Source organism: Natronococcus sp. A-GB7 (assembly GCF_029688865.1).
GTDB lineage: Archaea > Halobacteriota > Halobacteria > Halobacteriales > Natrialbaceae > Natronococcus.
Window position 1 is genome coordinate 1 of record NZ_JARUKV010000028.1, and the last position, 55,126, is coordinate 55,126.

Here is a 55,126-nt window from a genome sequence, read left to right on the forward strand (position 1 = left end):
GCGGCTTTCCATCGAGTAACTGATGCGGTCTCTGGCGGCTATAATAGGGCATGAACTGTTCAATGCTTTCGCGTACGCTTGCTCGACTGCCCACCCACAAAGTATGGAAGCGGTCGACTCGCATTTTGAGGGTGTAAAACCACTTTTCGACGAGATTTCGGTCGGTATAGTTCACCTGACTGTTCAACCCTAATCGAGAGGGGGCAGCCCGATAGCCAAATTGATCGACGACGAACTCAGCATCCGAGAGTCGTGTTTTTCGCGAAGTCCATGTAGAAATGCAGTCGCCGGATCCGTACCACGCCGATCAAATAACGCGACGTTCGCTGAGCAGGTCTGCGAGCATTTCAACAAATTCGCCCAACGACCTGCTCGTTTCTCAACCTGGCTCGACTAGACAGTGCCGACATCCGAGTTGTCTCAGAAGTGATTTTCAACTTTATCAGTAGCATGCCGTGGGTACTACTCTGAGGAAACACTACTCAATCCGCAGGAGTAGTGTGTAATAGCTTCACGAGAGTAAGTGTCCAACGAAGAGGATTTCAACAGAGCCGATCGGCCCGCAAGTCGGAGACCAGCGTGCGCCGTAGTCGAGCCTATTCGATTCGAAGGGTATACCAGACGGTATAGGTACGAAGCAGCCCAAATTTGACCGTGCCCAGATTTCGTTGGCGCATCGTGTTGGTGGGAGTCGTTCTCGGAATGGGGGCTCTCGCTGCGATGGGTATCTTCATAATCGATGTAGAACCGACAGCACCCAAACCAGCGCCTTTCGACGATACAGTCTCTATGGGTCTTGCTCCAGACGACGAGTACGGACTCGAGGAGGGAGTCGAACTGCCGAAAGCACAGGTGTTCTACTCACAGTACGAGTACGTCGTCGGCTACTATGGCGTGGAGCGATTCGTCGAGACGCAGCGTCAGGAGGCCCATACCCAACGGTTCGGTTATCCTCAGACGGTCTACGTTACGGACTACTCGAGCGTAGATCTCGAGTTAGCCGAGGAGGGGCATCCGATACCCAACACTACTCCGTCTTGGGTCGACGGCGAAGACGCGTGGTACGTTCACGGAAGCGATGCGAGGACGCCAAGCGGAGAGACACCGATCCCGTTCTCGGAGCGCGACGACGCGACTACATTCGCCGACACCCACGGCGGAACGGTGCTCACGTGGGACGAGCTGCTCGAAGAGCGATTCGAAACGGACGATGCCAGCGTCGTTCGTGACCGGGTCGATGGCCAACACCAGGAGGCCGACGAACACGTCGAATCCGCGAGATCGCTTCGCGAACGACCCGTTTCGACCGTGGTCGGCGACGATACGGAGACGATTCAGGAAGCGATCGAGCAGGCGCCCGCGAACACGACGGTCGTCGTCCCCGAAGGCGAGTACGAGGAGAAACTCGAGATCGATCGACCGGTGACGCTTCGCGGCGACGGTGACGTGACCGTCCGCGGTGACGGCACCGGATCGGTCATCACGACGACCGCAGAGCGGACCGCCGTGGTCGGACTGACGGTTACCGGCTCGGGTTCGCAAGGATCACAGCGAGACGGCGATGCGGAGTTACCCGGAACCGAGAACGAAACCGGTGAGTGGGACGAACGGTTCGAGCGGAACTACGCGGGGGGCGATGCCGGAATCGCCGTCCATACCGCAAACCAGTCCTTAATCGAGGACGTTACCGTCGATTCGTCGGTAACGGGTATCCTCCTCCGACGCAGCGGCGAATCGGTCGTTCGGAACGTCACCGTCCACAGCCCGGCCGACTGGGAGGACGGACACGCCGGAATTCTCATGTTTCGTACCCCCGGCGTAGTCGAGCAGACGACTGTGTACGACGGTAGAGACGCAGTATACTCCCACAACTCCCACGGGATCGTCGTTCGCGATAACGAACTCGAGGGGAACCGATTAGGGATCCATCTCATGCACACGTCGGACGCGTTGCTCGGAAACAACCAGCTCAGAGAGCAATCTAACACGGGGATCTTCGTTATGACCGGTCCGGAGCGCAACGCGATCGTCGACAACGACATTCGTGACACGGAGCAAGCGCTCTCTCCCGGTGGGAGCGACTCGTATGTCGCGGGGAACGTTCTCGCGGACAGCGAAATCGGGTTGCGGGTCTCTGCGACGAACTCGATCTACGAGCGAAACGTCATCGCTGGCAACGAGATCGGGGCCGACATCAATCAACTGTTGCCGACGAACCAGGTGCTCGAGAACGACTTCGTCGAAAACGAGCGACACGCGACGGCGAGTTCCGGCCCGCTTCGAGTCTGGACGGTTAACGGGACCGGCAACTACTGGCAGGGAGCGGTCGGCTCCGATGACGGACGGACGATCGACCGATCTTACTCGCCGACCGATCCCGTCGACCAGCGGTTACACCGGGTTGACGGGACGCCGACGCTTGCACAAGCACCCGCTCTCGAAGCCCTCGCCGGCCTCGAGGGCAGTGTTCCCGGAATGCGAACCGGAAGCATCGTCGATCTGGCACCGACGTGCGATCCCAACAACCCCGATCTACTCGAACAGACGGAATGGGAAGACCAGACATGGTCCTGTGACACCCCAGCTTACTGAACTCATGACACGACACACACCACTACTGGAGGTTACGGCAGTCGACTACGACTATGGCAGCGTCGCGGTGCTAAACGATATCACGACTACGTTCGAGGAGGGGACGGTAACCGCACTGATCGGACCGAACGGATCCGGAAAGACGACGCTCCTTCGCGTCCTTGCCGGCCTGCTCGAACCGACTGACGGCTCGGTTCGTTACCGGGACGCCAACGCAACCCGTCGGATCGGCTATCTTCCACAACAGCCCGCCTTCCGACCCGGGTTCACCGTCCTCGAGACGTTGCAGTTTTACTCTTCGCTGGTCGGCGCCGGAGAGACCGACGCAAGGACACGACTCGAACAAGTCGGTCTCGGAGATGCAGCCGAGCGGCCAGTCGAGGCGCTGTCCGGTGGAATGACTCGGTTAGTCGGGATCGCCCAGGCGACGATCGGGGATCCTCCGATTATCGTGCTCGATGAACCCGCGAGCGGGCTCGATCCCGGGATGAGTAAACACGTCTTCGAGATCGCGACCGAGCTCGCCGACGCGGGAACGGCGGTCCTGTTGAGTTCCCACGATCTTGAACTGGTCGACCGGACTGCGCACGACGTTCTGATACTCGACGACGGGCAGATCGTTCGCCACGGTCAGCCGGCCGCGATCCGAGCGGAACTCGGTGTCGGGTCGTTGCGTGCGGTATACGAAGACTCGATCGCTGCCGAAGAAGGGACCGTTCGAGTACAGGGGGTGAGTTCGTAGTATGGAACACGAATCCGCACAGTCAGCCAGCGAGCGATCACCGTCGACGAGCCACCGCCTAGGAACGGTCATCGATCGAGAGCTCCGGACAGTGGCTCGCACCCGAACCTTCTATCTGCTCACGGCCGCACTGACAGCCGTCGTCATCGGCATCACCTGGATTGGCGGCGGCTACGCGGCGGGATACCTTCCGACAGCCGTCGATCTCCTGACCCCTCTCGAGTTGCTCGTCCCAATCGTCGCCGTCGCCTTCGGCTACCGGGCGATCCTCGCCGATGAACAGCGAGGAGAGCTCGACGTTCTCGAGACGTATCCGATCTCGCCACGCGAATTTGTCTTCGGCGTGTACGTGGGCCGCGCCGCTGGACTGGTCGTGGCGATCTCCGTTCCGCTACTGCTTGCGGTAGTCGCCGTCGCAATCACCGATAGCGACATGCTCTCGATCTACGCGACACACACCGGTGCCGATTCGCCGCTCTTGTTTGCCCGGTTCTTCGTGCTGACCCTCCTGTTCGGTCTCGTCGTCCTTGCTATTGCACTCGCGATCTCCTCGCTCGTCAGCACGACACGTAGCGCGCTCGGACTGTCGATAGTGGCGCTCGTTGTCCTGCTCGTCGGATTCGACCTGGCGCTCGTCTACGGACTCACCGAGGGAGTAGTCGGTGACGAGAGTCTCCTCCACTCGCTCGCGGTCAGTCCGCTGAGCGCGTACCGCGGGCTCGTCCTCGAGACGGTGGTCACCGTCGCATCGGGTACCGGGCCGCGAGTCGCCTCGCCTGTCGCGAGCATTCTCGGACTCGCCGCCTGGACCGCGGGATCGCTCGCCGTTGCCGTCTGGAGCGTCAGCCGTTGACATCTTCTACGGCGTGTTCACCGCCGCTGTATCAGGAGAAAACGGAGAAACGAGTCTACAGGCAGAGCAGGCCGAGTACCTCGGGATCGGTCGAAAATCGAAGATTTTCGTGACTGAGTGGAACTTCGTTCCGGGACGTCGGCGAAACCGAAGGTTCGATTGACGACGAGGCGCATTCGGCGTCTCGAACCGCTTGACCCCGAGGTTTCACATTAAGGACATGACGAGTTCGGCGGTCACGTCCTCGTGTTCGTACGTATCACCACCGTACTCGGCCTGGAAGTCGTCGGCCTCGGAAGCGTCGGTAAAGCCGATCATCGACGATCCCATCGCTCCCTCGACCTCGCTGTCAACGACCAACGTGAGGCCGCCGACGTCGGCGAACGCTTCGTCTTCGAGATGGTTACTGATCTCCAACCCGTCGTCACCTTCCTCAACGGTATAGTCGACAGTCGAGTAGTCGGTCAGGTAACTCACCTCCGGCTCGTGGCCGGCGTCCTCCTGCTCGAAGGTGAACGTGTACGTACACAGCGAGCTGCAAAACTGTGCCGGCCGGTCCTCATCGAGGACGTCCTCGGGATTGGCGTAGTGCGCCTGCCCCACCGGTCCGGGATGTTGGCCAATCGCCATCGTACAGTGATCGCAGTCCTTGTCATCGTCGATCGTAATCGGATCTGGGTGGTCGTCGCCATCGTCACCGAAACAGCCGGCCATCGCAGTGACGCCGAGACTGGCGCTCCCAGCGAGAAACGTTCGTCGTGTCGGGCGGTGCTTACGGGAAAACAGCCGAGCTGGTCGGTCGTTCATACTAGCTATTGTGACTGGACTGGTAAGTCGAGTCTGGTTCAGTTATCGAACGAACGCCGTGAATTAGTTGATTGCACCAGGTCGTTCTTCAGAACACGAACACTAGCATCACACGATGAATCGACGCGATCTTCTCGCTAGTGGTACGGTTGCCTGTCTTGCGCCCATCGCCGGTTGTCTGACCGGACGGATCGGCGACGAACCGTCCGGCGAGGTGGTGGTGGACTCGCCGGGTGAGAACGCTCAAGCGATCCCTCGTATCCGACCTACGGCGACTCCTTTCCGACGTTCGAGCTTCCTGATCCCCTGCTGGAAACATCTGTCGACGTCAACAGTATCGACGAGGAGTGTCTCGTCTGCACGACGTTCTTCGCGACCTGCCCTGCCGAATGTGCGCCGCTGATGCATTCGATTTCGACTGTTCAGGCCAACAGCCTCGAGAGCGGAGTCAACGACGATGGCCGGTTTCTCGCGATCACGTTCGATCCCGAACCGGAAAGCCGCGCTTCGAAGTCGAACAACGAAAAAAGCGATCGCAAAAGAGGCGACGCTCAGAGCTTGGAGACGTCGACGTCGAACGTCCCGTCGTCGTTCTCCTCGATCGCGCCCTTCTCCCGCAGTTCGTCGTAGCTGTCGTCGGTCACGAGCAGGCGCTCGGAGACCGTCTCGCAGTCCTCGTCGGACTGCTGCTCGCGGGTCGTGTCCTCGGTTTCGCTCTGTGAGGTGCGCGTGTCGCTGTCGCGGTCGCTGTCGTTTCGGGTCGTCTCGCGCGTGTCGAGGTCGCTGTCGGCCTCGCTGAGGTCGCGTTCGCTCTCCTCGGCGCTGTCGCGCTCGCTCTCGCTCAGATCGCGGTCGCTCGAGTCGTGGGCGCTGTCCCGATCGCTCGCCTCGTCGCTCGCGGACTCGGACTGGTAGCGCTCGTCGGTGCCGGTGTCGCTCTCGCTGTCGGTCTCGAGTTCGGAGGCAGCCTCCTCGCTGCGATCGCGGTCGCTCTCCTCGAGTTCGTCGGTAGCGGTGCTGCCGTCGCGCTCGGATTCGCTGCTCGAGCTGGCGCGCTCGGACTCGTCGGACTCGCTGGCGTCGCGCTCGGCCTCGCTGTCCGCCGTCTCGAGGTCGCGTTCGGCGGAGTCGTTGTCGGTCTCGCTCACGCTGCGATCGCTCTCGTCGCTGCCGGAGGCGGCGCGCTCGCGCTCGGACTCGCCCTCGCTGGCGTCACGCTCGCTCACGTCGCGGTCGCTCTCGGCGCCCTGGTCGCTGGACTCGCTGCGCTCGGCGTCCCGTTCGGTGCCCTCCTCGGCCTCCCGGTCGGACTCGGTCTCGCGTTCGTCGCTCGCGGTTTCGTCGCGCTCGCTCTCGTCGGACGCGTGCTCGGCCGACTCGCGCTCGCTTTCGCTGAGATCCGACTCGGCCTCCTCGCGGTCGATCTCGTCGCGGACCGTGCGGTCGCCGACGTCCTCGCTCTCGACGCTGTCGAAGCGCTCGCGGTCGCCGTCGTCGATCCGATCGCGCTCGTCGATTTCGGCGCTGCTCTCGCTTTCGTCGCGTTCCTGGGACTCGCTCTCGCTCGAGTCGCTCTCACTGGCGTCGCGCTCGGCGTCGCTCTCGGCCGATTCGGTCTCGGCGGCGTCGCGCTCGCTCTCCGCGCGGTCGCTCGAGTCCGACGCCCGCTCTGCTTCGCTCTCGCTCGAGTCGCCCCGTTCGGATTCGCTTACCTCGAGGTCGGTGCGGTCGGCGTCGACGTCGCTCGAGCTGGCGTCGCGCTCGGACTCGGCTGATTCGCTGTCGCTCGCAGCCTCACGCTCGTCGTGTTCGCTCCGGGTCGTCTCGTCCTCGTCGTACGTGCTGTCCCCGTCGCGGCTGTCGTGCTCGCTGTGGGTGCTGTCGCTCTCGCGCTCGCCCTCGCTGGCGTCGCTCGCGTCGCGCTCGTGCTCGCGGTCGTCCCGCTCGTTCTCGACGTCGGTGTCGTCGACCGTCCGCTCGGAGCGGTCGCTGTCGCTCTCGTCGACGGCACTGGCGTCACGCTCGCTCGAGCTGTCGCGCTGTTCGTCGCGGTCGTTCAGCTCGGAATCGATCCGCTCGTCCTCGCTTGCGCTGTCGCTGGCGCTGGCGCGGTCGCTGCGCTCGCTCTCGGAGAGGTCCCTGTCGCTCGCGCTGTCACTCGCGCTGTCGCGTTCGCTCAGGTCGCGCTCGCTATCGCTCTCGCTATGGTCGAGATTGCCACGCTCCCGGTCGCTCTGGCTCTCGCTCTCCCGTTCGTCGAGGTCCGTCTCGGTGGCGATTTGCTCGTCCGTCTGTTCGCTCACGTCGCATCGCTCGTCGTCCAGCGTGTAGACGACGACGTGGTCGTCTGGACCGACGACGCTGCCGGCGCCGATCGCGCCGGCGAGCACGATGAGTCCGATGGCCGTGAGTACGCTGAGTTCCTGAATCATGTTCCTGTTCGTCGCCTCGTCTGATAGGCTGCGCCGTCGAGCAGCTCACCACCACCTCTGTTCGGCACGCTCAAGAACGGGCGGCGAAGCTTCGGGAAGAACGGGGGCGATCTGCGGTTCTTGACGCCGATCGTGACCGGCTACCATCGACCGTCCCGGTCCGAACAGGTGCGCCCCATCCCGGTCCGAACGGGTGCGACCCGTGTCGAAGGATCCACCCACTTCTTCGTTCCCCGTTCATGTCGGTCCGGAGAGTGACTGTTCGTATCGAACAGCGATGACGAAACGATGTCCCTACTGCGGCGAGTCGGTTGCCGACGACGAGTACGTCTCGCACCTCGAGCGGGCGCACGACGGCGACCTCGAGGGCCTGGACCGCCGGCTCGTCGACGAACACGGCCGCACCGCGTCCAGAAACGTCAAGCCGTACGTCCTCGGCGTCGCCGTCGTCGTCCTGTTCGTCGTCGCGTACCTGGCGATCTTCCTGATGCCCGCACCGGTCGAGACAGCGGCGGTACAGCAACCCGACGCGGACAGTCCGACCCACCTCCACGGCGATATCCTTCTCGAGTACGACGGGTCGGTCGTCGACTTCGACGATCCGCAGTACATCGAGCGGGACAGCTGCTTCCACTTCCACGGCTACGATAACGCCGAGGTCTGGCACGTCCACTGCGAGGGCGTCACCCTCGAGTACGCGATGGCGACGCTCGGGATGGAACTCGCCGAGGACTCCCTCGCCGTCGACGGCGAGGTGTACGACGAGGACGACGCCGGGACGACCGTCTCGGTGACGGTAAACGGCGACCCCGTCGATCCGGAGCGGTACGTCCTCGAGGACGGTGACGACGTTCGCATCGTCGCCGAAACGGATCGGAGGGCGGATTCGTGACGACGGTCCCAACCCTCTTCGAGCGGAGACCGTCCACTGGAGTTACCACGCAGCACTGGAGTGTGCGGAAAATGTGTCTATTGGTGTACGGTTATGCACCATGGAGACCTTCTAGAGACATATGACGACACGCTTTCCCTCGTCGGTCGACGATCCGCTCTTCAGGGACGTCGTGGAGACCGGTGCCGACGGACTCGTCGTTCTCGACACCGACGGCACGATCGTCTTCACGAGCTCGCACGTGCCCGAACTTCTCGGCTACGATGCCGAGGAACTCCTCGAGGGATCGATCGACCGCCTCTTTCCGAAGGGCGAATCGAGCCCGCTCGAGCGGATTCTCGAGCGGGCGCCGGCAGCCGACGTCGACCGGACACGCGACCGGATCGACTGCGAACTCGCCCATAGCAGCGGGCGCTCGATCCCCGTAGAGCTGGCCGCGGCGACGGTCGACATCGACGGGGAGCGCTACCGCACGGTCGTCGTTCGGACGGACCCCGAACCGACCCCGAACCGGCGACCGAGCCGCGACCGCCCGCCGACGAGGATCGAGATCGACGGCCGCCGTTCGGACTCCGGGTCCGAAGCGCGAAGCGAACGCGACGTCGACGAGAGCCGGCTCGAGGCGCTCTACGACGCGAGCCGGAAACTTCACGCGGCCGAGACGAGGGGTGACGTCGGACGGATCGCGGTCGATCTCGTACAGACGGTGCTCGGGCGGTCCTACGCCGCGGTGTGGCGGTTCGACGCCGACGAGGAGCTACTCGAGCCCCTGGCCGCCAGCAGATCGGTTCGCTCGTCGGCCGTCGACGACGGCGCCGCGGCAGACATCGCGCCGATCCTCCCCGGAACGGTCGAGATGGAGGTCTTCCGCGAGGGAGACGCCAGACTCGTCGAAACGTACCATGCGGTCGACCGATCCGCACATCCCGAGATCGGGCTCGAGGAGCGGCTCGTCGTGCCCCTCGGCGAGATCGGGCTCCTGACGGTCGGCTCGACTGACGGCGAGACGATCGACGACTCGCTGCGAAACCTGATCGGAATCCTGGCGTCGACGATCCAGGCCGCGTTCGACCGCCTCGACGCCGAGGATGCGATCCGACACCGGTCGGCGGCGATGGAGTCGGCGATGGATGGGATGGCGATCTCGGACGAGTCCGGCGAGCTCCGGTACGTAAACCGCGCGCTCGCCGACCTGCACGGCTACGGCGTCGACGAACTCGTCGGCTCGTCCTGGCAAATACTCTTTCCGGACGAGGAGGTCGAGCGAATCGAGCGAGACGCCATCCCCGCCGTGCTGGACGCGGGCTACTGGCGCGGCGAGGCCGTCGGACAGCGCGCTGACGGCACCCGCTTCCACCAGGAGCACTCCCTCACCGCACTCGAGGACGGGATCGTCTGCGTCGTCCGCGACGTCACCGACCGGAAAACCTGGGAACAGCGACTCGAGGCGCTCAACGTCGTCGCCCGCGAGCTGATGTGTGCCGAGACCGCGACCGACATTGCTCGAACCGGCGCCGAAGCCATCGAGACCGTCCTCGAGTTCGAGATCGCCTGCGTTCGACTCTTCGAGCCGGAGACGAACCAGCTCGAGTGCGTCGCGATGACCGACGGCGCCAGGGAGCTCCTGGAGGTGCGAACCGCCTACGACCTCGAGGCGACACTGGCCGGACGCGCGTTCAGGAACCGGGAGCCGGTACGCAACGTGATCGACGAGCAGGAACGGACCGATCCGGGGCTGTTCGAACACTCGAGCATCCACGTTCCGATCGGGGCCCACGGCGTTCTCACGGTGCTCGCACGGGAGGACGAGAGCCTCGACAGCAGCGACCTGCATCTCACGGAGATGCTGGCGATGGGGATCGGTGCCGCGCTGACTCGGGCCGAGCGGACCCAGCTCCTGCGTACCCAGGAGCGGGAACTCCGCCAGCAGCGCGATCAGCTCGAGACGCTGAATCGGATCAACGCCGTCAACAACGACCTCGTCACCGGACTGGTGGCGGCGACAACTCGCGAGGAACTGGATCGAATGATCTGCGAGCAGCTGGTCGCGTCGGATCTCTACCGGAGCGCCTGGATCGGTCGCGTCGAGGGAGTCGACGATCGGATCGGATCGCCCGTCGCCGCCGGCGTCGAGGACGGCTATCTCGAAACCGTGACGAAGACCCGGCTCGGTTCGATCGCCGGCGGCACCGTCGAGCGGGCGGTCGAGACCGGTGACGTTCACGTCGTCCGGCAGTATCAGATCACGGAGAACCGCGGGGCCGACGACGAACCCGCCAGGGACGTCGAGGCGATCGCCGCGGTCCCGTTGCTGTACGGCGAGCAGACCGTCGGCGTACTCGTCCTCAACAGCGTTCGCGACGACGTCTTCACCGAGGACGCCATCGCGGGGTTCGAGTCCCTCGGGAGGATCGTCGGCTTCGCCAAGAACGCCCTCAAGAGCCGGGAGCTGCTGCTGGCCGACTCCATCGTCGAACTCGAGTTCTCGCTGCGCGACCCGGCCGTCTTCTACGTCCGGCTCACGGCCGAGCACGACTGTCGCTGCGAGTTCCGGCGGGCGATCCCCCTCGAGAACGGTCGCGTGATGCTCTACCACCGGGTTTCGGGCGTCGAGCCGGCGACCGTCCTCGAGGCCGCCGAGGCGGCGTCCGAGATCGAAAGCGCCCGCGCGGTCTCGGAGCGCCACGACGGGTTCGTCCTCCAGACGGTCACCGAGAACTCGATGATCCAGCTCGCGCTCGAGTCCGGGACCGCGGTTCGCTCGGCGGTCGCCGAGGACGGCGAGGGGACGGTCGTCATCGAGGCCCCGCAGAGCGCCGACGTCCGTGACGTCGTCGCGACGTTCGACGGCGAGTTCGACGAGCTCGAGCTCGTCGCCAAGCGCGAACGCGAGCGCTCGGTGACGACCGCCGACACCTTCCGGGAATCCGTCGGCGATCAGCTGACCGACAAGCAACGCGCGGCCCTCGAGTCGGCGTACTTCGCCGGCTACTACGACTGGCCTCGGAAGATCACGGCCGAGGAGCTGGCCGACTCGATCGGCATCTCCTCCTCGACGCTCCACCAGCACCTCCGTCGGGGGAACTGGTGTCTGCTGTCGGCGTTCTTCGGCACCGGCGAAGACGACTCTGATGTAGAGGTATCGCGCTCGAGGTGACCGTTCGTTCGGAGCTCCCGCTCCTCGCGAGCGGTCGGGTTCCGAAAAGCGCAACTGGAACGCTTGGCGTTCCAGTCAGCCCGAAAATCTCGAAGAAATTTATCGGACCCCGAAGCCAGGACTCGAACGGGTGCGAGACGGTCGGCCTCACTCCGTTCGGCCGCCTGCGACTCGCGCGCTCGAGTCCTGCGTGTTTCGCTGTTCTTCTCACTAAATTCGCTCGGAGCTATCGCTCCTCGCGGGTGACGTTCGAAGAACAGCAGGACTGAAACGCTTCGCGTTTCAGTTAGCCCGAAAATTCGAAGAAATTTGTCGGACGCCGAAGCCAGGACTCGAACCTGGGACAACCTCGTTAACAGCGAGGTGCTCTACCATCTGAGCTACTTCGGCTCATCATCAGCTAATCGGGTAGGTTTGATAGGGCTTTCGTTTTCCCCTCCTGGAGTTCGACACGCTTTCACGCACCGCTGGAGTACCCCGACGTAATGAGCGAGGACGAGGCCGACCGCGACGACGGGCCGGACGGAGCGAACGACGACCTCGAGTCGGTGCTGTCACGGGTACGGAACCGGATCGATCCGGACGCCGACGAGCGAGCACGGCTGCGCGCGGTCGCGGAGACACTCACCGAGCGAGCCGAAGACGCAGCGACCGAACTGGCACCCGGCGCGGACGTCCTGCAGGTCGGCTCCTCGGCGCGGGAGACGTGGATCAGCGGCGATCGCGATATCGACGTCTTCGTCCGCTTCCTACCCGAACTCGACCGTGAGACCCTCGAGGAGTACGGCCTCGAGGTCGGCCACGCGACGGTTCCCGACGGCCACGAGGAGTACGCAGAACACCCCTACGTCAAAGGAGAGGTCGAGGGGTTCGACGTCGACGTCGTCCCCTGCTTTCGCCTCGAGTCGGCGACCGAGATCCGATCGGCCGTCGACCGGACCCCGTTTCACAACCGCTACCTCGAGGAACGCCTCGACGAGGAGCTCGCGGCCGACGTGCGCCTCGCCAAGCAGTTCCTGAAAGGGATCGGCGCCTACGGGAGTGACCTCCGGACCAGCGGGTTCAGCGGCTACCTCACCGAGTTGCTCGTCGTCGAGTACGGCGGCTTCCGACCGCTGCTCGAGGCCGCGGCCGACTGGCAGCCGCCGGTCGAACTCGATCCCGAAGATCACGCTCGAGAAACGTTTGCCGACCCGCTGATCGTTATCGACCCGACCGACCCCGAGCGAAACGTCGCCGCCGTCTGTGCCGCCGAAAACGTCGCCCGGCTCCAGCACTACGCCCGCCAGTTCCTCGCCTCGCCCTCGACCGACTACTTCGAACCCCGCGAGCCCGAGGCGCTGACGGCCGCGGCGCTTCGCGGCCGACTCGCGGATCGGGAGACGACCGCCGTCGCGGTCCGCTTCGAGGCGCCCGACCTCGTCGACGATCAGCTCTACCCGCAGCTCCGGAAATCCCTCGAGGGAATCGTCGGCGGACTCGACGACCGCGGGTTCGACGTCCTCAGGGCGCACACGTTCGCCGACGAGACGGCCGTCGTCTTCGCGGAACTGGCTGTCGCCGAACGGCCGGCGATCGAACGCCACCTCGGGCCACCGGTTCACGTCCGCGACCACGCCGAGGGGTTCTACGACGCCTACGCCGACGACCCGAACGTCTACGGCCCGTTCATCGACGGCGATCGCTACGTCGCGGAGCGAAAGCGAAACTGGACGACCGCTCGAGGGTTCCTCGAGAGCGACCGCCTGTTCGATGTCGGACTCGGCGCACACGTCGAGACGGCCCTCGAGGAGGGGTACGACGTGCTCGTTGAGGACGAGACGACGGCGCTGCTCCCCGAGTTCGACCGCCAGCTGGGCGCGTACTTCGACCCGCGTCCCTGAGAACGCGGTCCGCTCGAGCGCTCAGTCCAGCTCCAGCTCGAGGTCGTGTGCGTCGGCGACCTCCTCGAGCAGTTCGACCGCGTCGGGGCTGCGGTCGCCGTCGGGTTCGATCGGCTCTCGCCCGTCGAACGTCTCGTGGACGAGCGCGACGCTGTCGGCGAGCACGTCGAGGCCGTACCCGCCCTCGAGGACGAACGCCAGCGCTGCATCGGTCCGCTCGGCGACGTCCCGGAACCGATCGGTCAGCAGGGCGTAGGCCTCCGTCGAGAGCCTGATCCGCGAGATCGGGTCGTGGCGGTGGGCGTCGAAGCCAGCGCTGATCAGCAGGAGGTCCGGATCGTACGCCTCGAGCGCGCTCGAGACGGGACCCTCGACCGCCTCGAGGTAGTCTCGGTCGTCCGTGCCCGCGGGCATCGGGACGTTCATCGTCGCTCCCTCGCCGTCGCCCTCGCCCGTCTCCTCGACCTGCCCGGTACCGGGGTAGAGCCCCTCTTCGTGGATGGAGGCGAAGAAGACGTCCTCGCGGTCGTAGAAGATGTCCTGCGTGCCGTTACCGTGGTGGACGTCCCAGTCGACGATCGCGACTCGATCGACGTCCCGGGTATCGAGGGCGTGCTGGGCGGCGACGGCGACGTTGTTGGCGAAACAGAAGCCCATCGCATCGTCGTAGACCGCGTGGTGGCCCGGCGGTCGGCCGATCGAAAACGGCGTCTTCCGTCCATCGGCGCCGTCCAGCGCCGTCTCCGCGGCCCAGCAGGCCTGCCCGGCGCTGTATCTGACCGCGTCCCAGGTCTCCTCGACGGCGGTGGTGTCGGGGTCCCAGTTCCCCCCGCCGTCGGCGCAGAACTCCCTGACCGACTCGAGGTAGTCGCGGTCGTGGACCCCCTCCATGATGTCGACGCCGACGGGGTCGGCTTCGACGTACTCGACGCCGTGCTTGCGCTTCAGTCGTTCGCGGATCGCGCGCAGTCGGTCCGGTGCCTCGGGGTGGCGCGCGCCGGGATCGTGTGCGAGACAGACCTCGCTGTAACCAAACTGCATCTCACTCGAACAGCGAGAAGTACGTCTCGATGTCGTCGTCGGTGATCGTTCGCCGGTCGGCGTGGCGAGCGAGAACCGCCGCGGCCTGGGCGACGTTGTCGGCGTAATCCTCGAGGATGTCCGCCAGCGCGATCCGGGCGTTCATCGAGACCCGGTATCGGGAGTCGATCTCGAGGCGCGCGATGCGGTCGACGGGTGCGACCGGCAGCTCGAGGTCGTCCTTGTCGACGACGGTTTCGACCTCGAAATCCTGGGCCATCAGCGTCTTGCGCCCCTCGGCGTTCGCCCGCTCGGCGGCCTCGGTCGCGAGCTCGCTCCCGCGCTCCTGGATGCGCTTTGCGAGCTCCTCCGATGCGTCGGCGCTCACCCGAAGTTCACCCGCGTTCCGCCGGATGATCGTATCGACCGGCGCGAACGGGAGTTCGACGTTCATATCATGATAGCCGGAGTTAACTCCCTTAACGCTTTTCCTCGTGATTCGGCGTTTTTCGCCGTCTCAGAACACGTCACTCGCCTCGAGCCGACCGTCACGGACGACGCCGCGAGCGGTGATCTCTTCGCCGAGCCCGACGGTAGTCTCGGTTGTGACACTCATCGTCGTCTCGCCGTCGTCGAGGACGACCGGGTCCCCGGCCTGGACGACGACGCCGGTGAACTCGATCTCCTCGCCGGGTTCGGGTTCGCCCGAGTCGGCGTCGCCACCGTCGTCGGCCGACGGTTCGTCCGCCGCGGTCGACGCTCCGTCGCCGCCCGCCGCGAACGACGACAGGCCCGCGTTCCCGTCGTCGCCGTCCGCGTCGTCATCGCCCGCGTCGGCGCCCGTTCCGGCCTCCGAATCTAGAACCGTCACCGTCGACTGCCAGCCCGCGCTCGCCTCGAGGTCGTCCTGCCAGCCGTCCTGGATCTCGACGTCGGCCAGCGCGACTTCGTCGCCCGGCCCGAGGTCGGTGTCGGCCTTCTCGCCCCAGAGCGCGACCCTGATGTCGCCGGTCGCGTCCTGAACGCGGATATTGCGGACCTGTCCCTCCGAGCCGTCGTCGCGGTCGAAGGTGCGTTTGGGATCCGCCGAGCGAACGACGCCCGCGATGTCGACCGTCTGGCCGATCTCGACGTCCTCGATCGGCACGTTCTCCGGAACGTACTCGACGTCGGCGTCGACGGCCTCGAGCGCGCCGCGGTTGCCGACGTGGAGCTCGAGCGAGCCGTCCCGTTCGCGGACATAGCCATCGACGACCTCGACGGTGTCGCCGGCCCCGAACTCCGTTACCTGTTCGGCCCGTTCGTCCCACATCGTCACCCGAATGCGACCGGTCGAGTCCCCGACAACGAGGTTCGCGACCTTCCCCTCCGAGCCGTCGTCGCGGTCGAAGGTGCGCACGCTGTCGGTGTCGAGGACGACGCCGACGAGGTTCACGCTCGAGAGGCCGAGCGACAGCGCCTCGACGGTGTGGGTGTCCGAAACCTGGACGTCGATCTCGGTGTCGGGGTCGGGTTCGACCTCGTCGACGCTGACCTCGACGCCCGAAAAGCCCTCCTTCGGCCGTCCCTTGATCCGTAACACCTGGCCCTCCTCGAGTTCCTCGAGGGTCGCCGCGGCGTGGTCGTCCCAGAACGCGGCCCGGATCGAGCCCGTCTCGTCTGCGACCTCGACGTTGACAACGCGGCCGTCCTCGTCCTCGCCGTCGCGCTCGAAGGTCCGCATCTCGCCGATGTCGATCACCTTCGCGACGAACTTCGCCTCCTCCATCCCCGGTTCGACGTCGGCGACGCCGCCGACCTCGCTCTCGCCGATCTCATGGGCGATGAGCATCGCCGCCGTCTCCTCGTCGGCGAGCCCGCCCATCTGCTCGACTTTCGCCTCGACGGCCTCGCGAAACTCCTCGAGAGAAACGTCCGCCTCGAGGTCCTCGTACACGCCCTCGATGTCGCTCATTCTATGTTCGTTCATGAGTAGCCCGCGCATAAGAATTGCTCATTCGACGGCTCCGGGAGCGAATAACGAACACGGTAGGACGAAACGACGGCGGTACCTCGAGACCGTGGCGACGGTCGGAGTGCATACGACCGTTGGCCGCCCCATCCGGGATAAACGTACGCGGTTCGCGTGACACTCCCTCCCGAAATCAGGGGCCAGCGTCCGAATACTTTCGAAAGGGCTTTAATGTCGACGGCGGTACGTAGAGATGAGTCCTGATAGGGTAGTGGACTATCCTCTTGGCTTGCGGAGCCAGGGACCGGAGTTCAAATCTCCGTCAGGACGCTCACTTATCGCGGACGCTTCACGTTGTTCAGCGCCCGCTCTTATGTTCGGTCCTGACGTGCCCAACGCTCGTTTCACTCGCGTTGGACTCCGTCAGGACGCTTTCTGTCAGGCGTCCTCGAGCGATCGCTTCGATTACCGACGGGCACGAGAAACCGCTCGAAGACGCTCGAGCCGACGGCCCGTCGAATCCCCTGCTCGGGCACAAAGCTCATTCCGGGACGACGGCGAGTCGAACCGAATGCGATCCAGACGAGACGTCCTTCTGGGGATCGGAGTCGCCGGTACCGCGGCGCTCGCGGGCTGTCTCGGGAGCACCGACGCCGAGCCCGGCAGCGACGACGACTATACGTGGTCGACCCCCGGCGCCGACCTCGGAAACTCGAGGACCGTCGCCGACGGCGCGGCGCCCCGCGAGGACCCCTCGGTCGAGTGGCGTCTCGAGTTCGATTCGGCGTTCGTCACCGCCGAACCGATCGTGACCGACGACACCGTGCTGGTCACGACGGGAACCGACGTCGTCGCCGTCGACCGGGAGACGGGCGAGCGACAGTGGTCGATCGACCCGAACAACGACGCCTACACGTACAACGGTGCGCCGACCGTCGCCGGCGACAGGGCCTACTTCCAGGAGGTGGACACACTGACCGCCCGCGACCTCGAGACGGGTGAGGTGGAGTGGAGCCACGAGTTCGAGTCCGTGATCGGCACCGGGTCGGTGACGGTCTCGGAGACGGACGGCGGACGCATCTACGCCGCCGGCGGCGACGCCGTCCACGCCCTCGAGGCCGGAAGCGGCGACCACCTGTGGGAACAGGAGCTGCTCGGGGTCCCGCGGTACGCCCTCGCGAAGTACGCCGACTCCCTGTACGTGGCGACGAGAGGCGGCGAGCTGTACGACGTCAACCGGTGGGGTACCGTCGAGTGGCGGCGAACGATCGAGGCCGGAATCGCGAGCGCGCCGGTGGTGTTGACCTCGAGGGACCGCTCTACCGGACAGGGCGTCGCCGTCGCCGGGGACGACGGCACGATCACCTACTTCGACATCGGCGGGAACCGGGAGTGGGAGACCGAACTCGGCGGCTTCGGAACCGACGGGCTCGCGATCGGCCACCGGACGCTGCTGGCACGGTCGGGGTCGACGCTGTACGCGCTCGACACGAACGAGGGCGGCGAACGGTGGCGCGTCGACCTCGAGCGAGGGGGCTCCGGTCCCCCGATCGTCGTCGGCGACACAGTCTACGTCGGGGACGACCGCCTCCGCGCGATCGACATCGACGGCGGAATCGGGATCCGCTCGCTCCGCGTCGGCGAGCAGCGGTTCGAACGCGAGACCGACGGCAACGTCGGGTTCGTCACCGCAGCCGACGGGAAGCTGTTCGCGACCACCGACGCCGGCTGGGAGGACGACGGCTCGACGGAACTGCTGGTTCTCTCGTGAGATCGGCCGTCCCGGAGCGTGCCTGCACGGAACGTACCCGCGCTCGTCGCGAACGTTCTCTCGAATCGCGATCCGGAACGACGAGGTATTCATGAGCGACCGACACTCGAGAGCCGACGACGACAGCGGCAGAGACGAGGAGGGGCAGGCACCCGTCAGCCGACGGCAGCTACTCGGCGCTACGGCGGGCGCGGCCGCGGGAGCGACGGGACTGGGCGCCGCGTCGAGGCCGGCCGCCGCGAGCGAACTCACCGGCTGTGACGACTGGCTCGAGGCCCCCGCGGACTACCCGGAGATCGACCTCACCGACTCGGAGCCGGCGGCCGAGAACCTCGAGGGGATCGACGAGGAGTTCGTCGTCTTCGTCCACGGCTGGCTCGGCCTCGAGACCAGCACGGACCAGGCCAACACCCTCCGGGAGGCCCTCGAGGCAAACGACTACGATCAACCCGTCGTCGCCGCGTCGTGGGAGGCCGACACCCGCAACTACTGGCGCGCCGAGAACGCCACCGAGACGGCCGGCGAGCGCCTCGCTGCCTGGCTCGAGGACGAGGCCGACGACGCGACGGTCCACCTAGTCGGCCACTCGCTTGGCGGTCGCGCGTGTCTCGAGACGCTGGCCGCCCTCGAGAGCCGCGTCGAGACCGTCTCGCTGCTCGGGACCGCAGCCGACGACGATGCGGTCTGTACGGCCGGCGCGTACGGCTGCGGGATCGAACGCGGGGCCGAGGCGGTGTACAACTACCACTCCGAGAACGACGCCAGCGTCTGCTACGGCTACGACCTCCAGTCGTTCTCGAGCGGGCTGGGCTGTGCCGGCAGCGACTGCGGCGGCGGCTGGTTCCGCAGTGGGAGCTCACGTCCCGAGAACTACGTCGACGTGGACGTCACCGACGACGTCGGCGACCACTGTGCCTACGCGAAACCCGACGTCGGCTGCGCGGACCTGATCGCCGACGCGCTCGAGTGAGGGGTCGAAGAAATCGGAGCGAGACTCGCTCGGTTCGAGTCAACAGCACAGGCGGGAGAATCAACGAGTTCGGTACGACGTGAACATTTCGTGCGGTGGCGCGGGCTGGTAGGCAGCTCGAGCAACAGCGAGAACTGTCCACTGAAGCCGCGCGAGGGATGAGTGAACGAGCGGAGCGCGGCGCTACGCGCCGCGGACGAGCGAACGTTCCTGGAGACGATCGCACGGCCATCCGCAGATCGACTCGATAGAGGCACGAACGGGGTCGCCACTCGAGGACGAAAACTGGGTGAGAGGAGTAAGCCCCCTTCTGTTCGGTCCGGCATTCGGCTGAGCGTCCGCGCCGTCCGCGAAATCGCGGGGCGTTCGGGCTACCACGGCGCGGACTTGCACCGGTGAGGATTCGCCGTTCCATCGATCCTCGGCCGTCCGTGTGTGGTCGGTTACGACGATCGTAACCCGCGGGTTCGAACCGCGCGTGTGCGACCACACTCGACTCGACGGTTTGCACCGCCTCGTCTTCGGCGGCTCGCGCGCCGGAGGCGCTCCGAGTCGCCCGTTCGACGGCTCGCGCCGTCTCACGTTTCACGGTCCGTCGGACCGCGCATCCCTCTGCGGGTTAGCTTCCCTTCCTCGCGGTCGGGGTCGCACGCGTCATCGGTCGGGCCGAGACGTGTCGTTTCTGTTCCAGAGCCAGCGGTCTCCCGCTCCGGACTTGCGTCCGGTCACCCGCCCGAACGGGTGGGGGGACTTTCCTCGCGAGCGTTGCGCATCCCGGAGGGACGGGCAACGTGGGGGGACGACGCGACGTCGAGTCGCGCCGTCCCATGGTGACCCCGCCGTCGCCGGCGATGTCATCGCGGCAGCCGGGCTCTCTCTCCCGGCGTAGGGTAGGGGCGGCAGGCGAATAAGTCCCGCGGTCGGCCCCCAGCCGGCCCTCGAGCCGAATGGAAGCGTTTTAGGACGTCAATTCCCATGTACATTCGTATGTCCCAGCGACAGGGCGTTGACCTTTCCTACGAGGACGGCGTGCGCGCCGTCGAGCTCGCGCGCGAATCCGTCGAATCCTACGTGCAACACGGACAGCGAGAGCAACCGGGCAGCATGCGGGAGGCCTTCTACGAGCGAACGGGGGCGTTCGTCCGACTCGAGTCGACCCGCGGGCGGGGGAGCCTGCGGGGGTGTGCCGGGGGGTACCGCTCGGGCGACCAGCTCGGCCACGTCATCGTCGACGCGGCGATCGAGGCCGCAAGCGAGGACTCCTGTGGCTCGGAGGTGAGCCCCTCGGAGCTGCCGAACCTCACCGTCTCCGTCTGTACGGTCAAGAACGTCGTCCTTACCGACGACCCGCTGGCCGACCTCGAGCTGGGAACCCACGGCGTCGCCGTCGACGCCGGCGAGGGCGGCTGGCTCTATCCGACCGTCCCCGTCGAGAACGGCTGGAGCGAACACGAGTACCTCGATCGAACCTGTCGGAAGGCCAGACTCGCACCGGGCGCCTGGCAGGACGACGACGTCGTCGTCACCCTGTTCGAGGGCCAGGTCTTCCGCGAGCGGGAGGCCGACGGCAGCGTCGAGGAGCTGTAGTCGCGTCGGCGAGTCGCCGCGAAGGACGGATGCGCATCGATCGCTACCGATGTCGTATATAAACGTTTCTCGCGGGTGTCGAGCCGACAGCCGTGGCTTCCGTTATACGATCGTTCCGAACGATCCGTGAGTCGTGATGGCCGCAACCGACACCGAACCGATCGAACCGCCGACGGAACGTCCGCCGAATCCGGGGGTGGGTCGATGACGGCGATCGAGACGACGGGATTGACGAAGCGCTACGGGGAGCAGACGGCCCTCGAAGGACCCTCGCTGACCGTCGAGTCCGGAGAAGTATTCGGCTTCCTCGGTCCGAACGGCGCGGGCAAGACGACGACGATTGACCTCCTGCTCGATTTCATCCGGCCGACCGACGGCTCTGCGACGGTGCTCGGCTACGACGCCCACGCGGAGACCGACGCCGTCCGCGACCGCGTCGGCATCCTCCCGGACGGGTTCGACCTCTGGGAGCGCTCCTCGGGGTATCGCCACATCGAGTTCGCCCTCGAGTCGAAGGAAGGAACGGAGTCGCCGGAGGCCCTGCTCGAACGGGTCGGACTCGACCGGGACGACGCCGAGCGACCGGTCGGCGACTACTCGAAGGGGATGCGCCAGCGCCTCGCGATGGCGATGGCATTGGTAGGTGATCCCGACCTACTGATCCTGGACGAGCCCTCGAGCGGTCTCGACCCCCACGGCATCCGGACGTTTCAGGAGATCATCCGCGAGGAGGCAGCCGACGGAACGACCGTCTTCTTCTCGAGTCACGTCCTCGGGCAGGTGGCGGCCGTCTGTGACCGGGTCGCCATCCTGGACGGCGGCGAGCTCGTCACCGTCGACACGATCGAGGGGCTTCGCGAGCGGTCGGGCGTCGGCTCGAACCTGGTCATCGACGTCGCCGACAGCTCAGCGATCGAACGCGACCGACTCGCCGAAATCGACGGCGTCAGTGACGTGGGCCACGCGGACGGACGGCTCCGGATCACCTACGCCGATCCGACAGCGAAGGCGCTAGCGGTCCACCGGCTCGTCGAGTCGGGCTGTCGCGTCGTCGACTTCGAGATCGAGGAGGCGACGCTCGAGGACCTCTTCTCGGCGTTTACCGGCGTCGACGCGGCGTCGGCTCGGAGCCCCAGCGAAGCCGGCGACGCGACGGGAACCAAGTCGGAAACGCCGAAAGCACCGGCTGCCGGCGAGCCGACCGATGAGACTAACCCTGGAGCCATCGCCGCCGACAGGGAGGTGGGGCGATGAGCCCAACTCCGAGTACCAGCACGGCGCTGCTGGCTCGCAAGGACTTCGAGGACGCGATTCGATCGAAGATGATCTGGGCCGTGATGGGCGTCTTCGTCTTCCTGATGGGGATCATCGCCCTCGGTGCCGCGACGGACAACCTCTCAGACGCCGACTCGACCGAGGTCATCGGCGTCGTCGCCGACATCGGTGGGCTGTTGCTCATCCCCATTATGGCCCTCCTCGTCGGCTACATGGCCATCGTCGGCGAGCGCCAGTCGGGCAGTCTGCGGGTGCTGTTCGGCCTCTCCCACGGTCGCTGGAACGTCTTCGCCGGGAAGTTCGTCAGTCGACTGGCCGTCATCGCCGTCGCGTCGGTCGTCGCCAGCCTCGTCGGCGTCGGGATCGCGCTCGCGCTGTTCCAGGACGTCCCGATCGCGACCTTCCTCGGGTTCTCGGTGCTGACCGTGCTGCTCGGGATGGCCTTCACCGCGATCGCGGTCGGGGTTTCGGGAGTCGTCGCCTCGCGAATGCAGGCGATGGCCGGAGCGATCGGCAGCTACATCGCGTTCACGCTCGTCTGGCACCCCGCCGTGACGGCCCTCCACTACCTCCTCGAGGGCGAGCTGCCCGGACTCGAGGCTCCCGACTGGTACTTTTTCCTCCTGAGTCTGAACCCGCTCGAGGCCTATCGCGCGGCCGCGAGCGAACTCGCCGGCCAGTTCATCTGGCCCATGCTCGGCTGGCAGAACATGGTCGAGGACGTCCCCGAGGAGACGGCCAGCGATCCCGAGGCGCTGCTGGTTTCCAGCCGCGTCGGCGGCGAGCTCCCGTTCTACCTGAGCGAGCCCTTCGCCGGGATCGTCCTGCTGTGCTGGATCGCGGTGCCGCTGGCGATCGGCTACTGGCGGTTCGAGCGGGCCGATCTGAACTGAGGACGAAGAACGACGGCCGCGTAGCGTTTCACTCCCGCGAGAATCCGGTTCGCTTCGCATCCGCCAGACAGCGCTCGCTGGCGGCCTCGAGGTCGAACTCCCGAACCACCTCGCCGTCGCGAATCAGCGGCTCGAGCAGCGCCTCGCCGTTCTCGGGCCCGTCCCGGTCGGCCAGCGCGACGTGGTGGCCGCCGTCTGCGGTCCGATACACGTCCTTCACGCCCGAGAGCTTGCCCCGTTTGGAGATCGGCTCGTACTCGCTTCCGGACTGCGTCCGGCTGCTCGAGGACTCGTCCGATCCCTCGCCGATCGCGACGATGTCGAGGCTGAAGTCGATCGAGTCGGCCTCGGTGATGTGGCTGCCGACGCCGAAGCCGTCGGCGACGTCCCGCAGCTCCCGAATGTTCTCGGGGCCGAGTCCCCCGCTACAGAAGATATCGACGTCCTCGTACCCGCGCGCGTCGAGCTCCCAGCGAACTTCCCGGATAATGTGTCGGAAATCGCCCCGACGGGAACCCGTGGTGTCGATCCGGACGCCGTCTAACTCCTCGCCGAGGGTCTCCGCGGCCAGCAGGCTCTCGCTCTTCTCGTCCCAGAAGGTGTCCGCGAGCGCGATCCGGGGCGTCTCGTCGGGGACCGCCTCGTCGAACGCCCGCCAGGCGTCGGCCTGGTTGCCCTCGCCGAAACAGAACATGAGCGCGTGGGGCATCGTTCCGCCCGCCTCCCGACCGAGGATCTCGCCCGCGGCGACGTGAGAGAACCCGTCCAGCCCCGCCAGCAGGGCGGCCCGTTCGACCGTCGCCGTGATCGCAGGGTGGACGTGGCGCGCGCCGAAGGAGAGCACCGTCGCGTCGGGCGCGGCGAGCCGGGCCTCGAGGGCGGCCGTGGCGAAGCCGCTGGGCTGGGAGAGAAAGCCGAGCAGGGAGGTCTCGAGTTCGGCGAACTCGAGGTAGGATCCTTCGATCCGCAGGACGGGGCCGCCGTCGAACAGCTGGCCGTCGGGGAGCGCGTCGACGTCGACGTCGCGACCCTCGAACAGCGTGGCAACGTCTTTCACGCCCGTGAAGACCTCGAAGGAGCCGGTCGGGAACTGGTCTGCGGTCACCTCGGCGACCACGTGCGGGTTCTTCCCGGCGTGCTCGAGAGTGGTCCGCGTTCGCTCGAAGTAGGCGTCCGTCGCGGTGCCCTCGAGGATCGCCTCGGGCGACACGATTCCGAACGGATTCGTCATACGGTCGGTTTCAGGCGGCGATCAGATAAGCTACCCGTCTGCCGGCGCGCTCGCCGGCGAACCCGATCCGGCGCCGGGCGCGTCGGGCGTCGCAGCCGTCGAGAGGCCGGCAGCGTCGCGCTCGAGGGAGGGGGCCGTCTCCCCGTCCTCGATCGGACGAACCGCCTCGAGGTCGTCGACCGCAGGCGTGCCGACGATCTCGACGGTCTCGTCGTCGACCGCGACGCGATAGGCACCCGCGAAGGGATCGTTCGCGTCGATTCGGTAGGTGTCGGCGTCGACACCGTCGACGGCCGCATCCGGATCGTCGACCGGTTCGGCGTCGTTGGCCGCCAGCAGGTCGCGGTAGGCGTCGGCGAACGCCTCCGCATCGGCCTCGCTCTCCCAGGCCAGCGACCAGACGTGGGCCGTCTCGTTACCGGGCCCCTCGTACACCCGGAACTCGTCGCCGGCCCAGCCGTCGGTCGCGGGGTCCGAGTAGTTGTACGGCACCGGTTCGGTCCCGCCCTCGTCGATCGGACGGTCGATCACGCCGCCAGCCCAGAGGCTCGCGAACAGCGTCGCCTCGCCGACCGTCTCGGTTCGGGGTTCGCCGTCGCCGTCGGTCTCGAGCTCCCAGTCCTCGGCCGAGCGATCTTCGAGGTCGATCTCGACGGGTTCGTCGGGATAGCGCTCCGGATGGATCAGCTCCGAGGTAGTGGTCGGTCGCTCGTCGTGGGCGCGGTCGACGGCGTCCCAGCCGCCGGTCTCGTGGAGGTAGGAGACGAACGACGGCCCCTCGGCGTAAGGGACGTAGATCGAGAGGAAGAGGCCGACGTTGAACGGCCGTTCGGCGATCTCGGTCGCCGGTTCGGACGGTTCGGCGAGACAGTCCCACTCCGCCTCGCAGCGCTGGTCGTACAGGTACGGCACGTAGTTCGCCTCGCCCTCGAGGACGCCCTCCTCGGCCCGTCGCTCGTCGAGTGTCTCGCCGTGGCGCTCGAGGCCGAACCGCTGGTCCTGCAGGGCGTGGACGAGCTCGTGGACCAGCGTCCCGCGGTCGACCCGGAACTCGTCGCTGCCGTCGGTGACGAGCACGATGCGGTCGCTCGAGTAGTAGCCCTGGACCGCTCCGCCGTACAGGTCGTCGAACGCGCGGTTGACGTCCGTCTCGCCGTCGACGACGAACGCCCCGCGCCAGAGCTCGTTCCGGAACGCGGAGGCGTTCGCCGACTCCCCGCGCTGCTCGCGGTACTCCTCGCGGCTGATCACCTCGAGTTCGACGTCGTGTTCGAACGGAAGCCCCCGGATGACCTCGATACGGGCCATCGACCGGTAGGTCGCCGCCTCGAGCTGCGCCTTCGTAAGTCGGTCCTCGCCGTCGAACGCGAAGCTGTCGTCGTGTGCGTAGTCGCCGATCTGCCCGAGTTCGCGGTCGTCGTCGAACCGGTCCGGCGAGTACGGGAGCGTACACCCCGAGAGGACGACGAGTGCGACCACGGCCAGCAGTGTCCCCCGACGCATCGGTGGCCCATTCGCCGGGAGGGAGAAAGGTCCGTCGCTCGAGCGGCCAAGCTACCGTTTCGAGCGGACTCGAGCCGCGGTCGCGACAGCAACGACGATCGCTGCCGCGACGACCGTAGCGGGGGCGCCGAAGCCGGGAATCGAATCGTCTTCGTCGTCGGTCGCCTCGGCACCGTCGTCCGCCTCGGACTCCGGAGCGTCGTCGATCTCGATCGTATCCTCGCCCTCGGGCGCGGCGCCGTCGTCGACTGCCGCGAGCTCCTCGACGGAGGGTGCGTTGACGATCGTCACCGTCTCGCCGTCGTGATCGACGTAGTAGGCGCCCGAGTACGCCTCGTCGACCACGTACGTATCCTGGCGGTCGTCGACGGGCTCGGCCTCCTGGAGCTCGAGTTGCTGCTCGTAGCCCGCGAGGAACTGCTCGGCGTCGTCGCTCGAGGTCCACTCGGTCTCCCAGACGTAGCCCGCGCGATCGGCGGCCGCAGCGGGATCGTCGGTGTCGACGTCGTCGGCGACGTAGGTGACGAGCTCGTCGCCGGCCCAGCCGTCGGTGTAGGGCTGGTCGTAGTCGTACCCGCCGAGATCCGCCTCGAAGAACGCGTCCGGGCCGATCACCGACGGCTCGTCCGAGTCGTGGGCGTCGCCGGCGAACATCGAGACCATCCCCGCCTCGCCGTACGTCTCGGTCGCGGGCTCGCCGTCGATCTCGAGCTGGCTCCAGCTCTCGTTCGATCGGTCCTCGACGTCGATTTCGGCGGGCTCGCGGTCCTCACCCGGGCGGATCACCTCTGAGGTACTGGCGGGCGGGTCGTCGTAGGCCGCGTCGACGGCCGTCCAGTCCTCGTTCTGGTCGCGCAGGTGGTCGACGTAGTCGGGGCCGTCGCTGTATGGCTGGAAGATCGACGCGTACAGCACCCAGTTCACGTCGGGCGGGTCGCCCGCATCGTCGCCCGGCTCGAGGCAGTCCCACTCGGCCTCACAGCGCTGTTCGTACGCGGTCTCGACCCAGACGGCGTCACCCTCGATCAGCCCGTTCTTGGCGTTGTCCTGGTCGACCGTCTCGCGGTCGTAACTCGAGAGGTCGAACTGCTGGTCCTGCAGGGCGTGTAACAGCTCGTGGCCGAGAATGGCCTCGTCGACCTCCGGCGTCTCGGCGCTGTCGGAGACGAGCACCACCTGGTTCGTCGCGGGCTCGTAGTAGCCGCCGACGGTGCCGCCGTACAGCGCCTCCTGGGCTTCGGTCGCGTCGGTCTCGCGGTCGACGGCGAACAGCGCCTCGGCGTTGACGTTCAGCTGGATCCGTTCGTCACCTTCGACGTCGGCGAAGAGCCCGTCGTTGTCAGCCTCGAACTCCTCGCGGGAGACGACGTCGACCGGGACGTCGTCCTTGAAGGTCAGCCCGCGGATCTCCTCGACGCGGGCCATCGACCGGTAGACGACCGCCTCGAGTTCGTCGTCCTCGACGACCGCCCCGTCGCGCTCGTCGACGTCGAGTTCGTCGTCGTACCAGTAGCCCTCGACGTAGCCGACCGTGTCCTCGGTCGTCGGCTCGTCCGCTCGATCGGCCTCCGTCGTCTCGCCGATCGGCCCGACCGAGAGCACTCCGGGGACCGCGCCGCCGACGGCCGCGAGTACCAGCAGCGCCGACACCGCGAGGAGGATAGCGACCGTCCGCGTTCGCCTCGAGTTCATTCCAAGATACGGACCCGTAAGCGAGGACGGATCAAAAGACCGACGGTCGGGCGAACGTTTAGTTGATCGATCGCCTACGATCGCATATGCACCTCGATCCAGCGACCACGGCCGTCGTCGCCGTCGACATGCAGAACGCCTTCTGTCATCCCGACGGCTCGCTGTACGCGCCGGGCAGTGAGGACGCGATCGAGCCGATCGCCGACCTCCTCGAGCGGGCCCGCGAGGCCGACGCGCAGGTGATCTACACGCGGGACGTCCACCCGCCCGAGCAGTTCGAGGAGAGCTACTACTACGACGAGTTCGACCAGTGGGGCGAGCACGTTCTCGAGGGGTCCTGGGACGCCGAGCTCGTCGACGACCTCGAGATTCGCGATGAGGACCACGTCGTCGAGAAACACACCTACGACGCGTTCTACAACACCGAACTCGAGGGGTGGCTCTCGGCCCGAGGGATCCGCGATCTGGTCATCTGCGGCACGCTCGCGAACGTCTGCGTGCTCCACACCGGCGGCAGCGCCGGCCTGCGGGACTTCCGCCCGATCATGGTCGAGGACTGCATCGGCTGCATCGAGCCCGACCACCGCGAGTACGCCCTGGAACACGCCGAGTGGCTGTTCGGCGAGGTCGTCGAGCGCGACGACCTCGAGTTCGACGCGGCGTAGGCGGCTCCCGTACCGAACCGCGGTCGTGACTGGACGACGCCTCGAGGAGAGCGCTTTTGGTCTCTCCTTCGAACGATCCAGTATGAGCGTTTTCCGGCGATGCGTCAGGACGCGAGCGATCGATCGATCCGGAGCGGCGATGCCGACTGCAGGCGCCACCCCCCAGAGGTGCTCCGGATGAAGCGCCGCAATCTCCAGTTGCTGTACGCCGGCGGGATCGCGCTCAACGCCGTCGCCCTCATCGCCGCGGCTACCACCGGATCGACGCTGTACGCCGCGACGTTCGGACTCGTGATCGTCTACCTCAGCGTCCGGTACTGGATGGTCAGCAAGGATTGAGATAAAGCGACAATCCGTACAGCCGTACTCGTACCCGCTCGGGCGACGACGAGGACGTATGGAGCCGGTTCCAGCCCACCTCGAGACCGCGATCTACGGCTACTTTCTGTTCGTCGCGGCCGTCGGCTGCTATCTCCACCTCCGGATCCGGACGAGCGCTCGACGAACGCGAGGCGACGAGAGCGCCCGAGACACCGACCGAACTGACGGGTCGTCGCCTTAGTCGCCCCGGAAGATCCGGTAGGAGCCCTGCCCGGTCGCGACGGCCTTCGTCTCGCCGTCGGGGGTCGTGCTCTCGACGGTGACCTCGCTGACGCCGACCGTCGACCCCGCGCGGACGACCTCCGCCGTCGCCTCGAGATCGCCCGTCGCCGGCCGGAGGTAGTTGACGTTCAGGTTGATCGTCGCGACGCCCGTCGAGAGCGGCTCCTCGAGCTGGGTCTGGATCGCGAACCCGCCGACGGTGTCGATCAGCGTCGCGGCGATCCCGCCGTGGATGTCGGGACGCTGGTCGGGACCCGCGTTCGGCCGGATGTTGGTGAGCTTCTCGTCGTAGGGGATCGACAGCGTCATCGTCCCGTTGTCGACGTCCTCGACGCTGGTGCCGATCCAGGAGAGGAACTCGTGGTTCTCGTCGATGTAGTTCTGGAGGAACCGGCCGAGGTCGTCGATCTCCGCGGCCGAGTTCGGTGGCTCGTCGGTCATGTCACCCACTGGACTAGCGACGCTCTTTACGGCTGCGTTTCCCGGGTTCTCGGGTGCAGGGTGAGTGCTCATCCGGCTCGAGGGCGTCTCGAGGATGTGAACGACCGCTCGACCGGACGATCCTGCGGTGATCGCCGTGGCTGACAGCCCCGACGACGCGGGCGAGGGCCCCGAGTACGACGTCGACTTCCGCGAGAATCCCGACGAGTACGAGATCGGTCACGGTGAGGAAGGCGTCTTGCAACCACCTTTTTTCCGTTCGGGTTCGCTCCCTCCGGTCCCTCACCCATCACGCAAAAAATCTGGACCAAAAAAGGCCGCGGCCTCGCGTCGCTCGGCCGCGGTGATGGCGAAAACATGCAGTGGTGAGAACCGTGCCTGACGACTCTGGCGGCCCCGAGTACGACGTCGACTTCCGCGAGAATCCCGACGAGTACGAGATCGGCCACGGCGAGGAAGGCGTGTTCAAAGTCGAGCCCTACAAGAGCGAACTGCTGCCGCTGTGGTCGTATGCGGACGAGGAGAGCGCCGAGGACGCCGCCGAGGCGATCTACGGGCGCTACGAGGAGTACCGCGAGAACGACGACTTTCCGGGGATGGATATGGCCCGGAAGTACCTCCAGATGGGGTACACGCGGGCGATGCGCTACGCGAAATATCCGGGCGGGACGAAGTACGGCGACGACGGTGAGGAACTCGAGCCCGAGGAGTGGGCCGACGAGGAGAAACGCGAGGCTGCGCTCGTCTTCGAGGAGCACTGGGAGCGCGTTCGCGAGGACGAGCGCTATCGAGACGCCAAGGAGCGACACCGCGATCAGTAGGCGCTGATCGCCACTGTTCTCCGACCCGCATTGGCCACTTCCTTCCGAACCGCAGTACGATCGCACTCGAGCACGCTATCGCCGCAGGCCGAGGTCGTCGACTCGCGCTCGCCGGCCGGGTTTCTGTGGGAGCCGGTGAAGATCAGCACGCTCCCGTTCGCGAATCAGCGGCCAGCACGACCGATGCTGACCGTTCGAGTACGAACGGTGAGTAGACCGTTTCAGCGAGTACTACAGCTTATTTCCTCTCGAGGCGTACCTTCTTTGCGATGAGTTCACTAGTACCGCTGTTCATGTTGCCCGGTGGGCCCGAACTGCTCATCGTCTTCTTCATCGCCATCCTGCTGTTCGGCTCGACGAAGCTACCGGGACTCGCTCGCGCCGCGGGCGAGTCGATGGGCGAGTTCGAGAAGGGACGCACCGCGGTCGAACACGAACTCGAGGAGATGCGAACCGCCGCTCGAGAGAGCGCCGATTCCGAACCCGAGGAGCCGGAACGAATCGCCGACTGACTCCCGCTGACGACGTTTTTACTGACCATCCGACTGTCGGACTCCGCCCACATCACCGGAACTCTCCGATCTGTGGTTGGTACATCGGAACGCAAAGCGCTCCGTGAACCGCTAAAACCGTGAGTTGCCCCTTGTATCTCCGCGAACGTCCGCGGAACCAGTCTCCCTCGCTACGGATCCGGGCGAACGGAGACGGCAACGCGGTCGCCGACCTCGAGGTCCACCTCCGGACAGATCAGCTTCGCACCGAAGTCGCCGTCGCGGGCGCAGAACAGCGACAACCCCGTGATCGGCTCACCGTTCGCAAGGACGACCACGTCGTCCCAGTCGATCGTTCGCCCGTCGAGGACGCCGAGGCGGTCGCCGTTCAGGGAGACGGCACCCGTAGCGGGCCCCTCGAGCCCGAGCAGGCCACCGCCGTCGTAGTGGGGGAGCCCGCCGTCGAGGACGCCGCCGACGCGTCGCGAGCCCGGAGCTCTTCGCTCGCCGCTCGACTCACCGCCGTCGGCCGCGACGCCGACGAACCTCGAGTCGGGGTCGGGGTGGGTCGGCGCGTCCAGTACGGCGTAGGTATCGCCCGTCGCGACGACGCGACCGATGCCGTCCCAGGCGAGGGGTTCGATCTCGATACCGGGCTCGAGCGGGAGCGAGCCCGACGCTCGGTACGGGTTCTGATCCGACTCCCGGACACCGACGTGGAGGTGGTTGTCGACCCAGGGTGCGAAGAAGCCGGCGCGAACCAGGGTGCCAAGCGACTCCCCGGCTGCGACACGGTCCCCGCTCGAGACGGACGGCTCGACGTGGAGGATACGGGCGGTCAGTCCCTCGAGTTCGGCGGGCCCGTCGCAGTCGATCACGATCAGGTGGTCGTGTTCGGGGGCGTACGGTTTCGGCGGCGCGCGGACGGTTCGGGTCTCCCGGACGACCCCGGAGACGGGACTGGGCGCGGCAGTCGTTCGACCGTCCCGCAGAGTGCCGGGGTACAGATCGACCGCGCAGCCACCGTCGTGGGCACGGTACGGCGAGTTGTACAGCGAGAACCGCTGGTAACGGGCGAGCAACGCGTCGGGGAGGGTGACGGCCATCGGTCGCCTGCGAGTCGGGAGCGGGAGCGTTTAGACCCATCGACCCGAACGCCGAGACATGCGCGTATTCCGGGGCCGAGCGGAGACGATCGAAGCCGACCGCGAGGTAAGCGGGCGCCTCCTCGAGGTCGCCGCGGACGGCGAGCGCGCCGTCCGGGTCTGGACGCCCCACCGGCAGGTCGCCTTCGGGCGCCGGGATAGCCGACTCGAGGGGTACGACCGGGCCCGCGAGGCCGCCCGCGAGCGGGCGTTTCCGCCGATCGAGCGCAGCGTGGGCGGACGGGCCGTCGCCTACGACGGCGAGACGACGCTGGCGTTCGCCCGCGCCGAGCCGATCGCGGACTTCCGGCGTGGCACCGACGAGCGCTACGAGCGACTGACGGCGAACGTGGCGGATGCTCTCGAGAAGCTCGGCGTCGGTCTCGAGCGCGGCGAACCCGACGACTCGTTCTGTCCGGGCGCCCACTCGCTGTCGACGGTGGACGGAAACGGGCGCCGGAAGATCGCTGGCATCGCCCAGCGGGTCCGCCAGGACGCGGCGCTGGTCTCGGGAATCCTCGTCGTCGACAACCGCGAGGAGCTCGCCCGCGCCCTCGAGGCGGTCTACGGTTCGCTCGAGGTCCCTCTCGAGCCCGAGAACGTCGGCAGTGTGGCGGCCGCGGGCGGCCCGAGCGATCCCGAACGGATCGCACGTGTGCTCGAGGATCGGCTGGCCGGCGGCCGGCCACTCGAGGTCGTCGAGATCGACGAGTAGCCGGTCGAGTAGTTGGATAAGACGTCGATCGCACGAGACTCGGTCGCGATCGATCGACTCGCGTCTCGCAAACGCGCTACGGACAGGCGTCGGAGTCGGACTCGCTCTCGGCTGTCTCGGAGTCGAACCTCCCTCCGAGCGCCATCGAGTGGTCGTCGTAGTAGGCGTAGAGAGTCGTCGGCGCCGTGTAGCCGCCGCCGTAGTGGCCGACGGGACCCGTCGTGTCGATAACATTGTTCTCCCGGTCGGTCGTAAACCGGAGGTTCTCACGCTCGTAGATCGGATCGCCGTCGAGCCAGTAGCGAACGACGCCGTCGGCGTTCGGCTCGCCGCCGCTGACCGTGTTCACGCGGACGTAGTACTCGAACTCGTACCACTGGCCCGGAACGATCTCTGGCTGTCCGAGCGCGTACTCTGCGCCGTCGACGATGTGGTCCTGATCGCCGTACTCGCCGTCATCCTCACCCATGTGGTACGTGTTCGAGAGGAGGTGGTACGGCCCCTCGGTGTCGGTCTCCTGTGTGGTAACGTACATCCGATTGCTCCAGCCGTTGGTTCCGTCGGGGTTGCCCCGCCGGCGCTGGCCTCACCTCGCGCGATGGCGCAGTTCCACAGCCGACAGTCCGCCCGCTCGCGTCCGTCCATCGTCCAGTCGGAACCGAGCGCGAAGCTCACGCGCCCGTTGAGCTCGAGCAGCCCGTCCTCGAAGTCGTAGTGGGTGCTCACCCCCCAGTGGTCGCCCTCCCGGATCCGCATCTCCAGAGCAGTGCTCCCGGAGACGGTCGGACCGGAAACGAAACCGAGGTTGTCGGGATCCCCGTTGGACACCCGGTAGAGTTCCTCCCAGTCGTCGTGTGCGTCGTAGTCGAGGGTGACGACCTCGTCGGGGCTGTCGGAGCTCGCCGCCGCGACATCGGCGCCCACGCCCGCGAGACCGACTACACCGGCAGCACCCAGGACGCCGCTCAGTCGAAGGGTCCGTCGCCGAGACAGACTGAGACCGGTCGCCCTCTGGGCGGCGTCGTTCCCCTGCTCTGGTCCTGTTGACGGCTCGTCCGGATCGAAACTGTTCGTTGGCATTCCAAACTCGTCTGATATGTCGTCCGGCATAGTATCGAACCTGCTACCGAGCGAGCGCCCTCCCCAAATATCTCCTGTGGGACAGTACCGGCAGAAAAACGGGACTAAGGACGGCGCAACCGCCGTCCCAACCGATCGACGACGCGACGAGCGCGGTCGCAACCCCGCCGAAACGCGCCGTGTCGTATTTTTCATCGATCCGAGAGGATCGAAAACGGCCCATACTCGAGCGCTCCGATCGTTGCAGCGGCGGGATCGAGAGAAACCGCTACCTTCCAGCTGGAAGTCGATCCCGGAAACCGAAGCGCATCGAGCAGCGACGAACGCCAGCTCGAGCGGTGACAACGCTTTTCCGGTCGGCAGTGGGGAACTCGAGTATGGCCACTCGACGTCCGGAGGAGTCGCGATGAACGACGGGAGAAATCCGACCACGACGCCCGACTGGGAGGAGCTGGTCGCCGACGCCGGCGAGATCGCCGCGGAGTACCGCGAGAACGGCTGGGACGCGGTCGTCCTCGAGCCGATCGACGTGACGCCCGTCGATCGGACCGACCGCTCGGGACTCGACGTCACGATCGCAGAGTCGGCGTACGATCGCGTCGCGAACCTCGTCGGTAGCGAGGACGTCTCGTTCGGGGACGCCGAGGTGTACTATCGCCCCCCGGAAGCCGAGGACGAGGACCGGCGGTTCGCGCTGGTCGTCGAGCGCGACGAGCGAAGCAAAAGTGCCGTCCTCGTACCGGTGACCTACGCGCTCTCGGCGTCCCGGGAGGTCTTCGAGCGCGCACTGCACGACGAGGACCTCCAGATTCACGTCCGTCCCGAGGCCGCCGACGAGTGGATCGTCTTCTCCCACGACGATCCGTCGCTGTTCCTCGAGGAGTCGGACGTCCGCGAGTGGACCGACGGGTAGACCGTTACTCCTCGTCGGTCTCCCGGTCGCGCAGTTCCTCGCTCGCCTCTCGAACCTCGCGCATTACCGTCGAGATCCGTTCCTCGGCCTCGAGCTCCTCGTCGACCGAGAGGTCGACGCCCTCGACCTCGAGTAAGAACTTCGCGACCTCCGTGGACTCGTACATCACGTCGTCGAGCTCCTCGGCGGTAAAGAAGTCACACATCGCGCCGTAGAGGAAGGTTGCGCCGGCCATGCGGACCTTCTCCTCGAAGGAGGCTCGGGCCTGGTTGACCGCCTGAGGCGTGTAAGTGTCAGTCATGAAGGGGACCAGCTCGGGCAGGTTCTCGCCGATCTTGGTCATTTCGACGCCGGTCTCGGTCCGGAAGTCCGAACAGAGCCGCGCGATGGCCCACTCGCGGGCCGTGATGTACGTCCGGTCGCGCAGGAACTCGTTGACCCGTTCGTACTGGGCGCCGTCCATCTTCGTGAAGCGGGCGTACTTCTGGACGTCCTCGGGGACGTCCGACTCCTCGGGTTCGGGATCGGGGACGTTCGGCATCGGATCGCCGCCGCCCGAGCCGTCAGCGTCGGCGTCGTCTCCGGGGTCGACCGCGTCGCGATCGTCGTTCTCCGTCGCGTCGGTCCGAGCGCCCTCGGCCTCGAGCCCGGCGTCCGCGCCGTCGTCGTTCATGGCCGCGTATTGCCAGCTACTCGGGATAAACGTTGTTCTCGAGTCGCATCGTAAACTCCGCTTGCATCCTCGGGAGTTCTATCGAATTTAAGTTCGTGAGGAATGTTCGATACAGTATGTCACAAACTCCGGTCGTCGCCAAGGCAGTACGAACCCCGCAGGGGAAAGAGGACGGCGTCTTCGCCGACGTACGAAGCGAGGATCTCTCCGTCGCGCTGATCGGCGAGATCCTCGCCGAGACCGGTCTCTCCGGCGAGGACGTCGACGACCTGATGTGGGGTTGTGCCCAGCAGCGCGGCGAGCAGGGGAACAACCTGGCCCGCGTCATCGCCCTCCTGTCGGAGCTGGGTGAGGACGTCCCCGGGACGACGATCAACCGCTGGTGTGCGTCCTCGATGCAGGCCGTGATCTCGGCCTCGGACGCGATCGCCGCGGGCAACCGCGACGCGATCATCGCCGGCGGCGTCGAGAACATGTCCCGCGTGCCGATGGGCGAAAACACCCACAACGTCCACCCGAAGATGGCCGAGTACTACAACATCGGCGAGCTCCAGATGGGGATGACCGCCGAGAAGGTCGCCGAGGAGTACGGCGTCAGCCGCGAGGAACAAGACGAGTACGCCGCCAGGAGCCAGCAGCGGGCCACCGAAGCGACCGAAGAAGGACGGTTCGACGACGAGATCGTCCCGATCGAGACCGACGACGGCACCGTCGACGAGGACGAGGGCATTCGGCCGGGTACGACGGCCGAAAAGCTCGCCGAGCTGCCGACCGTCTTCAAGTCCGACGGCACCGTCACGCCGGGGAACGCCTCCCAGATCTCCGACGGCGCCTCCGCCCTGCTGATTACCAGCGAGGCCTTCGCCGAGGAACACGACCTCGAGATCCTCGCCGAGGTCGGCCAGAACAACGTCGCCGGCGTCGATCCCACGGTGATGGGGATCGGTCCGGTGCCCGCGACGGAGGGGCTACTCGAGCGCAACGGACGCGACATCGAGGAGTACGACCTCGTCGAGCTCAACGAGGCCTTCGCCAGCCAGTCGATCTACTCCCGCGACGAGCTCGGGATCGACCCCGAGAAGTTCAACGTCAACGGCGGCGCGATCGCGATCGGCCACCCGCTGGGGGCCTCCGGCGCGCGCCTGCCCGTAACGCTGATCCACGAACTCAGAAAACGCGGCGGCGGCAGCGGCCTGGCGACGCTGTGTGTCGGCTTCGGCCAGGGTGCGGCGATCGAGTTCGAGGTCAACTGAAGCGCGGTTCGGAACGAACGGAGTGAGTGAGAACCGCGGCTGCGAGCGGGGAGCGAAGGCGACCCGCGAGCGACCGATCAGTCTGGACCTTTTGGCCCAGATTTTGCGAGGCCGCTCGCACCGCAAGCGGCCGAGACAAAAGGTGGTCGCGTCAGGGTGCGGCGATCGAGTTCGAGGTCAACTGAGGCGCGGTTCTCGCTCGCTTCGGTCCCGCGACTGCGGGCGCGACGTGAGCGAATGGGTGTACTCCACGCCTGAACCCGCGCACGGACGGAACAGCGGAGCAACGATTCTCGGCGCTCGCCGAAGACGGGTCGCGTAGCAGCCACCGAAACGGGCGGCGGCGTCACCAGAACGTATTTGTTTTCTTACCCGTCTACTGCAGGGATGGTCGCACCGTCCTCGGTATCGCCTTCTACCCCGTCCACGCTTTCCACCCGTCGATGACGGCGGTGGATCGGCGAGCGCTCCGGCGCCGAATGCTCGCGTCGATCGCGCTGCTCGTGCTCGTCACGGTCGGTTTCGTCGTCGGCGTCTGGGGTGCGTTCTACCTCGTTCTCGTCTCGTTCGAAGCCGACGGATCGGTACTGATCGCGTCGGTAGCGAGCAGCGTTCTCCTGGCCTCGCTCGTCGGCCTCGAGTTCGTACAGGTGTCGACGGTCGAGCGGTTCGCGGGTGCCACGCCGGTCGCCCCCGACGAGGAGCCCGACCTGTACCGGACGACGACGCGCGTCGCCTCCCAGCTCGACGTCCCGGTCCCGACGATCGCGATCTCCGACAGTCCCGCGCCCGAAGCGCTGGTCGTCGGCTTCCGGCGCGACGGGATCCACCTGGTGCTCTCCGAGGGGACGATCGACGCGCTCGAGGACGCCAAACTCGAGGCGGTGATCGCACACGAACTCGCGCACGTACGGAACAGGGATGCGACGGTGATGACGGCGGTTTCGGCACCGGTGGTGCTCGCTGCGGGGCTGCGGTCGCGCCTTCCCGATCCGAACGACGCCGGGATGGCCGCGGTCGTGGTGCTCCCACTGGCGTTGGTCTCGAGCGTCGCGTGGGTAGCCGGCCGAACGATTACCGCCGTGCTCGCTCGCGTTCGCGAGCACGCCGCCGACCGAGCGGCCGCCGAGGTAACCGGATCGCCCGCGGCGCTCGCGAGCGCGCTCGAGACACTCGACGAGCGGATCGAAGCGACGCCGGACCGAGACCTCAGGTCGGTCGAGGGTGTCTCCGCGCTATCGATCCTCCCGCTCGAGCGCGATCCGGACAGTCGGGCGGTTCGGCTCGGCCCGGACGGCGAGAGCGAGCCGTCGCACCTGTGGTTCGATCGCCTCAAGTGGCGGCTGTTCGTGACACATCCGCCGACGGCCGACAGACTCGAGTCGCTGCGATCGCTCGAGCGCGAGCACCACGGGGGCGACCGACGGCAGGAGACGACAGCGTAGGTCGACGGCCGCTACGACGATCCGGACAGGCGATTTACATCGGTCGAGTCCCTACGGTGCTCAATGAGCACCATCCTGCTGGCGGCGGTCGTCGGGATCCCACTCGCCTGGCACCTCGGGATCACCGCGTTCGTCTACTACGATTCCGGCCGCGTCGGTCTCGAGCCGACCCGGAAGTGGGTCGCGATCACGTTCGCGATCCCGATTTTCGGCTTCTTCATCTACCTCTTCGAGCGCAGCGAACTCGACTACGATCCCGAGGAGGATCCCTACAAGGGCCAGAACTACAACATCCATCCCTCGCGGGCGGACGATGCGCCGTTGCCCTCGCGAGGCGACGACCGGGAGGAGCCGGACGATCTCGGAGGACCGAACGGGTCGGACTCCGAGCGGGAGCGGTAGTCGCCGCCGTCAGAACGCGAGCGTCTTGACGACGACAGGAACGCTATCGTGGCCCGTGATCGGCGTGCCGACGTCGAGGTAGTCACCGTCCCGGACGGCGAGTTCGTCGAGAACGACGAGAGAGCGGTCATGCCGTCGCTCGAGGAGCTGGCCGAGTACCTTGGCGCAGTTCTGGCGAACCACGACGACGACGGGAAGCGAGGGCGGCACCGACTCGAGCGCCGACACGAGCGCGTCCGCGATCGATCCCAGTCGCTCGTACTCGAGCGGGCCGACGTTCTCGATCGCGAGGGCGACGGCGTCGAGATCGGGGAGGTCGTGGAGTTCTCGAAGCCGCGCGAGCGCCCCCTCGAGGGGGTCACAGAGACGACTTCCCCCGAGCCCCGCGAGGTCGCCGACGTCGACGACCGGAACGTTCCGAAGCGGCAGCAGATCGGCCTCGAGCGAGATCGTCCGACCGCTGAGCGTCGTCGACTCGGTCCCGGCGCCGACGACGGTCGCCCGCAGGTCCTCGGCAGGCTCGAGGAGAGGCCAGGATCTGACCCGCTCGTGCTCGCGAACTGCGGCCGCGAGTAGCCCCCCGAGATCGCCGTAGGCGAACGGGTCGGCCGGCGGCGAATCGACGAGTCGGCCGACGCCGCCGCTGAAGACGACGCCGTCGAGGGTAACGGGCTCGGCCGGCAGCTCGCCGATCGCCAGCTCGCGCGTGAGAGGGTCGAACGGCGGCCCCTCGAGCAGGTCGACGACTCGGTCGGCCATCGCCTCGGCGAGCATGGCGAGCGTCTCATGGTCGGGGTGCTCGTCGACGTCGAGCGGGAGTTCGAGCGCCTCGACGAGCGCTTCGGCGGGCGGCGAGATCGAGCCGATACGTCCGTCGCCGTCGAACCGGACGAGTCGACCGCCGACGTCGAGACAGCGCGTCTCCCGAACCCGTACCCTGCCTCGCTCGCGGCCGTCCGATCGCCCCTCGAAGATCGCGACGTTCGTCGTCCCGCCGCCGACGTCGACGTTGGCGACGACGCCGTCGAGGTCGGCGGCGCGACCCGCTGCACCGGAGCCCCGACCCGCGAGGGCCGCCTCGAGTTCGGCGCCGGCCGCCGCGGCCACGAACCGACCTGCGTCGGCCGCGATCCGGTGGACGAGCGGTTCGGCGTTCTCTCGACGGGCGGTCTCGCCGGTGACGATCACGGCGCCCGTGTCGACGTCGGCGGGCTCGAGCCCGGCCGCCTCGAGGTCGCGTTCGACGAACGCGGCGACGCCCTCGACGTCGATCGTTTCGCGATCGAGCAGCGGCGTCTCGCGGACCGGGCCCCGAAAGGCGATTTCGCGGTCGACGATCTCGGGACTCGCCGCTCCGCCAGGTGGCGTCTCGACTCGCAGGCGGCTAACGACGGTGTGAGTCGTGGTCGTCCCGACGTCGATGCCGACGCTCGTCAGCGACTCCGGATCGGCGCTCACGAACTCACTCCGTCCGGAACTCGCGGTCGTCCTCCCGGAGGTCGACGCCGCTGGCCTCGGCTGCGAGCATCTCCGCGATCAGGTCGACGAGTTCGGCGCCGGCCTCGACCGGGGGTAGCCCGCCGTCGTGGATGTTCGAGACGACCGACTTCTTCGCCGTCGCCGAGCCGCGCTTGGGGCCGTAGACCAGATACGCGCTCAGGCTCTCCGCGGTCCGGAGTCCGGGTCGTTCGCCGATGAGGCTCACACAGCAGTCGGCCTCGAGCTCCTCGCCGACGGCGTCCATGACGTCGACGCGGCCGAACTCGACGAAGACGGGCGTCCCGACCGAGATATCCCGACCCTCGAGCCCGTCGAGCAAGGCGGGCAGGAGCTGCGGGACGTTGGCCTCGACGGCCGACGAGGAGAGCCCGTCGCTGACCACGATCTGAACCTCGGGAGCGGGCTCGCACTCGCGCTCGAGTCGCTCGAGGCTGTCGGCGTCGAGCTCTCGCCCGAGATCGGGACGGGCGAGGTACTGGTCCGTATCCGCGACCGTCGTCCGGAGTTCGACCAGTCCGAGGTCGTCGATCAGGCCGTCGCTCACGCGCGAGTGGACCGCGTCGCGGGCGACCCCGTGATCGGCTCGAAACTCGAGTAGCGCGTCGGTGGTCGGCCGCGGGCCGGATCGGCCGACGCCGAGGCGCGTGGGGTTGCGGTCGGCGATGCGCCGGAGCGCCTCCTCGTTCGCTTGATCGGCGTCGGAGTCGGGGTCGGCGGTCGGTTCGAGCGGTTCCGTATCGGAGTCGGGGTTCGAGTCTGATGCCATGATTACGTGAAGATCGTCGGATCGCCTGCACGCTCGGTGAGTCGCCCCTCGCGCCAGAGATCCATCTCGGCGAGCCACTCGCGGAACGCCGGCGCCGGCTCGAGGTCGAACAGCTCCCAGAGCGCGGCGGCGTCGTGGTAGCTGTTGGACTGGTAGTTCAACATCACGTCGTCGCCCATCGGCACGGTAATAAAGTAGTTCGCCCCCGCCGCGGCGAGCAGGACGGCGAGGTTCTCGATGTCGTTCTGGTCGGCCCCCATGTGGTTCGTGTAGCAGGCGTCGATCCCCATCGGGATTCCGTGGAGCTGGCCCATGAACACGTCCTCGAGGCCGGCGCGGATCACCTGCCGGCCGTCGTAGAGGTACTCGGGGCCGATGAAGCCGACGACGGTGTTGACCAGAAACGGATCGTAGCGCTTCGCGAGGCCGTAACAGCGCGCCTCGAGGGTGAGCTGGTCGACGCCGTGGTGGGCGTCGCCGGACAGTTCGGCCCCCTGGCCCGTCTCGAAGTACATGACGTTCGGTCCCGAGGAAACGCAGCGACGCTGTGCGAGGTCGTGAGCCTCGTCGAGGAGGTCGACGTCGACACCGAACTCGTCGTTGCCGGCCTCCGTGCCGGCGAGGCTCTGGAAGACGAGGTCCGCGGGGGCGCCCTCGCGGATGGCGTCCATCTGGGTGGTGACGTGAGAGAGACAGCAGTTCTGGGTCGGGACGTCCCACGCCTCGATGAACTCGTGGGTCGCCTCCAGAATTCGCGTCGTCGTCTCGACGCTGTCCTGTACTGGATTCACGCCGATCACCGCGTCGCCGACGCCGTAGGAGAGCCCCTCCCGCGTCGCGTCGACGATGTTCGAGACGTCGTCGGCCGGGTCGTTGGGCTGCAGTCGGAAGGAGAGGGTCCCGCGTTCGCCGACGGTCGTGTTACAGCGCGCGGGAACCTCCATCCGCGAGGTAACGAGCGCCAGGTCGAGGTTCGACATGAGCTTCGTTACCGCGGCGATCATCTCGCTGGTCAGGCCGGGTCGGATCGCCGCGATCTCGCGCTCGCCCGTTCCCATGGCGACGAGGTACTCCCGCAGGTCCGCGACGGTCCAGTCCTTGATCTCCTCGTAGATCGGCTCCCGGACAGCCTCCTGGATCACTCGCGTCACCTCGTCCTCGTCGGCGGGAACGACGGGGTTCTCCCGGAGCGTCTCGAGGCGAATCCCCGCCAGCGCCCGCTTGGCCGCGACCCGCTCGGCGTCCGAGTCGGCTGCGATCCCGGCGAGTTCGTCCCCGGTCTTCGGTTCGTTCGCCTTGGCCAGTACCTCGACGACGGAGTCGAACCGATCCCCCACGTCGGGCGTCGTAGTTTTGACTGCCATCTGCTGTCGAACGGTAGGACGGGGAGGACCTTCACCGTTCGTCAAACGTTACCAAACTTCAGTTGCTGCAAGGAAAGCGACGGCGCGTTCGGCGCCCGACGATAGCCACGGTTTTCTTCGACGAACCGACACCACCGGTATGAAGCGAGCGACGGTCTGGACGGTCGCGATCTTTCTGTTCGTCCTCGGAGACGCGATGGCGTTACAAGCGAGGGGGCCGATCCTCTCGAGTCTCGAGGCGACGTTCGCGGTCTCGGAGGCCGAACTGGGACTGGTGGCGCCGGCCGGCACTGCGGGCTTCGCCGTCGCCGCCGTCGCGACGGGATTGCTCGCGGGGCGGCTCCGAATGCGGTGGGCGCTGTTCGCGGGCGCCGCAGGCGTGATCTGTGCGCTGGTCGCCATGGCGGCCGCACCCGTCTACGCCGTCTTCCTGCTCGCGTTGCTCGCCCAGGGCGGCGCAGCGGGCGTGTTTCGCGGCGTCGACCGGGCGGCCCTGAGCCACATCCACTCGGCCAACCGCGGGCGGGTGTACGTCGCCTACGCGCTCGCCTGGGCCGTCGGGGCCGTGCTCGGGCCGCAGCTGGTCACCGGCGTCCTCGCAGTTGCGGACTGGCGAGCCGTCTTCCTCGTCCTCGCCGGGCTCTTCGTCCCGGTTGCGGTCGTCGCCGCCCGGACCGAGCTTCCCTCGATGGAGGCCGAGCGATCGATCTCGATCGATGCGCTTCGCGAACTGCTCGGCCGGCCCGCCGTCGTCGGCGCCACCGTCGGGATCCTGTTTACCGGCGCCGTCGAGGGGATCGTCTTCACCTGGCTCGTCTACTACGCCGAGGGCTTCTACGGAACGGGAACGGCAAGCTTGCTGCTGTCGACGTACCTGCTCGCGTACATCCCCGCTCGAACGGGGTACACGCTGCTCGTCGATCGGGTTCCCTACCTCCTGCTCATGCTGGTCGCGACCGTCCCGGCGATCCCGGCCTTCGCGGTCGCGTTCTCCGGGATCACCGGTCCCGTCCTCTTCGCGGCCGTCTTCGTCGCCGGCGCCGGGCTCTCGAGTTGCTTCCCCGCACTGTCGGCCTACGCCGTCGAGGCGGCGCCCAAGTACAGCGGCCCGATCAACGCCCTCACCACCGGGGCAACGTACGTCGGGATCGCGGTCTCGCCGGCCGTCGTCGGCGTCCTCGCCGAGGCGTACGGGCTGGGCCGGGCGATCTGGCTCGTGATCGGCTTCGCGGTACTGCTCTCGTCGACGATCGCGGCGACGTGGCTCTGGACTGGAACGCCGGAGGCGCCGACCGTCGACGCCGCTGCCTGATAGTAAAAAACGACGGCTCAGTCGTCGGCGGGCGCGGCGTTCAGCTGGTCGTCGGCGACCGTCCCGTCGTCGTTCCAGCCCCGCTCGGCGTAGTACTCGTCGAGTGCGGCGTCGAAGCCGGGCAGTTCGTAGGGCAGGCTGTCGTCGTCCCGGTCGAAGCCGCGCTGATTGTTGAAGTGGCGCTCGAGGGCGACGACCTGGCCGCCGACCTCCAGCAAGTCCTCGTAGTCGGCGTCGAGCAGGGTCGAGAGTCGGTCCTCGTCGACGAAGTCCCGCGAGAACTTACAGAGGACGGCGCTGTCCTTGATCGCGTTGACGTTCTCGAGTTCGATCACCTTCGGCGGCTTGTCGTCGAGCCCCTCCTTCTCGAAGGCCTTCTCGGAGTCGACCAGCGGGTACTCGTAGGGGTAGAACTCGGCGTACATGTGGTCGGCACCGCGGTTCGAGGTGGCGAAGGCGAGTCCCTGCCCGTTCAGCGTCCGCCCGTCGTGGGCGGGGAACTCGAGGCCCTTGACCGACCAGTTCTCGACGCCGAGGTCCTCGTGGACGCGGTCGATCCCCTCCGCCAAGTCGTCGCCGACGCCCTCGCGGTGGGCGATCTTCTCGACGAGATCGTGGATCAGGTCGACGTTGCCGAACTCGTCCTCGCTCGCGAGGTACGCGGCGATCGTATCGCCACAGGAGATCGTGTCCAGCCCGAACTCGTCACAGAGCTTGTTCGACTGCATGACGTCGACGATGTCGTCGACTCCCGAGTTCGGTCCGAACGCCATTACGGTCTCGTACTCCGGCCCCTCGGTCTCGAGGCCCGACTCCTCGTCGCGAGTCGGGAGCTTGCAGGCGAACGCGCAGGCCGAACAGGTCCCCTTCTTGTACTTCTTCTCCTCGACGCGGTCGCCGCTGACGCCCTCTGCACCCTCGAAGGAGAGCTCCGAGAAGTACCGCGTCGGCAGGGCCTCGACGGTGTTCGCGAACTCGGTCATCGAGGAGGTTCCCTGCCGTTTCATGATGTGATCCGACTGGGCGGCCTCGCCGTGGACCTCCATCTGCAGCGGCGGGATCTCGACCTCGTGGGACGAGTCGCCGTCGAAGGTGATCGCCTTCACGTTCTTCGATCCCAGGACGGCGCCCAGTCCGCCGCGGCCGAACGCTCGCTCCTCGGAGGTCATGATCGAGGCGAACCGGACCTCGTTCTCGCCCGCGGGGCCGACGACGACCGTGTGGTCGGACTCGAGGCCGTGTTCGTCCTCGATGTACTCGCAGGTCTCGGAAACCTTCGCTTCCTCGAGCTCCGGTACCGCCTCGAACTCGACGCCCTCGTCGGTGACGTGGACGATTACGAGCTCGTCGCTGGCGCCGGTTACCTCGAGGGCGCTGTAGCCCGTTCCCGTGAAGTTCCGCGAGAGGAAGCCGCCGGCGTTCGAGGAGAGCAGTCCGTCGGTCAGCGGCGAGACTGCGGTCGCCGACATCCGCCCGGTGAAGCTCATCTGGGAGTGCTGGAGCGGCCCCGTCGCGAAGTAGAGCCGGTTGTCGGCGCCGAGCGGGTCGGCGTCGAACGGGATCCGGTCGTGAGCGAGTTTCGTCGCGAGCGCGCGCCCGCCGATGAACGACTCGAGGTCGTCGTCGACGTCCTCGGTCGACGAGGAGCGCTCGTCGAGATCGATCGAACACAGCGGTCCGTGAACGTGTTTCATACTGAGTACGGTATTATCGATCACCACAAAACAGTTCGGTTCTCGCTCGAGGAGGGACTGACTGTACCGGTACCAGAACGCGGCGTCGGTCGCGGACGGCGGCTACCGTTCCAGCGAGGCACCGTCGGGAAGGTGCAACTCGTCGTCGAGAACGACCTGCAGGCGATCCGTCGCGAACAGGCGATCGATCTGGTCGTGGGTGAACGTGCCGTCACAGTCCTCGCCGACGAAGGTCACCCGTTCGGACGTCCGTTCGACGACGGTCGCGAGCGCGCTGCCGTTCCGGTAGTGGTATCTGATCGTCGTTCCGAGGTGGAGGGTCTCGGCTGTCGCGCCGAGAGAGGTTCCGTGTGGCACCATACCTTATTCAGGCCCGGTACAGGTATATTTCTTTCGTACTAGTAGCTGTAATTATTTCACCAGCTCGAGAGGCAGGGCTTCGACTCGAATGTACAATGAGACGAAGTTGCACATTCGAACGGCTGAAGAGTATTGTTCGTCTGCAGTACAATCATCACTCCTGATGAGTGTTCGATTGATCGAGATGCGTCAATCCGGGGCGAGAGGTCGTTCGAAGGAGTACGTCAGCGCTCGAGTCGTCCCGTAGCAAAGGTCCCCCGGCTTTGTCAGACGGCTGCTTCACTCGTCGTTCTCAGTTTCTTCGTCCCCATCATCGTCCTCGTCTTCGGTATCCTCGGCGTCGTTTTCCCCACTGCCTTCATCGCCGTCGGTGTCGTCGGTATCACTCTCCCCGCTCTCCCCGCTCTCCTCGCCGTTTTCGCCGTTCTCGTCGTCTACGTCCTCTTCTTCGTCTTCCGCATCATCCTCGTTGTCCTCGTCCTCGCTGCCTTCGTCATTTCCCTCTTCGTCCTCCTCGCCGTTTTCGCCGTTCTCGCCTTCTCCGTTCTCGTCGCCCTCTTCCTCACCGCTTTCGTCATTTCCCTCTTCGCCCTCCTCGCCGTTTTCGCCGTTCTCGTCTTCTCCGTTCTCGTCGCCCTCTTCCTCACCGCTTTCGTCATTTCCCTCTTCGCCCTCCTCGCCGTTTTCGCCGTTCTCGTCTTCTACGTCCTCTTCTTCGTCTTCCGCATCGTCTTCGTTGCCCTCTTCCTCACCGCTTTCGTCATTTCCCTCTTCGTCCTCCTCGCCGTTTTCGCCGTTCTCGTCTTCGTCGCCCTCTTCCTCGCCGCTTTCGTCATTTCCCTCTTCGCCCCCCTCGCCGTTTTCGCCGTTCTCGTCGTCTACGTCCTCTTCTTCGTCTTCCGCATCGTCTTCGTTGCCCTCTTCCTCACCGCTTTCGTCATTTCCCTCTTCGTCCGCCTCATCATCGTCGTCGTCGTCGGCTGGATCGTCGTCGTCGGCTGGATCGTCGTCATCGGCCGGATCGTCGTCATCGGCCGGATCGTCGTCGTCAGCCGGATCATCGTCGGCTGGATCGTCATCGTCGTCGTCGGCTGGATCGTCGTCATCGGCCGGATCGTCATCGTCGTCGTCGGCTGGGTCGTCATCGTCGGCTGGGTCGTCATCATCAGCCGGATCGTCATCGTCGTCGTCGGCTGGGTCGTCATCGTCGTCATCGCCCGGCTCGTCGTCAACCGGGTCGTCATCATCGTCGTCAACCGGGTCGTCGTCATCGTCTGGCTCGGCAGTATCGTCGTCCTCTTCCTCGGGCTCGTAGGACTCCTCGTCCAGATCGCCGATCTCGAGTTCGTACGACGCCGTTCCCTCGCAGTTGCTCAGCGGGAACGAGTAGACGGCACTCTCGCCCGGTTCGGGACTCGACTCGTCGGCGAAGTGGATACTCGCGAGTTCGTCGCCGTCCTCGTCGTAGACCCGGGCCTCCATATCGACGGTGATCTCCTCGTCGCCGACGTTCTCGAGTTCGACGTGGACGTTGCACTCGTCACCCGGCGGATCGTCCGCCCAGGTAAAGGTGTGGCGCAGAGCCTCGAGGGTATCGCTAGCGGCACCGGAGATGATAACCTCGCCGTCGATCGACTGGTCCTCGTACTGGTTCTGTTCGTCCTCGGCCTCGTCGTCGGCATCGTCGGCATCGTCACTGCCATCGGCGTCGTCCCACTCCTCCGGTCCGTCGCCGTCCCTGGCCGACTCGTTGTCCGATTCGTCGTCCTCGTCGTCCTCGATGGCGCTACAGCCCGCCAGGATAGCCGAAAGTGATACCCCCGCAGCCGTACTGAACTCGCGCCGGTTTAGATCCATGTGACTCTCGTAGTGATCGCCCGCTGATTGTCTCTCGATACGCGTCCTCTGGGCAGAGGTTCGGAGCTCCCCCGTGTTTAGCTCGTCGGATCCGCCCGGAAGGGTTCAGCGTACTGATATCACCGAAAGCTACTATTCCTTCTGCAAGCACTGTCAGCCGTTCAGGAAGAGACCGGATCGATCCGATCCTCGCGGTCCGCCTCGTAGAGCCGCTCGATCCGGTCCTCGAACCGGTCGAGGATGACCCGGCGTTTCTTCTTCATCGTCGGCGTCAGCATGTCGTTCTCCTCGGTGAACTCCCTCGGGACGAGCTCGAAGCGCTTGATCGTCTCGTGTTTCTCGAAGTTCTCGTTGACCTCGGCGACCGTCTCGCCGACGTACTCCCGAACGCGCTCGTCGTCGCACATCGCCTGCGGGTCCTCGGGGAGGTCGATCCCCTGCTCGTCGGCCCACTCGCGGACGTGGTCCGCGTTGGGAACGAGCAGGGCGCCGACGAACTTCTCGCCGTCGCCGACGACCATACACTGTTCGACGACCTCGCTGGCCGCGAACGCGTCCTCGATCGGGCCGGGCGCGACGTTCTTCCCGGTCGAGAGGACCAGGATCTGCTTGACCCGGTCCCGGAACTCGATGTAGTCGTCGGGACGGAGGTGGACGATATCGCCGGTGCGGAACCAGCGGGTGCCGTCGTCGTCCTCGAGGAACGACTCCGTCGTCGCGCCGGGCTTGTTCCAGTACCCCTGGGTGACGTTCGGCCCGCTGACGAGCAGTTCGCCGACCTCGCCGGGATCGTCGAACGTCTCGCCCTCGACGAGCGAGTCGTCGATCCGAACGTCGACGCCGGGAAGCGGCGGCCCGATGGTTCCGATCTCGGGCGCCTCGGGCGGGTTGACCGAGACGACGGGAGCGGTCTCGGTGAGTCCGTACCCCTCGTAGATCGGCAGCCCCATCGCGTGGTACAGCGTACAGAGCTCCTTCGAGAGGCTCCCACCGCCGCTGATCAGGAGCTCGATCTCGCCGCCCAGCGCTTCCCGGACGTTCGAGAAGACCAGTTTGTCCGCAAGCGACTGCTTCGCGCTGAGGACGGGGCCGGGGTCGTCGGTCTCCTGGTACTCGACGCCGACGTCGGTCGCCCACTCGAAGATCCGCTTTTTCGCCCCCGACTCACTGGCCTGCTCGCGGATCGTGTCGTAGATTTTCTCGTAGACGCGGGGGACGCTGGTCGCCGTGTCCGGCTGTACCGTCCCGAAGTCCTCCTTGAGCGTGTCGGTGCTCTCCGCGTAGGCGACGCAGGCGCCGCTTGCAAACAGCAGGAAGTGTCCCGACGTGCGCTCGAAGACGTGTGCCAGCGGCAGGTACGAGACGGACTGGACGTTCTCGTCGATAACCGGCAGCTCGTCGTCCTTGTCCGGGCGCGGCCCGTAGCGCTTGCGGACCTGGTTGACGTTCGACCGGAAGTTCCGGTGAGTGAGCTGGACGCCCTTAGGCTGGCCCGTCGTCCCGCTCGTGTAGATGAGGCTGGCCAGGTCGTCCATGTCGGGTGCGTCGAGCCACTCCTCGTAGCGCTCGAGGTCGAAGGTCGACTCGCCCCGATCGTGGACCTCCGCGAGGGTCAGGACGTCGTCGCGGTCGTCGTACCCCTCGAGGCGATCCATCGAGACGATGAACTCGAGATCGAGGTCGTCCTCGACCTCGAGGACGCGCTCGAGGAGGGCCTCGTTCTCGACGACGACGGCGGTGGCGTCGGGGTCGTCGAGCAGGTACCGGACCTGGCCGGGCGAGGAGCTCTCGTAGACCGTCGTGATAACCGCGCCCGCGGAGAGCAACGCGAAGTCGGTCTGGGCCCACTCCATGCGGGTGTCGGCGAAGATGCCGACGCGATCGCCGTGCTCGACACCGAGGTCGCGAAAGCCCGCCGCGAGGTTGCGGACGACGTTTCGCATCTGGGTGTAGGAGATCGCCCGGAACTCGCCCGGGTCGGCGGGCTCGAGGATCGACTCGGTCAGCGAGCGGTCGTAGATCCCGCCCTTGTACCGCTGTGCCGGTCGGTTCGGGTGGCGCTCGACGGCGTCGTCGAACATCCGACCGAGCGTCGTTTCACCGGTGACCTCGTCCTCGTACTCTCGTTCGGCGTCCCGCCAGTGCATACCGTGTGACAGTACCTCCCGAGCGATAAAACGTGATGAAACTGAACGCATCTGTCACCGCGTTTATTCGTGGTCCCCAACGGTGATCGCGTCGAAAACGGGCAATCGGGCGGTCCCAACGGTCCCGGCGATCAGTCCCGATGGTCCAGGTAGCCGACGACGCCGCGAACGTTCATCCCGGCCTCGGCGCCGGCCTTGTGCTCGCCCCACGCGTCGCCGAGATCCGATCTCGAGGCGAAGTGGTCGACGAGCGCCTCGTCGTCCCCGATCTCCTCGCGTTTCTCCTCGACGTCCCGAACCCACTCCTCGAGAACGGTCGCGTACTCCTCGAGGACCGCCTCGGCGTCGTCACCGACGGAGCGCGGCCCGAAGTGGGCATAACAGAGGACGTCGGGGTCGATCTCTTTGAGGGTCCCGACGTCCTCGAGACAGCGCTCGAGGTGGAAGTTCGACGGCGGCGAGGTCTCCCTGATCTCCTCGCGTTCGGGCACCCAGATCCCTGCCGCGTCCGCGGTGAAGACCGCGTCGTTCTCGGGATCCTCGAAGACGACCTGGTGGGGGGCGTGGCCGGGGGCCTCGTGGACTCGGAGCTCGTGGGTTCCGAGATCGATCGCGTCCCCGTCCTCGATCTCGACGATCCGATCCTCGGGGACCGGCTTCGGCTCGACGTAGTACTGCCACTGGTCGCCGACCGCGGCCTTCGTCCCCGCGACCAGCTTCGAGGGATCCGCGAGATGGGAGGTGCCGATCGGGTGGACGTAGACGTCGGCGTTCGGGCACGCCTCGGCGAGGTAGCCCGCGCCGCCGGCGTGGTCGAGGTGGATATGTGTTACCGCGATGACCTCGAGGTCCTCGGGCGCGATGCCGACCTCCTCGAGGGCTTCGAGGATCCGCTCGTAGTTCGTCCCGATCCCGGTGTCGACGATCGCGGGCCGCTCGTCGTCGACGACGTAGACGGCGCCGTACCCGCTGGTTTCGTACATTCCCGTATCGACGTAGTAGAGGTCCGAACAGTCGCCGGCCGTGACCTGGCGGACGTCACCGATTTCCATACCGGTAGGCCGTCGGGAGGTAAAATAAAAGCTGTCGTCCCGGCCAGGCTACCGGTCGCGCTGGTCCTTCCACTCGCCGATTCCCGAGGGATCGAGGTGGACGTGGGCGTCGCCGACGTCCTCGATCCCTCTGAGGCTGGCGACCAGCTCCGACTCGATGTCGTGGGCCTGCCGGAACGGCATGTCGCCGTCGACCTCGACGTGAACCTCGACCTCGAGGACGGGGCCGTCGTAGAAGACGGTGAGATCGTGGATCCCCTCGACAGCGGGGTGATCTCGAAGGATCTCGGTCACCTCCGCTCGCTTCGTCGGTCCCGGCGAGGCGCCGACGAGGTAGCCGACGTTCTCGCGGCCGATCTCGACGCCCTGGTAGATGACGAGCAGGCTGACGAGCCCGCCAGCGATCGGATCGAGCAGCGGGAAGCCGAGCAGGACGCCGACAACGCCGACGACCGCGGCGAAGGAGGTGTAGATGTCGTTGAGACAGTCGGTTGCGAGCGCCTCGAGGGCTGTCGACCCGATCGCCTCGTTGATGTACTCGGTGTAGCGGTAGACCAGATACATGTCGACAATCGCGAACGCGAGCGCGCCGAGCAACAGCGGGTGGAAGACGACGTCGACGCCGTGGGCGACCCCCTGTCCGGACTCGTACAGCAGATTCAGCCCGAGCAGGGCGATGACCGCACCGACGAACAGCGCCGTCAGCGGTTCGATACGCTCGTGGCCGTGGGGGTGAGTGTCGTCGGGCTCGTCGAAGGAGCTTCGGCCCCAGACGAGTACGACGAGGCTCGCGACGAGGTCGGCGATCGAGTGGGCCGCGTCGGCCACGAGCGCGACGCTGCCGAAGGCCAGCCCTACGGCGCCTTCGACGACGATCTTGACGGCGTTGCCGAGGACGTTCGCCCACGACGCACGCGTGAACCCGTCGCGGCCCGCCTCGTCGACCATACTCCGTTTAGATGTAGTCTAAACTTGGGTCTTTTCCTTCCCGGCGACGAACTCCGTCTTCCGAAATCCTCATTTCGGTGGTGTGAGAACGGATCGCTATCCAGGTGATGGGGCCCACCTACCACAACCGCCGGCGACTCGTTCACCGCGTTCGCAGCCTCCTGGCGTCCGTGTGCGGACGACCGACCGACCGGCTGACGGTCCCTACTACCAGTCAGCCATGAGAGACCATCCGCTCGTCCGGCTCGAGACGCTCGCACTGATCGCGATCGGCGGCTTCGCCGGCGCGAACCTCCGGTTTTTCGTCCTCGGGGTGCTCTCGGACGTCGCCGCGGTGTTGCTCGTCAACGTCGTCGGCAGTTTCCTGCTGGGCTTTGTCGTCTACGAGGCCCAGTACACCGGCGTCGTCGACCGAAGGGCCAGGCTGGTGTTTACGACCGGCTTTCTCTCGTCGCTGACGACCTACAGTACGTTCGCGGTCCAGACCGCAATCGCCGCCGAGCCGTGGCTGCTCGTCGGCATCGTCGTCGCCAACTATGGGCTCGGGTTCACCGGGGTGCTCGCGGGACGGGAGCTCGCTCGCAAGGTCCGCGACTGGCGGCCGGCGGCAGCCGGCGGTGAGACGGCGTGATCGCCCTCGAGTCGCCAGCGTCGGTCCTCGCCGTCGTCCTCGTTCTCGAGCCCGTCCTCGAGGACGGCGCCCTCGAGTTCGAGGCCGCCCACCTCGTCGGCGTCGGCGGGGCGATCGGTGCCCTGTTGCGCTACGCCGTCTACCAGCAGCTCTCGGACGATCGGTATCCGTGGCCGACGCTGGTCGTCAACGTCGTCGGAAGCTTCGTCTTCGGAGCGGCGACCTTCGCGGGCGCGGGCGAGTCGGCGATCCAGTTCGTCGGGATCGGAATCTGTGGCGCGTTTACGACGTTCTCGTCGTTCTCGGTCGAGACGGTCCAGCTCTACGAACGCGGGGATCGAAAGCTCGCGGTCGCGAACGCAGCGGGGAACCTCGCGCTGTCGCTCGCGGCGATCGGGGTCGCCTGGGTCCTCGTTTCCGCGCTCTAGGCCTCGCCATCGTTGATCACCGTAACCGGGACGGCAGCCCGCCGAACGACCGTTTCGGCCACACTCCCCAGTAAGTACCTCGCGACGCCCTCGCGTCCGTGGCTGCCGAGGACGATCCCGTCGACACCCTGGTCGTCGGCGTACTGAACGATGGTTCGAGCCGGATCGCCCGCTTCGACGGTCGTCTCGACCGTGACGTCGTCCGGCAGCGTCTCCTCGAGTCCCTCGAGGACGGCCTCGGCCTTCTCGCGTTCGGATTTGTACTCGTCGTCGGCCGTGTAGCCCGGATAGGCGCGCTGGCGGCTGTAGTCGGTCATCGGGTCGACGACGTACAGCAACGTTAGCTCGGCGTCGGGGAACTGCTCGCAGGCGTACTCGAGGGCGGCACGGGACGGACGGGAGCCGTCGACCGGGACGAGAACGTGCTGGCTCATACGATGACTATTCGGTTCGGGCTACAAAAATGGAACCGACGACAAAAGAACGCGTGCGGACCGCGTTCAGAGCAGTTCGGCCAGCAGGACGGCCGCGAGCCCGAAGTAGATCAGGAGCGCGGTGATGTCCTTGACCGTCGTGATCAGCGGGTCCGAGGCGGCTGCGGGGTCGAACCCGAGCTTGTTCATGATCCAGGGGATCACGTAGCCGACGACCGAGGCGACGACACAGACCGAAACGAGCCCGACGAAGACGACCGTCGCCAGCTCGAGGGCGTACGGCTCGTTGATCTGCCAGATGTAGGCCGCACCGGCGCCGATAGTGCCGATGATGAGCCCGATCAACAGTCCGATCAGCCCCTCGCGGGCGAAGTGTCGCATCGCGTTTCGGTCGTCGATGTGCCCCAGCGCGAGCCCGCGAACGAAGATCGTCGACGCCTGCGTGCCGACGTTGCCGCCCATGTCCATGATGACGGGAACGAAGAAGGCGAGCGCGACGACGGCCTCGAGGGTGTCCTCGAACTGTTCGATGACGCCGCCGGCCATCAGTCCGCCGGCGAGGGCGACGATGAGCCACGGGAGCCGCAGCCGAAGGATCTTCGGGACCGACGACTCGAGGATCGCCGAACTCCGGGAGCTCTCGACGTCAGCGAACGAGAAGCCCGCGCTCTTGAGGATGTCCTCGGTCGCCTCCTCCTCAACGACCTCGATCATATCCTCGGTTCGGAGAACCCCGACGAGGAAGCCGTCGTCGTCGATAACGGGCAACGCGGGAAAGTCCCGCTCGGCGATCTCGTCGGCGGCGAACTCCGGATCGGCGTCGGCGTCGATCGTTACGAGGTCGGTTACCATGTGGTCCTCGACGACGTCGTCCTCGGGGGCGTTGAGCAGCTCCCGGAGAGACATGACACCGACGAGCCGACCCGCGTTGTCGGTGACGTACAGGTAGTAAACGGTGGTTTCGTCGGAAACCGGTTCGAAATCGCGGAAGTCGTCGATGGCGTGGCCGACGAACGTCTCCTGAGTAACGGCCACGTACTCCTCGTCGGTCACCTCGCCCACACGGTCGGCGTGGAACTCGAGGTCGCTAGTCGCCTCCATACACCTCACCCCGAACGTGCGATCGAAGCACTCCCGCGAACTCGCCCTCGAGCAGGTCGACTACCAGCTCCTCGAGCGTCCGACCGCGCTCGCGGACCGTGTCGTTGATCGTCGTCTCGGCGCCGAACGGATTGCTGTGGTTGGTGTTCAGCATACGCCACCGTATCGTTAGAGGTTTCTAAAAGAGATTTCGGACTATGTCTAAGGTTGAAATATATTCCCACGATATCCGAAGGCACACCTGCCCTGTGCGGTCGTTCGCCACACCGACATCTCGGACGGCGGGTCGCCGTCGAACCCCGACTGCTTGCTATCACTTCCCGATACGTTTAACAGTCGACTACGAAAGATACTGCTATGAGCGTACGGGAGGAGTTCTGGTCGATCTACCGCGAGGCGCTGCCCATCCTGCTGATCGCCCTCGGCGGCGGCCTGTTCGCCGGGCTGGTACTCGAGGGGATGGTCGAAAGCGTCGAACGGTTTCCGGGGCTTCTGGTGATGATACCCGTCTTTCTGGCCACTCGAGGGAACGTCTACGGCGCGCTGGGCGGCCGGATTTCGAGCGGGCTCCACCAGGGGTTGATCGAACCGAAGTTCGAACGCGACCAGCGGCTCGTCAACGCCGTCACCGCCTCGTTTATCAACGGAATCGGGATCTCGCTCGTGATCGGCGTCATCACCTGGCTCGCACTGTTGCTCCTGGGCTGGGAGGTCGCCGCGCTGTACGAGCTGGTGGGCATCATGCTGATCGCCGGCGTCCTCACGTCGGTCGTGCTCATCTTCGGGCTGCTCGCGCTGATCTTCGCGGGCTTCAAGTACGGCTACGACCCCGACAACCTCGTCGGCCCCATCGTGACGACGCTGGGTGATATCTTCGGGATGGTGTTCATGCTGTTCGCGATCGGCCTCGTGGAGGTGCTCGTCTGATGGTCGTTCCGCAGGGCTCACTCGGGAGCTGGGAGGTCCGCAGCATCGTCGGCAACATGTTCCCGCTGTTGATCGTCCTCTGCGTGATCGTCCTCTGGGCGGGAATCACCCTCGAGGAGGCCGAAGAGATGCTCGAGCAGTACGGCATCTTAGCGATCATGGTGCCGACGATGGTCGACATGGGCGGCAACCTCGGTGCGATCCTGAGCTCGCGGCTCTCGACGCGGCTCCACCTCGGGACGACCGAGTTCGATCCCCGTGATCGCGAGCTGTGGGCGAACGTCGGCGCCGTCCTCGCACTCGCGGCGACGATCTTTACCGCGCTGGCGTTCGGCGCCTACCTGCTCGGCGGACTCATCGGCTCGACGCTCCCGCTGTCGACGCTGCTTTTGATCTCGCTGGTCAGCGGGATGTCCGTCGCCGTCATCGCGGTCCTGTTCAGCTTCGCGACGACCTACGCCTCCTACCGGCTGGGCGTCGACCCCGACGACACGACGATCCCGGTCGTCACGAACGTCGTCGACGTCTTCGGGATGGTCATCTTCATCGGCGTCTCGGCGCTCGTGCTGGGCTTCTAAGCCGGCTCGTCGGTTTTGAGCCGGAAGCGAACTCGGCGAGAAGAACGGATGTGTGCCGTCCGTCCGTCGAACGTCTGACTGAGTTTCAAGTGCCGCGGTGTGGGGGTTGTGTACATGGCAGTCGAATCG

At 66.3% G+C, this 55,126-nt stretch carries 50 protein-coding genes, 2 tRNA genes, 1 other RNA gene and 2 pseudogenes; 28 read left to right on the forward strand and 27 right to left on the reverse strand.

Annotated features, from left to right (window positions below):
* Positions 1–324, reverse strand: a pseudogene (locus tag QA609_RS20180) (DDE-type integrase/transposase/recombinase); the annotation flags it as partial.
* Positions 325–702: 378 nt separating this feature from the next.
* Here QA609_RS20180 and QA609_RS20185 point away from each other — a divergent pair.
* From QA609_RS20185 to QA609_RS20195, 3 genes are read left to right on the forward strand one after another with little or no spacing between them, the layout of a single operon-like run.
* Positions 703–2,592 (forward strand): NosD domain-containing protein, encoded by a 1,890-nt coding sequence (locus QA609_RS20185; RefSeq protein ID WP_278304430.1) that lies wholly within the window; start codon positions 703–705, stop codon positions 2,590–2,592.
* A gap of 4 nt (positions 2,593–2,596) precedes the next feature.
* Positions 2,597–3,334, forward strand: coding sequence for an ABC transporter ATP-binding protein (locus tag QA609_RS20190; RefSeq protein ID WP_278304431.1), 738 nt, complete (start codon positions 2,597–2,599; stop codon positions 3,332–3,334).
* Between the two features lies 1 nt (position 3,335).
* The gene (locus QA609_RS20195; protein WP_278304432.1) at positions 3,336–4,187 is read left to right on the forward strand and encodes an ABC transporter permease subunit; all 852 of its coding nucleotides are present in this window, start codon (positions 3,336–3,338) and stop codon (positions 4,185–4,187) included.
* Positions 4,188–4,394: 207 nt separating this feature from the next.
* Here QA609_RS20195 and QA609_RS20200 read toward each other — a convergent pair whose 3' ends face one another.
* Both QA609_RS20200 and QA609_RS20205 read right to left on the reverse strand, forming a co-directional pair.
* Complete coding sequence (locus QA609_RS20200) at positions 4,395–4,994, reverse strand: nitrous oxide reductase accessory protein NosL (RefSeq protein ID WP_278304433.1); 600 nt, start codon at positions 4,992–4,994, stop codon at positions 4,395–4,397.
* 551 nt (positions 4,995–5,545) lie between these two features.
* Entirely contained in the window at positions 5,546–7,426 is a 1,881-nt protein-coding gene (locus QA609_RS20205) for a hypothetical protein (protein ID WP_278304434.1), read from the reverse strand.
* A 277-nt stretch (positions 7,427–7,703) separates the two neighbouring features.
* Here QA609_RS20205 and QA609_RS20210 point away from each other — a divergent pair, with 277 nt between their 5' ends.
* A complete protein-coding gene (locus QA609_RS20210; protein ID WP_278304435.1) occupies positions 7,704–8,318 on the forward strand; it encodes a hypothetical protein in 615 nt (204 codons plus the stop codon).
* A gap of 121 nt (positions 8,319–8,439) precedes the next feature.
* A complete protein-coding gene (locus QA609_RS20215) occupies positions 8,440–11,475 on the forward strand; it encodes a bacterio-opsin activator domain-containing protein (RefSeq protein ID WP_278304436.1) in 3,036 nt (1,011 codons plus the stop codon).
* A gap of 317 nt (positions 11,476–11,792) precedes the next feature.
* Here QA609_RS20215 and QA609_RS20220 read toward each other — a convergent pair.
* Positions 11,793–11,865: transfer RNA gene (locus tag QA609_RS20220), tRNA-Asn, on the reverse strand.
* Positions 11,866–11,960: 95 nt separating this feature from the next.
* Between QA609_RS20220 and cca the strand changes: the two genes are divergently transcribed.
* Positions 11,961–13,358 carry a CCA tRNA nucleotidyltransferase gene (gene cca / locus QA609_RS20225; RefSeq protein ID WP_278304437.1) on the forward strand — a complete coding sequence of 466 codons (1,398 nt, stop codon included), beginning with the start codon at positions 11,961–11,963 and terminating at the stop codon, positions 13,356–13,358.
* Between the two features lie 21 nt (positions 13,359–13,379).
* Here cca and QA609_RS20230 read toward each other — a convergent pair whose 3' ends face one another.
* The 3 genes from QA609_RS20230 to QA609_RS20240 form a co-directional block, all read right to left on the reverse strand.
* Positions 13,380–14,399, reverse strand: a complete 1,020-nt coding sequence (locus QA609_RS20230; protein WP_278304438.1) for a histone deacetylase — start codon at positions 14,397–14,399, stop codon at positions 13,380–13,382.
* Between the two features lies 1 nt (position 14,400).
* Positions 14,401–14,832 carry a histone gene (locus QA609_RS20235; RefSeq protein WP_278304439.1) on the reverse strand — a complete coding sequence of 144 codons (432 nt, stop codon included), beginning with the start codon at positions 14,830–14,832 and terminating at the stop codon, positions 14,401–14,403.
* A 63-nt stretch (positions 14,833–14,895) separates the two neighbouring features.
* Positions 14,896–16,332: a single-stranded DNA binding protein gene (locus QA609_RS20240; RefSeq protein WP_278304440.1), complete on the reverse strand. Its 1,437-nt coding sequence runs from the start codon at positions 16,330–16,332 to the stop codon at positions 14,896–14,898.
* 254 nt (positions 16,333–16,586) lie between these two features.
* On the opposite strand from QA609_RS20240, the gene QA609_RS20245 reads away from it, so the two are divergent.
* The 3 genes from QA609_RS20245 to QA609_RS20255 all read left to right on the forward strand — a co-directional run bounded on the left by QA609_RS20245 (position 16,587) and on the right by QA609_RS20255 (position 19,070).
* A tRNA-Arg gene (locus QA609_RS20245) sits at positions 16,587–16,659 on the forward strand.
* Between the two features lie 241 nt (positions 16,660–16,900).
* Positions 16,901–18,100 (forward strand): PQQ-binding-like beta-propeller repeat protein, encoded by a 1,200-nt coding sequence (locus QA609_RS20250; protein ID WP_278304441.1) that lies wholly within the window; start codon positions 16,901–16,903, stop codon positions 18,098–18,100.
* Between the two features lie 91 nt (positions 18,101–18,191).
* Complete coding sequence (locus QA609_RS20255) at positions 18,192–19,070, forward strand: alpha/beta fold hydrolase (protein ID WP_278304442.1); 879 nt, start codon at positions 18,192–18,194, stop codon at positions 19,068–19,070.
* Positions 19,071–19,357: 287 nt separating this feature from the next.
* Here QA609_RS20255 and rnpB read toward each other — a convergent pair.
* Positions 19,358–19,952: RNase P RNA component (gene rnpB, locus QA609_RS20260), an RNA gene on the reverse strand.
* A gap of 105 nt (positions 19,953–20,057) precedes the next feature.
* Here rnpB and QA609_RS20265 point away from each other — a divergent pair.
* The 3 genes from QA609_RS20265 (at position 20,058) to QA609_RS20275 (ending at position 22,825) form a co-directional block, all read left to right on the forward strand.
* Positions 20,058–20,657, forward strand: a complete 600-nt coding sequence (locus QA609_RS20265) for a TIGR00296 family protein (protein ID WP_278304443.1) — start codon at positions 20,058–20,060, stop codon at positions 20,655–20,657.
* Positions 20,658–20,861: 204 nt separating this feature from the next.
* Positions 20,862–21,911 carry an ABC transporter ATP-binding protein gene (locus QA609_RS20270; RefSeq protein WP_278304444.1) on the forward strand — a complete coding sequence of 350 codons (1,050 nt, stop codon included), beginning with the start codon at positions 20,862–20,864 and terminating at the stop codon, positions 21,909–21,911.
* Positions 21,908–22,825, forward strand: coding sequence for an ABC transporter permease subunit (locus tag QA609_RS20275; RefSeq protein ID WP_278304445.1), 918 nt, complete (start codon positions 21,908–21,910; stop codon positions 22,823–22,825). The genes QA609_RS20270 and QA609_RS20275 overlap by 4 nt, the downstream gene beginning before the upstream one ends.
* Positions 22,826–22,853: 28 nt before the next feature.
* Here the strand turns inward: QA609_RS20275 and QA609_RS20280 are convergent, their stop codons facing one another.
* From QA609_RS20280 to QA609_RS20290, 3 genes are read right to left on the reverse strand one after another with little or no spacing between them, the layout of a single operon-like run.
* On the reverse strand, positions 22,854–24,056 hold the full coding sequence (locus QA609_RS20280; protein ID WP_278304446.1) for a nicotinate phosphoribosyltransferase: 1,203 nt from the start codon (positions 24,054–24,056) through the stop codon (positions 22,854–22,856).
* A 30-nt stretch (positions 24,057–24,086) separates the two neighbouring features.
* The gene (locus QA609_RS20285) at positions 24,087–25,559 is read right to left on the reverse strand and encodes an Hvo_1808 family surface protein (protein ID WP_278304447.1); all 1,473 of its coding nucleotides are present in this window, start codon (positions 25,557–25,559) and stop codon (positions 24,087–24,089) included.
* A 51-nt stretch (positions 25,560–25,610) separates the two neighbouring features.
* Positions 25,611–27,251, reverse strand: coding sequence for an Hvo_1808 family surface protein (locus tag QA609_RS20290; protein ID WP_278304448.1), 1,641 nt, complete (start codon positions 27,249–27,251; stop codon positions 25,611–25,613).
* A gap of 86 nt (positions 27,252–27,337) precedes the next feature.
* Between QA609_RS20290 and QA609_RS20295 the strand changes: the two genes are divergently transcribed.
* The 3 genes from QA609_RS20295 to QA609_RS20305 all read left to right on the forward strand — a co-directional run bounded on the left by QA609_RS20295 (position 27,338) and on the right by QA609_RS20305 (position 28,478).
* Positions 27,338–27,916 carry a cysteine hydrolase gene (locus tag QA609_RS20295; protein WP_278304449.1) on the forward strand — a complete coding sequence of 193 codons (579 nt, stop codon included), beginning with the start codon at positions 27,338–27,340 and terminating at the stop codon, positions 27,914–27,916.
* 99 nt (positions 27,917–28,015) lie between these two features.
* Positions 28,016–28,255 carry a hypothetical protein gene (locus QA609_RS20300; RefSeq protein ID WP_278304485.1) on the forward strand — a complete coding sequence of 80 codons (240 nt, stop codon included), beginning with the start codon at positions 28,016–28,018 and terminating at the stop codon, positions 28,253–28,255.
* 58 nt (positions 28,256–28,313) lie between these two features.
* Positions 28,314–28,478, forward strand: a complete 165-nt coding sequence (locus QA609_RS20305; protein WP_278304450.1) for a hypothetical protein — start codon at positions 28,314–28,316, stop codon at positions 28,476–28,478.
* Here the strand turns inward: QA609_RS20305 and QA609_RS20310 are convergent.
* Entirely contained in the window at positions 28,475–28,960 is a 486-nt protein-coding gene (locus QA609_RS20310) for a PaaI family thioesterase (protein ID WP_278304451.1), read from the reverse strand. The genes QA609_RS20305 and QA609_RS20310 overlap by 4 nt on opposite strands.
* A gap of 374 nt (positions 28,961–29,334) precedes the next feature.
* On the opposite strand from QA609_RS20310, the gene QA609_RS20315 reads away from it, so the two are divergent.
* Positions 29,335–29,781, forward strand: a complete 447-nt coding sequence (locus tag QA609_RS20315; protein ID WP_278304452.1) for a DUF4385 domain-containing protein — start codon at positions 29,335–29,337, stop codon at positions 29,779–29,781.
* Positions 29,782–30,050: 269 nt separating this feature from the next.
* Entirely contained in the window at positions 30,051–30,293 is a 243-nt protein-coding gene (locus QA609_RS20320; protein ID WP_343233813.1) for a twin-arginine translocase TatA/TatE family subunit, read from the forward strand.
* Positions 30,294–30,463: 170 nt separating this feature from the next.
* On the opposite strand, the gene QA609_RS20325 is transcribed toward QA609_RS20320, so the two are convergent.
* The gene (locus QA609_RS20325) at positions 30,464–31,378 is read right to left on the reverse strand and encodes a hypothetical protein (RefSeq protein WP_278304453.1); all 915 of its coding nucleotides are present in this window, start codon (positions 31,376–31,378) and stop codon (positions 30,464–30,466) included.
* Positions 31,379–31,436: 58 nt separating this feature from the next.
* Between QA609_RS20325 and QA609_RS20330 the strand changes: the two genes are divergently transcribed.
* On the forward strand, positions 31,437–32,132 hold the full coding sequence (locus tag QA609_RS20330; protein WP_278304454.1) for a lipoate--protein ligase family protein: 696 nt from the start codon (positions 31,437–31,439) through the stop codon (positions 32,130–32,132).
* A gap of 76 nt (positions 32,133–32,208) precedes the next feature.
* Here the strand turns inward: QA609_RS20330 and QA609_RS20335 are convergent.
* Positions 32,209–33,056: pseudogene (locus QA609_RS20335) on the reverse strand (hypothetical protein).
* Here QA609_RS20335 and QA609_RS20340 point away from each other — a divergent pair.
* Both QA609_RS20340 and QA609_RS20345 read left to right on the forward strand, forming a co-directional pair.
* Positions 32,985–33,179 (forward strand): hypothetical protein, encoded by a 195-nt coding sequence (locus QA609_RS20340; protein ID WP_278304486.1) that lies wholly within the window; start codon positions 32,985–32,987, stop codon positions 33,177–33,179. The pseudogene QA609_RS20335 and the gene QA609_RS20340 sit on opposite strands and share 72 nt — an antisense overlap.
* A gap of 439 nt (positions 33,180–33,618) precedes the next feature.
* Complete coding sequence (locus tag QA609_RS20345; protein WP_278304455.1) at positions 33,619–34,125, forward strand: hypothetical protein; 507 nt, start codon at positions 33,619–33,621, stop codon at positions 34,123–34,125.
* Between the two features lie 4 nt (positions 34,126–34,129).
* Here the strand turns inward: QA609_RS20345 and QA609_RS20350 are convergent, their stop codons facing one another.
* On the reverse strand, positions 34,130–34,798 hold the full coding sequence (locus QA609_RS20350) for a DUF5806 family protein (RefSeq protein WP_278304456.1): 669 nt from the start codon (positions 34,796–34,798) through the stop codon (positions 34,130–34,132).
* Positions 34,799–34,914: 116 nt separating this feature from the next.
* On the opposite strand from QA609_RS20350, the gene QA609_RS20355 reads away from it, so the two are divergent.
* From QA609_RS20355 to QA609_RS20365, 3 genes are all read left to right on the forward strand, one after another.
* The gene (locus QA609_RS20355) at positions 34,915–36,051 is read left to right on the forward strand and encodes a thiolase family protein (protein ID WP_278304457.1); all 1,137 of its coding nucleotides are present in this window, start codon (positions 34,915–34,917) and stop codon (positions 36,049–36,051) included.
* A gap of 443 nt (positions 36,052–36,494) precedes the next feature.
* On the forward strand, positions 36,495–37,496 hold the full coding sequence (locus QA609_RS20360) for a M48 family metalloprotease (RefSeq protein WP_278304458.1): 1,002 nt from the start codon (positions 36,495–36,497) through the stop codon (positions 37,494–37,496).
* A 63-nt stretch (positions 37,497–37,559) separates the two neighbouring features.
* Positions 37,560–37,898, forward strand: a complete 339-nt coding sequence (locus tag QA609_RS20365; protein WP_278304459.1) for a hypothetical protein — start codon at positions 37,560–37,562, stop codon at positions 37,896–37,898.
* 9 nt (positions 37,899–37,907) lie between these two features.
* Here the strand turns inward: QA609_RS20365 and QA609_RS20370 are convergent, their stop codons facing one another.
* Genes QA609_RS20370 through QA609_RS20380 form a run of 3 tightly spaced genes read right to left on the reverse strand, consistent with a single transcriptional unit; the run spans position 37,908 to position 41,528 of the window.
* Complete coding sequence (locus QA609_RS20370) at positions 37,908–39,356, reverse strand: ethanolamine ammonia-lyase reactivating factor EutA (protein WP_278304460.1); 1,449 nt, start codon at positions 39,354–39,356, stop codon at positions 37,908–37,910.
* Positions 39,357–39,360: 4 nt separating this feature from the next.
* Positions 39,361–40,164: an ethanolamine ammonia-lyase subunit EutC gene (gene eutC / locus QA609_RS20375; RefSeq protein WP_278304461.1), complete on the reverse strand. Its 804-nt coding sequence runs from the start codon at positions 40,162–40,164 to the stop codon at positions 39,361–39,363.
* Between the two features lie 2 nt (positions 40,165–40,166).
* The gene (locus QA609_RS20380; RefSeq protein WP_278304462.1) at positions 40,167–41,528 is read right to left on the reverse strand and encodes an ethanolamine ammonia-lyase subunit EutB; all 1,362 of its coding nucleotides are present in this window, start codon (positions 41,526–41,528) and stop codon (positions 40,167–40,169) included.
* Positions 41,529–41,667: 139 nt separating this feature from the next.
* Between QA609_RS20380 and QA609_RS20385 the strand changes: the two genes are divergently transcribed.
* Complete coding sequence (locus QA609_RS20385; protein ID WP_278304463.1) at positions 41,668–42,840, forward strand: MFS transporter; 1,173 nt, start codon at positions 41,668–41,670, stop codon at positions 42,838–42,840.
* Positions 42,841–42,857: 17 nt separating this feature from the next.
* Here QA609_RS20385 and QA609_RS20390 read toward each other — a convergent pair whose 3' ends face one another.
* From QA609_RS20390 to QA609_RS20415, 6 genes are all read right to left on the reverse strand, one after another.
* Positions 42,858–44,534, reverse strand: coding sequence for an aldehyde ferredoxin oxidoreductase C-terminal domain-containing protein (locus tag QA609_RS20390; protein ID WP_278304464.1), 1,677 nt, complete (start codon positions 44,532–44,534; stop codon positions 42,858–42,860).
* 102 nt (positions 44,535–44,636) lie between these two features.
* Positions 44,637–44,894 (reverse strand): hypothetical protein, encoded by a 258-nt coding sequence (locus QA609_RS20395; protein ID WP_278304465.1) that lies wholly within the window; start codon positions 44,892–44,894, stop codon positions 44,637–44,639.
* A gap of 279 nt (positions 44,895–45,173) precedes the next feature.
* The gene (locus QA609_RS20400) at positions 45,174–46,751 is read right to left on the reverse strand and encodes a hypothetical protein (RefSeq protein WP_278304466.1); all 1,578 of its coding nucleotides are present in this window, start codon (positions 46,749–46,751) and stop codon (positions 45,174–45,176) included.
* 161 nt (positions 46,752–46,912) lie between these two features.
* Complete coding sequence (locus QA609_RS20405; protein WP_278304467.1) at positions 46,913–48,898, reverse strand: long-chain fatty acid--CoA ligase; 1,986 nt, start codon at positions 48,896–48,898, stop codon at positions 46,913–46,915.
* 131 nt (positions 48,899–49,029) lie between these two features.
* Positions 49,030–49,950, reverse strand: a complete 921-nt coding sequence (locus QA609_RS20410) for an MBL fold metallo-hydrolase (RefSeq protein ID WP_278304468.1) — start codon at positions 49,948–49,950, stop codon at positions 49,030–49,032.
* Between the two features lie 48 nt (positions 49,951–49,998).
* The gene (locus QA609_RS20415) at positions 49,999–50,898 is read right to left on the reverse strand and encodes a cation diffusion facilitator family transporter (protein ID WP_278304469.1); all 900 of its coding nucleotides are present in this window, start codon (positions 50,896–50,898) and stop codon (positions 49,999–50,001) included.
* A 220-nt stretch (positions 50,899–51,118) separates the two neighbouring features.
* On the opposite strand from QA609_RS20415, the gene QA609_RS20420 reads away from it, so the two are divergent.
* Both QA609_RS20420 and QA609_RS20425 read left to right on the forward strand, forming a co-directional pair.
* Positions 51,119–51,529 (forward strand): CrcB family protein, encoded by a 411-nt coding sequence (locus QA609_RS20420; RefSeq protein WP_278304470.1) that lies wholly within the window; start codon positions 51,119–51,121, stop codon positions 51,527–51,529.
* The gene (locus QA609_RS20425; RefSeq protein WP_278304471.1) at positions 51,526–51,957 is read left to right on the forward strand and encodes a CrcB family protein; all 432 of its coding nucleotides are present in this window, start codon (positions 51,526–51,528) and stop codon (positions 51,955–51,957) included. Before QA609_RS20420 ends, QA609_RS20425 begins: the two co-directional genes overlap by 4 nt.
* Here the strand turns inward: QA609_RS20425 and QA609_RS20430 are convergent.
* The 3 genes from QA609_RS20430 to QA609_RS20440 all read right to left on the reverse strand — a co-directional run bounded on the left by QA609_RS20430 (position 51,954) and on the right by QA609_RS20440 (position 53,646).
* Positions 51,954–52,391, reverse strand: a complete 438-nt coding sequence (locus tag QA609_RS20430) for a universal stress protein (RefSeq protein WP_278304472.1) — start codon at positions 52,389–52,391, stop codon at positions 51,954–51,956. The genes QA609_RS20425 and QA609_RS20430 overlap by 4 nt on opposite strands.
* 66 nt (positions 52,392–52,457) lie before the next feature.
* Complete coding sequence (mgtE, locus tag QA609_RS20435; RefSeq protein ID WP_278304473.1) at positions 52,458–53,492, reverse strand: magnesium transporter; 1,035 nt, start codon at positions 53,490–53,492, stop codon at positions 52,458–52,460.
* Positions 53,479–53,646, reverse strand: a complete 168-nt coding sequence (locus tag QA609_RS20440) for a hypothetical protein (RefSeq protein WP_278304474.1) — start codon at positions 53,644–53,646, stop codon at positions 53,479–53,481. The genes mgtE and QA609_RS20440 overlap by 14 nt, the downstream gene beginning before the upstream one ends.
* Positions 53,647–53,849: 203 nt before the next feature.
* Between QA609_RS20440 and QA609_RS20445 the strand changes: the two genes are divergently transcribed.
* Together QA609_RS20445 and QA609_RS20450 are read left to right on the forward strand one after the other, a co-directional pair.
* Positions 53,850–54,419, forward strand: a complete 570-nt coding sequence (locus QA609_RS20445; RefSeq protein ID WP_278304475.1) for a magnesium transporter — start codon at positions 53,850–53,852, stop codon at positions 54,417–54,419.
* On the forward strand, positions 54,419–54,997 hold the full coding sequence (locus QA609_RS20450) for a magnesium transporter (protein WP_278304476.1): 579 nt from the start codon (positions 54,419–54,421) through the stop codon (positions 54,995–54,997). The genes QA609_RS20445 and QA609_RS20450 overlap by 1 nt, the downstream gene beginning before the upstream one ends.
* Positions 54,998–55,126: the final 129 nt, after the last annotated feature.

Excerpts from the sequence above, each read along its gene's own strand:
- QA609_RS20185 (WP_278304430.1), top strand. The coding sequence starts at position 703 with ATGGGGGCTCTCGCTGCGATGGGTATCTTCATAATCGATGTAGAACCG.
- QA609_RS20190 (WP_278304431.1), top strand. The coding sequence starts at position 2,597 with ATGACACGACACACACCACTACTGGAGGTTACGGCAGTCGACTACGAC.
- QA609_RS20195 (WP_278304432.1), top strand. The coding sequence starts at position 3,336 with ATGGAACACGAATCCGCACAGTCAGCCAGCGAGCGATCACCGTCGACG.
- QA609_RS20200 (WP_278304433.1), bottom strand. The coding sequence starts at position 4,994 with ATGAACGACCGACCAGCTCGGCTGTTTTCCCGTAAGCACCGCCCGACA.
- QA609_RS20205 (WP_278304434.1), bottom strand. The coding sequence starts at position 7,426 with ATGATTCAGGAACTCAGCGTACTCACGGCCATCGGACTCATCGTGCTC.
- QA609_RS20210 (WP_278304435.1), top strand. The coding sequence starts at position 7,704 with ATGACGAAACGATGTCCCTACTGCGGCGAGTCGGTTGCCGACGACGAG.
- QA609_RS20215 (WP_278304436.1), top strand. The coding sequence starts at position 8,440 with ATGACGACACGCTTTCCCTCGTCGGTCGACGATCCGCTCTTCAGGGAC.
- cca (WP_278304437.1), top strand. The coding sequence starts at position 11,961 with ATGAGCGAGGACGAGGCCGACCGCGACGACGGGCCGGACGGAGCGAAC.
- QA609_RS20230 (WP_278304438.1), bottom strand. The coding sequence starts at position 14,399 with ATGCAGTTTGGTTACAGCGAGGTCTGTCTCGCACACGATCCCGGCGCG.
- QA609_RS20235 (WP_278304439.1), bottom strand. The coding sequence starts at position 14,832 with ATGAACGTCGAACTCCCGTTCGCGCCGGTCGATACGATCATCCGGCGG.
- QA609_RS20240 (WP_278304440.1), bottom strand. The coding sequence starts at position 16,332 with ATGAGCGACATCGAGGGCGTGTACGAGGACCTCGAGGCGGACGTTTCT.
- QA609_RS20250 (WP_278304441.1), top strand. The coding sequence starts at position 16,901 with ATGCGATCCAGACGAGACGTCCTTCTGGGGATCGGAGTCGCCGGTACC.
- QA609_RS20255 (WP_278304442.1), top strand. The coding sequence starts at position 18,192 with ATGAGCGACCGACACTCGAGAGCCGACGACGACAGCGGCAGAGACGAG.
- QA609_RS20265 (WP_278304443.1), top strand. The coding sequence starts at position 20,058 with ATGTCCCAGCGACAGGGCGTTGACCTTTCCTACGAGGACGGCGTGCGC.
- QA609_RS20270 (WP_278304444.1), top strand. The coding sequence starts at position 20,862 with ATGACGGCGATCGAGACGACGGGATTGACGAAGCGCTACGGGGAGCAG.
- QA609_RS20275 (WP_278304445.1), top strand. The coding sequence starts at position 21,908 with ATGAGCCCAACTCCGAGTACCAGCACGGCGCTGCTGGCTCGCAAGGAC.
- QA609_RS20280 (WP_278304446.1), bottom strand. The coding sequence starts at position 24,056 with ATGACGAATCCGTTCGGAATCGTGTCGCCCGAGGCGATCCTCGAGGGC.
- QA609_RS20285 (WP_278304447.1), bottom strand. The coding sequence starts at position 25,559 with ATGCGTCGGGGGACACTGCTGGCCGTGGTCGCACTCGTCGTCCTCTCG.
- QA609_RS20290 (WP_278304448.1), bottom strand. The coding sequence starts at position 27,251 with ATGAACTCGAGGCGAACGCGGACGGTCGCTATCCTCCTCGCGGTGTCG.
- QA609_RS20295 (WP_278304449.1), top strand. The coding sequence starts at position 27,338 with ATGCACCTCGATCCAGCGACCACGGCCGTCGTCGCCGTCGACATGCAG.
- QA609_RS20300 (WP_278304485.1), top strand. The coding sequence starts at position 28,016 with ATGCGTCAGGACGCGAGCGATCGATCGATCCGGAGCGGCGATGCCGAC.
- QA609_RS20305 (WP_278304450.1), top strand. The coding sequence starts at position 28,314 with ATGGAGCCGGTTCCAGCCCACCTCGAGACCGCGATCTACGGCTACTTT.
- QA609_RS20310 (WP_278304451.1), bottom strand. The coding sequence starts at position 28,960 with ATGACCGACGAGCCACCGAACTCGGCCGCGGAGATCGACGACCTCGGC.
- QA609_RS20320 (WP_343233813.1), top strand. The coding sequence starts at position 30,051 with ATGAGTTCACTAGTACCGCTGTTCATGTTGCCCGGTGGGCCCGAACTG.
- QA609_RS20325 (WP_278304453.1), bottom strand. The coding sequence starts at position 31,378 with ATGGCCGTCACCCTCCCCGACGCGTTGCTCGCCCGTTACCAGCGGTTC.
- QA609_RS20330 (WP_278304454.1), top strand. The coding sequence starts at position 31,437 with ATGCGCGTATTCCGGGGCCGAGCGGAGACGATCGAAGCCGACCGCGAG.
- QA609_RS20345 (WP_278304455.1), top strand. The coding sequence starts at position 33,619 with ATGAACGACGGGAGAAATCCGACCACGACGCCCGACTGGGAGGAGCTG.
- QA609_RS20350 (WP_278304456.1), bottom strand. The coding sequence starts at position 34,798 with ATGAACGACGACGGCGCGGACGCCGGGCTCGAGGCCGAGGGCGCTCGG.
- QA609_RS20355 (WP_278304457.1), top strand. The coding sequence starts at position 34,915 with ATGTCACAAACTCCGGTCGTCGCCAAGGCAGTACGAACCCCGCAGGGG.
- QA609_RS20360 (WP_278304458.1), top strand. The coding sequence starts at position 36,495 with ATGACGGCGGTGGATCGGCGAGCGCTCCGGCGCCGAATGCTCGCGTCG.
- QA609_RS20365 (WP_278304459.1), top strand. The coding sequence starts at position 37,560 with ATGAGCACCATCCTGCTGGCGGCGGTCGTCGGGATCCCACTCGCCTGG.
- eutC (WP_278304461.1), bottom strand. The coding sequence starts at position 40,164 with ATGGCATCAGACTCGAACCCCGACTCCGATACGGAACCGCTCGAACCG.
- QA609_RS20380 (WP_278304462.1), bottom strand. The coding sequence starts at position 41,528 with ATGGCAGTCAAAACTACGACGCCCGACGTGGGGGATCGGTTCGACTCC.
- QA609_RS20385 (WP_278304463.1), top strand. The coding sequence starts at position 41,668 with ATGAAGCGAGCGACGGTCTGGACGGTCGCGATCTTTCTGTTCGTCCTC.
- QA609_RS20390 (WP_278304464.1), bottom strand. The coding sequence starts at position 44,534 with ATGAAACACGTTCACGGACCGCTGTGTTCGATCGATCTCGACGAGCGC.
- QA609_RS20395 (WP_278304465.1), bottom strand. The coding sequence starts at position 44,894 with ATGGTGCCACACGGAACCTCTCTCGGCGCGACAGCCGAGACCCTCCAC.
- QA609_RS20400 (WP_278304466.1), bottom strand. The coding sequence starts at position 46,751 with ATGGATCTAAACCGGCGCGAGTTCAGTACGGCTGCGGGGGTATCACTT.
- QA609_RS20405 (WP_278304467.1), bottom strand. The coding sequence starts at position 48,898 with ATGCACTGGCGGGACGCCGAACGAGAGTACGAGGACGAGGTCACCGGT.
- QA609_RS20410 (WP_278304468.1), bottom strand. The coding sequence starts at position 49,950 with ATGGAAATCGGTGACGTCCGCCAGGTCACGGCCGGCGACTGTTCGGAC.
- QA609_RS20415 (WP_278304469.1), bottom strand. The coding sequence starts at position 50,898 with ATGGTCGACGAGGCGGGCCGCGACGGGTTCACGCGTGCGTCGTGGGCG.
- QA609_RS20420 (WP_278304470.1), top strand. The coding sequence starts at position 51,119 with ATGAGAGACCATCCGCTCGTCCGGCTCGAGACGCTCGCACTGATCGCG.
- QA609_RS20430 (WP_278304472.1), bottom strand. The coding sequence starts at position 52,391 with ATGAGCCAGCACGTTCTCGTCCCGGTCGACGGCTCCCGTCCGTCCCGT.
- mgtE (WP_278304473.1), bottom strand. The coding sequence starts at position 53,492 with ATGGAGGCGACTAGCGACCTCGAGTTCCACGCCGACCGTGTGGGCGAG.
- QA609_RS20440 (WP_278304474.1), bottom strand. The coding sequence starts at position 53,646 with ATGCTGAACACCAACCACAGCAATCCGTTCGGCGCCGAGACGACGATC.
- QA609_RS20445 (WP_278304475.1), top strand. The coding sequence starts at position 53,850 with ATGAGCGTACGGGAGGAGTTCTGGTCGATCTACCGCGAGGCGCTGCCC.
- QA609_RS20450 (WP_278304476.1), top strand. The coding sequence starts at position 54,419 with ATGGTCGTTCCGCAGGGCTCACTCGGGAGCTGGGAGGTCCGCAGCATC.